We start from the raw sequence: 56,304 nt of genomic DNA, 5'->3' as shown, positions 1-56,304 counted from the left end.
TGGGCTGATTTCGGCCAGATAGCGTTTCAATGCCATGGCCAGAGTCATACGTTCGGACCCACTCCGCTGGATATATACGCCTCTGACCATTTCATCTTCTGTGCGACGGGCCCAGTCTTCGGCATCACGCTTTGTACGAAAGGTCTTGGCGTTGGCGGGCCAGCCGGTTTTCCGCACCAGGGCCTTCCAAGTGCCGGCGTCTGTTTTGACGATGGTGGCCATGCTATTTCTGCTCCAAAAACGTACCGTTGTTTTGGCACTGTACTGATTTTGTACCTGTGGACCATAGGACTGGTCCAGCTGTTTTTGGCGCAGACAGCAAAAAGCCGCGCAATGCGCGGCTTTGAAGGTGGTGGGCCCACACGGACTCGAACCGTGGACCAAGGGATTATGAGTCCCCTGCTCTAACCAACTGAGCTATAGGCCCTCAGTAGGTCGCGGATTATAGCGATGGTTTCCCCGCTGTGCTATCCGAAAAATCCTTAATGCTCATACGAAGAAAGGTCGCGGCAAAAACCTCGGGCGGTAGCGGCAGGCTGACGATGTAGCCTTGCATCTGTTCGCAGCCTTCGGCAGCCAGGAAGGCTTGCTGTGCGGGGTTCTCCACGCCTTCGGCGATGATAGTGAATTGCATGCTGTGGCCCAGGGCGATAATGGCGCGCACGATCGCTGCGTCGTGGGGGTCGTCGGGCAGGCCGCGGACGAAGGATTGATCGATCTTGAGGAAATCCAGCGGCAGGCGTTTGAGGTAGCTGAGGGATGAATAACCGGTGCCAAAATCATCGATGGCCAGTTGTACGCCCAGGTCTTTGAGCTGGTGCAGTACCTCCAGCGCTTCTTCGGCCTGGCTCATGATGAAGTTCTCGGTGATCTCCAGTTGCAGGCAGCCTGGGTCGAGCCGGTAGTCGTGCAATAGCTGTTCGATGCGAGCGAGCAAGCCTTGGTGACGCAGTTGGGCGCCGGCCAGGTTGACCGACAGGGGGCCAAATGCGTCGAAAGTGCCTTGCCAGGCATGCATTTGTCGGCAGGCCTGTTCCAGCACCCAGTCACCGATCTGCAGGATCATGCCGTTCTCTTCGGCGAGGGCAATGAAGTGTTCGGGCGGCACGTCGCCAAAGGTGGGATGGCGCCAGCGGATCAGCGCTTCGGCGCCGATCAGTGCTTGAGTATTCAGGCTCAGTTTTGGCTGGTAGTACAGGGTCAGTTCATCGCGCTCGATGGCGCGGCGCAGTTCATGTTCGAGTGCCACGCGTTCGTTGGCCTGCGCAGTAAGGTCGCGGGTATAGCTTTCGACCCGGTTACGTCCTTTGGCCTTGGAGCGGTACATCGCAGCGTCGGCATTTTTGACCAGCGTCGCGACGTCGGTACCGTCCTGCGGGTATAGGCTGGTGCCGATGCTGGCGCTGATGAAGAACTCGTGTTCACCTGCCTGGAAGGGTGGGGTGAAGCAGGCCAGCAGTTTATTGGCCAGGTATTGGGCATCGCTGGGGTGCTGCAGGCCGGGGAGCAGGATGATGAACTCGTCGCCGCCCAGGCGAGCAACGGTGTCGATGTCGCGCAGTTGTTCCTTGAGGCGCGCCGCGACGTCTTTGAGCAGCAAGTCGCCGATAGGGTGGCCGAGGCTGTCGTTGATGTGTTTGAAGCGGTCCAGATCGAGAAACAGTACGGCGCCCTGTTTGCCGGTTTCTTGATGCCCATTGAGGGCGGCCAGCAATCGGTTTTCGAACAAAGTGCGGTTGGGCAGGCCGGTCAATGGATCGTGATGCGCCTGGTAATCGAGACGGGCCTGGGCCAGCTTGAGGCTGGAGATGTCGGCAAACACCGCGACGAAGTGCGTGATCAACTGATCGCGATTACGCACGGCGCTGATCGTCAGCCAACTGGGGTACAGCTCGCCGTTCTTGCGTCGGTTGGAGATCTCGCCCTGCCAATGCCCTTGAGCTGTCAGTTGGTGCCACATCGCCGCGTAGAAGGCGCTGTCATGCAGGCCGGAGGCAAGCAAGCGCGGCGTATGGCCGAGGGCTTCGGCCTCGCTGTAGCCGGTTATCTCGGTGAAGGCGCGGTTGACGGCGCTGATGTTCTGCCGGATATCAGTGATCAAGACGCCTTCGGCCGTGCTTTCGAACACCGTGGCGGCCTGTTGCAGTTTTTCCTGCATCAGTTGGCGTTCGGTGATGTCCCGCGCAATGGTCAGCATGCAGTCTTCGTCGCCGATAGGCAGTGGGCGGCTGGACAACTCGCACAGGCGAATCTGCCCATCGTTGCGACGAATATGGCAGATGAAATCACGCACAAAGCCATCGCGCTGCATCAGTTCCAGCATGTGTTTGCGTTCGTTGAGGTCGACCCAGATGCCCAGGTCCAGGGTTGATTGGTCGAGGGATGTTGCGCTGGTGAAACCCGTGATTCGACTGAAACCATCGTTCACTTCAATCAACAGTCCATCACGCTGTCGGCTCAGCAGCAAGCCGTCGGGGGAGGCGTGGAAGGCCTTGGCGAATTTCTCTTCGGAGGTTTGCAGTTGTTGCTGGGTTTCCTTGAGTTGAGTGATGTCTCGCACCGCCACCACGATGGCCTCGGTGGTGTCCAATTGGAACGGCTCGGCGGAAATCAGCCCGATGAAGGCTTGGCCATCGCTGCGCACAAAGGGCATTTCGAGGTTGCGGATGCTAGTGGTCTGCACCCGTTGCAGCAGGTCGGGGCCGACACCCTGGATGCCCCAGATATTCAGTTCGGTGGCGGTTCTGCCGACGACCTGTTCCGCCGTCAGGCCAATCTGGTCTTCGAACGCCTTGTTCACCTCCAGCAAGCAGCCATCAGACAGCCGTGCGATCACTAGCATGTCTGGGCATTGCTGGAACACCGAGGCAAATTTTTGCTCGGACAGTTGCAAGGCTTCTTCAGTGCGCTTGGCCTCGCTGATATCGATCATCAAGCCGCGCAGTACGGGCTCATGGCCGTGCTCGATCAGGCTGACGATGTCGCGCACCCACAAGCAGCGCCCATCTGCGGTGATCACCCGGTAGTCGACGCTGTGGTCGCGATTGGCGCGGGTTTCCTGGTAGCAGTAGGCTTCGGTGCGGATCAGGTCGGCAGGGTGAATGATGTTGCGCCAGAACCCCGGGATCAGCCAGTGGGCGCGCGGATAACCCAGTAATTCCTCAGCGTGGGGCGAAACATAGCTGTAGGTGAAGTCGGTGATACTGGCTTCCCAGGCGATGGCGGACAGGCTTTCCACCAAGCCGCGATAGTGATATTCGCTGCTGCGCAGTTGCTGTTCGAGGGCGACGCGTCGGGAAATTTCCGAACTGAGCCGACGATTGATCCGAATCACCACGGCCAGCACGGTGCTCAGCAACAGTACCGCAGGCAGGCCGTAAGTCAGCAGATCCCTCCAGAAGGTGCGGTGGTCGGTAAAGCTACCGACCCAATGTTGTTGGATCGCATCGGTTTCGTCCGGGCTGAGGTCGGCCAGTACCTTATCGAGGATGCCCACCAGTACTTTGTTGTCGCGCGGTACGCCCATCGCCAGTTGGTAACGGTAGGGCGTTTCACCGCTGACGTACAAACCGTCGAGCTTGAGTTGGCGCAGGCTCCAGACACTTGAGGCCAGGTCGCCGACCACCGCATCCACCTCATCGGTGGCTAAGGCTTGCAGGGTCGAGCTGACATTCGGCATGGTCGCCAGGTTGAGGTCGGGATGGTGGGTGCGGAGCAACTCATGGGGCGCATAGTTTTCCACCACGGCAATCTTCAATCCGTAGAGGTCCTTAAGGGTGCGTGGTTTCGCGCCGCCTTCGTGGGCCAGGATGACGATGGGGAAATCAAGGTACGGGCGGGTAAATGCCATGTAGCGCTGGCGTTCCGGCGTGGACATGATGCCAGGCAGCAGGTCGACTTGGTTGTTCCGGGCCTGCTCCAGCAAGGCGCTCCAGTTCGCCGGCTCGATCAACTTGACCCGCACGCCGAGGCGATCCTGGATCAGGCGCACGTAATCCGCCGCCAGGCCTTGGTAGCGGCCATCTTCGTCATGGTATTCAAAGGGTGGCCATGACGCGTCCACTCCCAGGCGCAACTCCTGATGGTCCGCCAGCCAGCCGCGCTCATCATCGCTAAGACTCAACGCGCCAGCCGTTGCGGTCCAGGTCAGCAGCCACAGTAAAAACACAGCCTGCAGTCTGGGCATAACGGTCTCGTTATGGCACGGGGAATGTTTCGAGTGTAGACGGGCATTACGGGGGAGGGGGATTACGGACGGTTTTATCGATACAAAACAAAACCCCCGGCCTGGGCCGGGGGTTTTGGTATCACTCGTCGAGGAAGGAGCGCAGATGCTCGCTTCGCGTCGGGTGGCGCAACTTGCGCAGCGCCTTGGCTTCGATCTGACGGATCCGTTCACGGGTCACGTCAAACTGCTTACCGACTTCCTCAAGGGTGTGGTCGGTATTCATGTCGATGCCGAAACGCATGCGCAGTACCTTGGCTTCACGAGCAGTGAGGCCGGAGAGTACGTCGCGAGTCGCTTCCTTAAGGCTCTCAACGGTGGCGACATCGATTGGCGACTGCATAGTCGAGTCTTCGATGAAGTCACCCAGATGGGAGTCTTCGTCATCACCAATCGGCGTTTCCATGGAGATCGGCTCTTTAGCGATCTTCAATACCTTGCGGATTTTGTCCTCAGGCATTTCCATGCGTTCGCCCAGCTCTTCCGGGGTCGGTTCACGACCCATTTCCTGCAACATCTGCCGGGAAATGCGGTTCAGCTTGTTGATGGTCTCGATCATGTGCACCGGAATACGGATGGTGCGGGCCTGGTCGGCGATCGAGCGAGTGATCGCCTGACGGATCCACCAAGTGGCATAAGTCGAGAACTTGTAGCCACGACGGTATTCAAACTTGTCCACAGCCTTCATCAAGCCGATGTTGCCTTCCTGGATCAAGTCGAGGAATTGCAGGCCACGGTTGGTGTACTTCTTGGCGATGGAGATCACCAGACGCAAGTTCGCTTCGACCATCTCTTTCTTCGCGCGGCGGGCCTTGGCCTCACCGATCGACATGCGACGGTTGATGTCCTTGATCTCGGCAACCGTCAGACCGGTTTCGGTCTGCAGTGCGATCAGCTTTTGCTGGCAGCGAATGATGTCCGGCTGCAGGCGACCAATGGCTTCGGCGTATTTGCCTTTGCCTTTGGCGAGGCCGTCGGACCAGCTTTCGTCAGCTTCGTTGCCCGGGAACTGGCGCAGGAAGTCGGTGCGCGGCATGCGCGCATCACGGACACAGAGCTGCATGATCGCACGCTCTTGTGCACGCAGACGCTCAAGGGCACTGCGAACACGCTCGACCAGGCCTTCGAATTGCTTCGGTACCAGCTTGATCGGCATGAACAGTTCGGCCAGCGCCACCAGCTCGGCAATAACCAGCTTATTGCCGCGACCGTGCTTTTTCAGCGCCTTGCGGGTGATTTCCATTTGATCGGAAACCGCACCGAAACGCTGGGCAGCCACGATCGGATCCGGACCGCTTTCAACTTCATCTTCGTCGTCGCTGCTGGCTTCAGCATCGTCGTCTTCGGAATCGTCGTTGGCTTTCACCGCTTTCGGGTCGACAGGCGGCGGCACTTCGGCGGCAGGCGGCGCAATGCCGTCGTCCGGATCGATGTAGCCACTCAGCACGTCGGACAGGCGACCACCTTCGGTGGTGACGCGGGTGTACTCGGAGAGAATATGGTCAACCGTGCCAGGGAAGTGCGCGATTGCGCCCATCACTTCACGGATGCCCTCTTCGATACGCTTGGCGATTTCGATTTCGCCTTCGCGTGTCAGCAGCTCGACGGTACCCATTTCACGCATATACATGCGCACAGGGTCGGTGGTTCGACCGATATCGGTCTCCACAGCAGCCAGCGCGGCAGCAGCTTCTTCAGCTGCAGCCTCGTCGGTATCGGCGTCCGCCAGCATAAGAGAATCCTTATCTGGCGCAGCTTCGAATACGTTGATCCCCATGTCGTTAATCATGCGGATGATGTCTTCCACCTGCTCTGGATCTGAAATATCCTCAGGCAGGTGGTCGTTGACCTCCGCGTAAGTCAGGTAACCCTGCTCACGACCGAGAACGATCAACTCTTTGATACGAGACTGCTGTTGCGCTTTTCCGGACATAACACCCTATCCACTGAAGGTCTTGGCGGGCAAAAAACAAGCCGAGGATTATACCCGAGCTATGACCTCACACGCCAGCTGAGGTCGGGTTTGATGCGGAAACATTCTGTTTTAAGAGGTCGCGCATCTGTTTTGCTATCTGATTTTGCTCTTCAGCCGATAATCCAGGCTGCCTTGCTCTCTTGATGAGTTCATCGAGGGTCTGCGTGTGCTGACCCGCAGATAACCTAGTAATGGTGTCTAAAAACTGTTGTTCAAGGTTATCGCCGTCAATTAGCCACTCCTTTTCCGCGAGTGCTTTCAATAGGCGGCCTTGTTCGGTGCCATGCCAACGAGCCATCAGCTGAATTGAGTTTAGCTTAGGATTTTTCTGTACCGCCTCGATCAAGGCGATCAGCACCTGAGCGTAGGTGTTGCTCGCGTTGGCAAAATGGTCGGCGCTCTCGACCTTGCCCGCCAGTTGCGGGTGATGGATGAGCGTACGCAACGCAATGAGCGTTGGCGCTTCTACGGCCACAGGCGTTCGCGGGGCGAAGGCCTCATCGCGATCACCGCGCTTGCCGTTCTTGCTCCAGGGTTTGTTGTCCCATTTCTTGCCGCCGGCGCCGGGCTTCTTCGGTGTCCACTCCTGCTGGGGCGTGTAGGCCTCCTGCGGTTGGTGGAAGTCGGAGTAGTCCGGCATAGCGTCGTAATCCATGCCTGGGTCATAGGTCGGCGGCGCCTCCTGCGGTGCGTTGTGCACCAGCTGGCTGACGGCTTCGCCGCTCAGTCCAGTGATTTCCAGCAGGCGCATGCGCATCAGTGATTTCAGGTTGGCGCCTGGGACTTTATCGATCAGCGGCGCCGCGAGGGTGGCCATGTGGGCCTTGCCTTCGAGGGAGCGCGGGTCGGCCTCTTCGGTCAGTTGCTGGAAAAAATAGTCTGCCAGGGGCTGTGCATGTTGATTGATGCGCGCGCGGAACGCGTCGGTGCCTTCGGAGCGCACCAAGGTGTCCGGGTCTTCGCCTTCAGGCAGGAACAGGAAGCGTGCGCGACGCCCGTCCTGCAGGCTCGACAGCGTTGCTTCAAGTGCGCGCCAGGCGGCGTTGCGGCCGGCCTGATCGCCGTCAAAGCAGAACAATACGCTGGGCACCACGCGAAACAGGCGCTTCATGTGTTCTTCGCTGGTGGCGGTGCCGAGTGTGGCCACGGCGTTGCGCAGGCCCTGTTGGGCGAGCGCGATCACGTCCATATAGCCTTCAACCACGATGATCTCATCGAGGTTGCGGTTGTTCTTGCGCGCCTCGAACAGGCCGTAGAGTTCCTGGCCTTTGTGGAACACCGCGGTTTCCGGGGAGTTCAGGTACTTGGGCTTGTCATCCCCCAGTACTCGACCACCAAAGGCGATGATGCGGCCACGGCTGTCGCGGATCGGGAACATCACGCGGTCGCGGAAGCGGTCATAGCGTTTGCCGGTTTCGGCGTTTTCCACCAGCAGGCCGGCGTCGATCATGGCTTTTTGCTGGAGAGTGTCGCTGCTCAAGTGCTTGTACAGGTTGTCCCAGCCGGGCGGGGCGAAGCCGAGGCCGAAGTCACGGGCGATTTCACCGGTGAGGCCGCGGCCCTTGAGGTAGTCGACGGCGGCTTTGCGCTGCGGATGGCTTTTAAGCGCCTGGCGGTAGAAGTCGGCAGCGGCGGTCAGCAGTGGGTACAGCGGCGAATCTGTGGGTTGCCGCGGTTTGTGCGGTCGGCCACTTTCTTCGCGAGGGATTTCCATGCCGGCAGCTTTCGCCAGGTCCTCGATCGCCTGGGGGAAATCCAGGTTGTCGTGGTCCATGAGAAAGCCCAGGGCGTTACCGCCTGCGCCGCAACCGAAGCAGTAGTAGAACTGTTTGTCGGGGCTGACGCTGAACGATGGGGTTTTCTCTTTGTGAAACGGGCAGCAGGCGGTGTAGTTCTTGCCGGCTTTTTTCAGTTGCACGCGCGAGCTGACAACATCGACGATGTCGGTGCGGTTCAGAAGGTCGTCAATAAAGCTCTGGGGAATTAGCCCGGCCATGGCGTTCTCGTCATCACTGCGTGTAAATGAGGGCCCGCTAAGTGCTCAAGCGCACGTATCGTGTGGCTCGATCATCGGTTGTCTGCTTGGGCTTTCAGGAAGTGTATCTGCCGATCATTCACTGACGTTAATTTCAATCAGGTTTTCGGCATGGAAATGTTGCCCTGGCCTCCGGTCTTGGCCAATGGCGGGCCTCGGAAGCGCATTGTCGGGCACAGTCGATACAGTTGATCGCCTGCTTGAATAATAAGTGTGCGCGTCAGTAGCCTTGTTAGGCTCGTCAGAAGAGACGTGCACCGCTGGCAAAAGAGCCAGTCCTGACGTGTGAAGCAGTTGTCTCAGTCGCATGTGCGGCGTCAACAGTGAAGCATCAAGCGATATCCGCAAATGCCATTAGCCCGGCTGAGGGCCGGGCTTGGCAGAAGCTTGCTACGGACGTCTGTGTATTAGTACAGACGAACGGCGCGGCGCTGTTCGCGCTGAACTTTCTTGGCGTGACGCTTAACAGCGGCTGCTGCTTTACGCTTACGCTCAGAAGTTGGCTTCTCATAAAATTCGCGGCTACGAACTTCAGCCAGTACACCGGCTTTTTCGCAGGAGCGCTTGAAACGACGCAGAGCTACGTCGAAGGGTTCGTTCTCTTTAACTTTGACGGCTGGCATCCAGAGCTACCTTCTTTCATTACCGGGATCAACGTTCTCGTCGCAAAAAATTCGCGGCTGAGGTCGTCGGTTTTTAAGGGTTGCGGATGTTAACCCCTCATTGCCCGGAATGCAAAGCCTCTGATCGAAAACCGCTAGTCGGGAGGGGGAGTGGCGACTATTATGCGCGCCTTCGAATCTAGCCTCTACAAGGCGCAAACCCATGCTAGTACTGGGACTTGAAACCTCCTGCGACGAAACCGGTGTCGCACTTTACGACAGTGAACGCGGGCTCTTGGCCGATGCGCTGTTCAGTCAGATCGACCTGCACCGCGCCTATGGCGGCGTGGTGCCGGAGCTGGCCAGCCGTGATCACGTCAAACGCATGCTGCCCCTGATTCGCCAGGTGCTGGATGAGGCCGGTTGCGTGCCGACCGAGATCGACGCGATCGCCTACACCGCTGGCCCTGGATTGGTCGGAGCCCTGCTGGTTGGGGCCTCTTGCGCCCAGGCGCTGGCTTTTGCCTGGGGTATTCCAGCCCTCGGTGTGCACCATATGGAAGGCCATTTATTGGCGCCCATGCTGGAAAAAACGCCACCAGAGTTCCCGTTCGTCGCTTTGTTGGTTTCAGGCGGCCATACGCAACTGGTTCAGGTGGATGGAATCGGCCAATACACCCTTTTGGGTGAGTCCCTGGATGACGCCGCCGGTGAGGCGTTCGACAAGACCGCGAAGATGATGGGCCTCAATTATCCCGGCGGCCCGGAAATCGCCCGTCTTGCCGAAAAAGGCGTTGCCGGCCGTTATACCTTCCCACGCCCGATGTGCGATCGGCCTGGCCTGATGTTCAGTTTCAGTGGTTTGAAAACCTCTGCGCTGAACACCTGGCAGCAAAGCGTCAGCGCCGGGGACGACAGTGAGCAAGCCCGTTGCGACATCGCGCTGGCGTTCCAGCAGGCTGTGGTGGAGACTTTGACCATCAAGTGCAAGCGCGCCCTGAAACAGGCGGGCATGAAGCGCCTGGTGATCGCAGGCGGCGTCAGTGCCAACAAGGCGTTGCGCACGTCACTGGAAAAAATGCTCGGTGAGATGAAGGGCGACGTTTTCTACGCGCGGCCAGAGTTTTGCACCGACAATGGCGCGATGATCGCCTATGCCGGTTGCCAACGCTTGCAGGCGGGGCAGCACGAAAGCCTGGCGATCAGTGTGCAGGCGCGCTGGCCGATGGAGCAGTTGTCGCCGCTGTAGGGCCGTAACGTGAGCCGGGCTCATCGAACGTATTTAAAAATGCCGTTCGCGCCCGGCAAACAGGTCGCGTAAATTGCCCCGGTGGCGCCAGACGATCAGCAGTGTCAGTGCGCTCATCGGCAACAACGCCGCCGGTTCTTGCCAGGCCAACAGCGGCAGGGTGAGCGGGGTGGCGATCAGCGCGGCGAGTGAGCTGGTGCGGGTCAGGTAGAACGTCAGGAGCCAGGCAAGTACAGCCAGCAACGCCGCCGGTGGGTAAATCCCCAGCAGCATGCCGGCTGCCGTGGCGACGCCTTTGCCACCGCGAAAGCGGAAGTACAGTGGAAACAGATGGCCGAGGACGGCGCATATGCCGATCCAGGCCTGTTGTTGCAGGGTAAGGCCGGCGAGGCTGGCGATCAGCACGGGCAGCAAGCCCTTGCACACGTCGCCCAGCAGCGTGAGCACGGCGAGCTTCTTACCGGCCAGGCGCAACATATTGGTGGCGCCGGCATTGCCTGAGCCACTCATTCGCGGATCGGGATTTCCCGTCAGGCGGCTGAGCAAAATGGCGAAGGACAGCGAGCCGAGCAGGTAGGCGAGGATCGCCAGTGACCAAAACATGCTAACTATTCCGGGCGAGGACGCCCTGATTCTAACGGGGCATTGCGCCCTTGTCGTGCTGCGGAGAAGAGTGCTTGGACAGAGTGTTTATCGAAGGCCTGGAAGTCGACACCGTCATCGGGGCCTATGACTGGGAGCGCGGGATACGCCAATGCCTGCGCCTGGACCTGAGCTTCGCCTGGGATAACCGCCCGGCCGCCGCTGGCGATGACCTGACCCTGGCACTGGATTACGCCAGCGTGTCCGCTCGCATCCAGGCATTTGCCGAGCAATCCCAGTACCAGTTGGTGGAAACCTTCGCCGAGCGCCTGGCGCAAGTACTGATGAGTGAGTTCCAGATTCCTTGGCTGCACCTCAAGTTGACCAAGCCGGGGGCCGTGCCGGCTGCCAAGGGTGTGGGCGTGGAGATCGAGCGCGGATGTCGCTAACTCAGGTATACCTTGGCCTAGGCAGCAATATCGAGCGCGAATCTCATCTGCGCGCCGGCCTTGACGCGCTGGCGAGCTTTTTGACGGATGTGCGCTGCTCGCCAGTGTTCGAAAGCCAGCCGGTGGGCATCAAGAGCGGTCCGTTCTTCAATCTGGTGGTCTCGGCCTACACCGACCTGCCGCTGATGGCGCTGGATCGCCGGTTGAAATTCATCGAGGCCGATAATGGTCGCTATGCACCGGACCGCAAGGGCCTGCCGCTGGATATCGATGTGCTGCTGTACGGCGAGCTGGTGGGTAACTTCGATGGTTTGGTCCTGCCGCGTGCAGAGATCCTGAAAAACGCGTTTGTGCTGTGGCCGCTGTCGTTGATGGCGCCAGAGCGTGTGCATCCTGAAGTGGGCAAGACCCTGGCTGAGTTATGGCGCAATGCGCAAATCGACCAGGTGCTCGCGCCTGTCGGGTTTGAATGGCAAGGCCAGCAACTCACCCCAGACGCGCTCTTGTAGGCGCCGAGCTTGCTGTGGTGAGGGAGCAAGCGCCCTCACCACAGCAGGGCCGCGTCTAGGAAATAGGCTGTTCTTTGTAGGCCTTCAGCGCTTTCAGGCGTTCGCGTTTGAGCGCTTCACCCAGTTCCGGGCCTTTGAAGCCTTTTTCCAGCAGTGGTGCCACCGGCACTTCGCGCGCCACCTTCGCCGCCCCGCGCAAATAATCCGCTTGTGGATAACTTCGCTGCTCTAAGCCTTTTCGGCCTCGGGCATCCATCTCGCACGCAACCACAAACTCTTCAAAGCGCTGCGGCCGCCGGTAAACGTCGAAACTTTGCAGCAATTCCAGCAGCGTCGAGGCTTTCAACTCCAGCGCCCGATGGCCGTGGGTGTGATATTGGCCCACCAGCAGCGCCAGCTCCTGGCAGTCCTTCGGTACTTTGAAGCGTTCATTGACGGCCTTGATCAGCTTCAAGCCGGTGTGTTCGTGAGCAATATGCTGCGGTAACTTATCCACCGGCGTCAGGCCCTTGCCCAAGTCATGCAGCAGGCAGGCCCAGCGCACGGTCAGCGGCTGTTTATGCAGGGCGGCCTGTTCCAGCACGCTCAAAGTGTGTATTCCCGTATCGATTTCGGGGTGATGGGCTTCGGGTTGCGGTACGCCGAACAGTGCATCGACTTCGGGCATCAAGGTTTTCAATGCATCGCAGTCGCGCAGTACTTGGATGAACACCTGGGGCTGGTCTTCCATCAGCGCTCGGGAGATTTCTTTCCAGCTGCGCTCAGGCGTCAGGGCTTCCAGTTCGCCGGATTCGCTGAGTTGACGCATCAGCGCCAGTGTTTCCGGAGCGACCGTAAAACCCTGGTGCGCGTAACGTGCAGCAAAGCGCGCAACGCGGAGCACTCGTAGCGGATCTTCGGCGAACGCTGGGGAAACGTGGCGCAGGATGCGCGCTTCAAGATCATGCTGGCCATGATAAGGGTCGGTCAAATTACCCTCATCGTCTTCCGCCATGGCGTTGATGGTCAGGTCGCGACGGATCAGGTCTTCTTCCAGCGTCACCTCTGGGCTCGCATGAAACACAAAGCCGCCATAACCCCGGCCACTCTTGCGCTCTGTGCGGGCAAGGGCGTATTCATCGCCATTTTTCGGGTCGAGAAACACGGGGAAGTCAGCGCCGACGGGTTTGAAACCTTTGGCCAGCATCTCTTCGGTGGTCGCCCCCACGACGACGCGGTCAACATCGGTGACCTTGATGCCCAGCAGGCGGTCACGCACGGCACCGCCGACTTTGTAGATTTTCATGAAAAAGCCTCCATTAGCCGCACAGGATACCGCCTGTGCCTAGCCAATGGAGGCTTTGCTGTTTCAGAGATGAACGACGGCGAGGTCCAGTCGGCCGTAGTCGTTGTCGCCATGCTCGCTGCGCGGCGGTACATGGTGAGTCTTCATCACTTGGTCGCCCTGCAGCGTTTCCAAATGAATGTCGAAGCCCCATAGGCGGTGCAGGTGCTTGAGTACTTCCTCGGTGGATTCGCCCAGGGGTTTGCGGTCATGTTGCTGGTGGCGCAAGGTCAACGAGCGATCGCCGCGCACATCGATGCTGTAGATCTGCACATTCGGCTCGCGGTTGCCCAGGTTGTACTGCGCCGCCAGCGTTTCGCGGATGGTGCGGTAGCCGGGCTCGTCGTGGATGGCCGGTACCACCAGGTCATCCTTGAGGTCGTCATCCATGATGCTGAACAGCTTGAGGTCCCGAATCACCTGGGGTGACAGGTACTGCAGGATAAAACTCTCGTCCTTGAAACTGCTCATGGCGAACTTGATGGTGGACAACCAATCGGTGCCAGCGATTTCCGGGAACCAGCGGCGGTCTTCTTCGGTAGGGTGTTCGCACATACGCCGGATATCGCGGTACATGGCGAAGCCCAGTGCGTAGGGGTTGATACCACTGTAATACGGGCTGTCGAACCCCGGCTGGAACACCACGCTGGTGTGGGAGGTGAGGAACTCCATCATGAAACCGTCAGTGACCAGGCCTTCGTCGTACAGGTCGTTCATCAGCGTGTAGTGCCAGAACGTCGCCCAGCCTTCGTTCATCACTTGGGTCTGGCGCTGTGGATAAAAATACTGGGCGATCTTACGCACGATGCGAACGATTTCCCGTTGCCAGGGCTCCAGCAGTGGGGCGTGTTTTTCCAGAAAGTACAGGATGTTTTCCTGAGGTTCGGCGGGGAAGCGCGCATTGTCCTTGTCGCTGTTTTTGCCTGCACGTTTTGGAATGGTGCGCCACAGGTCGTTGATCTGTTTTTGCAGGTGCTCCTCGCGTTCCTTCTGGCGCAGGCGTTCTTCTTCGGCGGAAATCGGGTAGGGCCGTTTGTAGCGGTCGACCCCGTAGTTCATCAGCGCATGGCAAGAGTCGAGCAAGTCTTCCACCGCATCAATGCCGTGGCGTTCCTCGCATTGCATGATGTACTGCTTGGCGAACACTAGGTAATCAATGATTGAACTGGCATCGGTCCAGGTGCGGAACAGGTAATTGCCCTTGAAGAAGCTGTTGTGTCCGTAGCAGGCATGGGCCACCACCAGCGCCTGCATGCAGATGGTGTTTTCTTCCATCAGGTAGGCAATGCACGGGTCGGAGTTGATCACGATCTCGTACGCCAAACCCATCTGTCCTCGGGTGTAGGACTTCTCGGTGCTGAGAAAGTGTTTGCCGTAGGACCAATGGTGATACCCCAACGGCATGCCGACAGAGGCGTAGGCATCCATCATCTGTTCCGCGGTGATCACTTCGATCTGGTTGGGGTAGGTGTCCAAGGCATAACCCGCCGCGATGCGGCTGATTTCCCGGTCATAGGCCTGGATCAGTTCAAAGGTCCACTCGGACCCCGTGGATATGGGTTGGCGCTTATGCTCTTTTTTGGCGGTCATGTCACTAACCTGCGCTGGAAGAGTTCACGGAAGACCGGGTAGATATCGCCGGCCGAGACCAGTTGCTGCTGGGCGAATGTGTCTGCAAAGGCTTCGCCAATGCGCTCGTATTCGAACCACAGGGCCTGATGCTCACGGGGGGTGATTTCAACGTAAGTGTAGTACTGCACGAACGGCATGATCTGGTTGATCAAGATGTCGCGGCAGATGGGCGAGTCGTCGTTCCAGTTGTCACCGTCCGAGGCCTGGGCCGCGTAGATGTTCCACTCGTTGGCGGGGTAGCGCTCGGCCATGATCTCCTGCATCAGCTTCAAGGCACTGGAGACGATGGTCCCACCCGTTTCCCGTGAATAGAAAAACTCCTCCTCGTCGACCTCCCGCGCGCTGGTGTGATGGCGGATGAACACTACGTCGATCTTGTCGTAGTTCCGCTTGAGAAACAGGTAAAGCAGGATAAAGAAGCGCTTGGCGATGTCCTTGGTGGCCTGGGTCATGGAGCCGGACACGTCCATCAGGCAGAACATCACTGCCTTGGAGCTGGGGTTGGGTTGTTTGACCAGCAAGTTGTATTTCAAGTCAAAGGTGTCTAGGAACGGCACACGATGAATGCGCGCACTGAGTTTCTCGATTTCCGCCTCGATTTGCTGAATGTCGCCGAAGTTGTCCGGTTCCTCACGTTTCAAACGCGCCAGCTCTTCCTTGGCATCTCTCAGTTTGGCGCGGCTGCTGCCTGACAGTGCGATGCGCCGCGCGTGGGCCGAGCGCAGGGTACGGATGATATTGATGCGGGAAGGGTTGCCCTCGTTGCTGATCCCGGCGCGAACGGTCTTGAAGGTGTCGGTGCCGGTCAGGTTGCGCTTGACCAGATTAGGCAGCTCCAGGTCCTCGAACATGAATTCGAGAAATTCTTCCTGAGTGATCTGGAACACGAACTCGTCCATGCCTTCGCCGGAATTGCCCGCCTTGCCAGGGCCTTTACCGCCGCCACCACCTTGTGGGCGCTGGATGTGCTCACCGGTGGTGAATTCCTTGTTGCCCGGATGCACGACGGTCTGTTTGCCGCCCCGGCCGTGGTGCAGCACCGGTTCGTCGATGTCCCGTCCGGGAATGCTGATTTGCTCGCCATGCTCCATATCCGTAATGGAGCGGCGGCTGATGGCCTCCTCGACGGCTTTTTTGATGTGGTCACGGTAACGCCGCAGGAAACGCTGGCGGTTTACCGTGCTCTTGTTCTTGCCATTGAGGCGTCGGTCGATCACATAGCTCATAGGCCCCTCCGGGGAGCTTCAAGTCGTAAGCTACAAGCCGCAAGTCAAAGCCCATCAATTCCGCGCAACCACGGGTTCAATAGCTTTTCTCTTGCGGCTTTCAGCTAGAAGCTTGCAGCTGCCTCACTGCGATTTCCGGACCCGTAGGTACCATTCCGAAAGAAGCCGTACCTGTTTGTCGGTGTAGCCGCGCTCGACCATTCGTGTGACGAAGTCGTTGTGCTTTTGCTGATCCTCCTTGCTGGCCTTGGCGTTGAAGCTGATGACCGGCAGCAGATCCTCGGTGTTGGAGAACATTTTCTTCTCGATGACCACTCGCAGCTTCTCGTAGCTGAGCCAAGTCGGGTTCTTGCCATTGTTGTTGGCCCGGGCGCGTAGCACGAAGTTGACGATTTCGTTGCGGAAATCCTTCGGATTGCTGATGCCGGCCGGTTTCTCAATTTTCTCAAGTTCCTCGTTGAGTGCGACGCGGTTGAGGATCTCGCCGGTTTCCGGGTCGCGGTATTCCTGGTCCTGGATCCAGAAGTCGGCGTACAGCACGTAACGGTCGAAGATATTCTGGCCGTACTCGCTGTAGGACTCCAGGTACGCGGTCTGGATTTCCTTGCCGATGAATTCGATGTAGCGCGGCGCCAGGTACTCCTTGAGGAAACGCAGGTAGCGCTCGCGGGTTTCCGCCTGGAATTGCTCCTGTTCGATCTGCTGTTCCAGCACGTAAAGCAGGTGCACCGGGTTGGCGGCGATTTCGTGGGGGTCAAAGTTGAAGACCTTGGACAGGATTTTGAACGCGAAGCGCGTCGACAGGCCGTTCATGCCCTCGTCCACACCTGCCGTGTCGCGGTATTCCTGGATCGACTTGGCCTTGGGATCGGTGTCCTTGAGGTTTTCACCGTCGTACACGCGCATCTTCGAATAGATATTCGAGTTCTCCGGCTCCTTGAGGCGCGACAGCACGGTGAACTGGGCGAGCATCTTCAGGGTGTCGGGTGCGCAATGGGCCTTGGCCAGGGAGCTGTTGAACAGCAGCTTGTCGTAGATCTTGATTTCATCGCTGACGCGCAGGCAGTACGGCACCTTGACGATGTAGATCCGGTCGATGAAGGCTTCGTTATTCTTGTTGTTACGGAAGGTGTGCCATTCCGATTCATTGGAGTGGGCCAGCAGGATTCCGGTGAACGGAATCGCGCCCAGCCCTTCAGTGCTGTTGTAGTTGCCTTCCTGGGTTGCGGTAAGCAGTGGGTGCAGCACCTTGATCGGCGCCTTGAACATCTCCACGAACTCCATCAGGCCCTGGTTGGCCCGGCACAGTGCGCCTGAATAGCTGTAGGCGTCGGCGTCGTTTTGCGGGAATTCTTCGAGTTTACGGATATCGACCTTGCCCACCAGTGCCGAGATATCCTGGTTGTTCTCGTCACCCGGTTCGGTCTTGGCCACGCCGATCTGGTTGAGGATGGACGGGTAGAGTTTCACCACGCGGAATTGGCTGATGTCACCGCCGAATTCGGCTAGGCGCTTGGTGGCCCAGGGCGACATGATGGTGTTGAGGTAACGGCGCGGGATGCCGAAGTCTTCTTCGAGGATTGCGCCATCTTCCGTGGCGTTGAACAGGCCCAGGGGCGACTCGAAGACCGGTGAGCCCTTGATGGCGTAGAAGGGCACCTTCTCGATCAGTTGTTTGAGTTTTTCGGCCAGGGACGACTTACCGCCGCCGACGGGGCCGAGCAGGTAGAGGATCTGTTTCTTCTCTTCCAGGCCCTGGGCGGCGTGGCGGAAGTAGGAGACGATCTGGTCAATGCACTCTTCCATGCCGTGGAAGTCTTCAAAGGCCGGATAGCGGCGGATCACCTTGTTGGAGAATATTCGCGACAGCCGCGAGTTGTTGGCGGTTTCCACCAGCTCCGGCTCGCCAATTGCCAGTAGCAGGCGTTCGGCGGCAGACGCGTAGGTGCTGCGGTCCTGTTTGCACAGCTCGAGATACTCTTGCAGCGTGAGTTCTTCTTGCTGTGTGGACGCGAAGCGTTGTTGGAAGTGGCTAAAGATACTCATGACGTCGTCACCTCGCTCGATACGTGGAGCCGACGCCGGATCAATCAGTCGATGCTGGCAGACATTGGCAGACGCCAATGACTGTTTTCCCCCCAAGCACCCTGAAACACTACCGATGACCCGCACGCCGGTGTACCGGCTCTCCCCTGATTCGGATGGCCTGCGCTTAAGGATAGTTCGGAATCGGAGAGGTCAAGGCGCGATGCGCAATTAGTTTGGCTGCGCCGTTCGTCAGAAACGGCGCGAGCCCAAGCGTCACGCGGGGTAGCGGGGTGTTAAAAAAATTATTGCGAATCGCCGGAAGAAATTTCTGCAGGAAAGGTCGTACGCCACAGCTCAAAGCCGCCATCCAGGCTATAGACGTCGGAGAAGCCCTGGCTGATCAGATAAGCCGCAGCGCTCTGGCTGGAGTTGCCGTGGTAGCAGGCCACGATCACGGGCGCATCGAGGTCGGCGGCGCGGATGAAATCGGCGATGTTGACGTTGTCCAGGTGCTGGGCGCCGCGGATGTGGGCGGCCAGATAAGTCGGCTGGTCACGGATGTCGACCACTACGGCGCCTTTCTCGCGCAGGGCCTGGGCTTGTTCGGGAGGGATACGTTTGAATTCGCTCATGGCGGGCTCCTAGGGCTTGGCGGTGATAGGTTGGGGCGGTTCGCACTGGCAGCTCTGGCGCTCGCCGGTATCGATATTCATCAGGGTCATGGCGCCACCCCAGACGCAACCGGTGTCGAGGGCGAACACGCCGGGCTCATCGCATTGGCCTTCAAGTGCCGCCCAGTGACCGAAAATGATCTGGGTGTCGCGGGCCTTGCGGTCCTTGTGCGCGAACCAGGGCTTGTAACCCGGCAATGCGGTGTCGGCGCCTTCCTTGCTTTTGAGGTCGAGCTTGCCCTCGGTGGTGCAGAAGCGCATGCGCGTGAAGTAGTTGGTGATCACCCGCAGGCGTGCAACGCCGGTGAGGTCGTTGTCCCACTTCACCGGCTCGTTGCCGTACATGCCGTCGAGGTAGGCGGTGTACAGGTTGTCATCGGCCAGGGCGCTTTCGACTTCGGCGGCGCACTTGAGGGCTTTCTTCAGTGTCCACTGGGGCGGGATGCCAGCATGGACCAAGGCCATATTGCGGCCTTCGTCGTAATGCAGGATTTTTTGCCGGCGAAGCCAGTCGAGCAACTCGGTGCGATCCGGTGCTTCGAGGATTTCCCGCAGGGTATCGCCCTTTTTCAGACGCTCAATGTTATGGCCGGCCGCGAGCAGATGCAGGTCGTGGTTGCCCAATACGCACACCAGGGAATCGCGCAGGCTATATAAGTAGCGCAACGTCTCGAGGGACTCGGGGCCGCGATTGACCAGGTCACCGACCAGCCACAGGCGATCTTTCTCTGGGTCGAAGGCCACGCGGTCAAGCAGGCACTTGAGGGGCTCCAGGCACCCTTGCAGGTCTCCGACCGCATAGGTCGCCATCAGTGCAGGGCTCCCGGCACGGCGAGGCGGAAGGGCGGGATGATGGCGTCGAACAATTTACCGTCGGTGGCCTTCATCTGATAGGAGCCCTGCATGGTGCCGACTTTGGAGGTCATCACCGTGCCGCTGCTGTAGGTGTGGCTCGCGCCGATGTCGATCAGCGGTTGCTGGCCCACCACGCCTGCGCCGCGTACTTCTTCGACCTGGCCGTCACCGTCGGTGATCACCCAGTGGCGGGACAGCAGCTTGGCCGGCACCAGCCCGTTGTTTTTCACCGTGATGGTGTAGGCAAAGGCGAAGCGGTTATGTTCAGGTTGTGATTGGTCCGCCAGGAAGCGGGTGACGACGCTGACGTCGATCTGGTAGCGAGGATCGGACATGCAAGAGGCCTTAAAAGCAAAAGCGGAGGACAGCAGATGCGGGTCAGTCTAGGCCAAGAGCGGGGCACTAGGCCAGACATGGTGTCTGGCCCAGGTACTGCCGGCTTCAGTCCGCGGCTGGCGCAGGCTGGATGGCAAGCTGGTCGGCCAGGCGCACGAACGCCGCGAGGTCCAGTTGTTCGGGGCGCAGGCTGCCGTCGACACCAGCAGCTTCGATTTCAGCGGTGCTCAGCAGGTTCTTGAGTGTATTGCGCAAGGTTTTGCGGCGCTGGTTGAACGCTTCGCGTACGACTCGCTCCAGCAATTTGTGATCCTTGGCCGGGTGGGGCAGCACGGCGTGAGGCACCAGGCGCACGATGGCCGAGTCGACCTTCGGCGGTGGGTTGAACGCGCCGGGCCCGACGTTGAACAGGTGTTCGACGCGGCAGTGGTACTGAACCATGATCGACAAACGACCCCAATCGCCACCACCAGGCCCTGCAGCCAGGCGCTCGACCACTTCCTTTTGCAGCATGAAGTGCATGTCGCGGATGATCCCGGCGTTGTTCAGCAGGTGGAAGATCAGCGGCGTGGAGATGTTGTATGGCAGGTTGCCCACCACCCGCAGGCTGTTGGGCGCTGCGTTGAGGCTGTTGAAGTCGAACTTCAGTGCATCGCCCTGGTGCAGGTTGAAGTTCGGCTTGTCGGCGAACTGCTGGTTGAGGATCGGGATCAGGTCCTTGTCCAACTCAACCACATCCAGTTGGCCGCCACTGTTAAGCAGACCTTTGGTCAGTGCGCCCTGGCCCGGGCCGATTTCCAGCAGACGGTCTTCGGGCTTGGCATGGATAGACCGCAGGATACGGTCGATCACGCCAGCGTCGTGCAGGAAGTTTTGCCCGAAGCGCTTACGCGCCCGGTGTTGGTAATGCTCGGTCATATACGGGTCTCGGCCATCTGATAGGCGGTTTCCAGGGCCACGTGCAGGCTGCCGGTATCGATCTTGCCGCTGCCCGCCAGGTCCAGGGCAGTGCCATGGTCGACGGACGTTCGGATGATCGGCAGGCCCAGTGTCACGTTGACGGCGGCGCCGAAGCCTTTGTATTTAAGCACCGGCAGCCCCTGGTCGTGGTACATCGCCAGCACTGCGTCGCAGTGCTCCAGATATTTGGGGGTAAACAGAGTGTCCGCAGGCAGTGGGCCACGCAGGTCCATGCCTTCTTGGCGCAGACGCTCCAGGGTTGGTTCGATGATGTCGATTTCTTCATGGCCCAAGTGGCCGCCTTCACCCGCGTGGGGGTTGAGCCCACAGACCAGGATGCGCGGTTGGGCGATGCCGAATTTCTGTTGCAGGTCGGCATGCAGGATGCGCGTCACACGCTCCAAACGTTCGGCAGTGATGGCGTCCGCAATCTCACGCAGGGGCAGGTGCGTGGTCACCAAGGCGACTCGCAGGCCGCGCGTGGCCAGCATCATGACGACTTGAGCGGTGTGGGTCAGCTCGGCAAGGAATTCGGTATGGCCGGAAAAGGCGATGCCAGACTCATTGATCACGCCCTTGTGCACTGGGGCGGTGATCATGCCGGCGAAGTCGCCGTCGATGCAGCCTTGCCCTGCGCGAGTCAGGGTTTCCAGCACGAACGCCGCATTGGCCTTGTCCAGTTGCCCGGCCACTACCTTGGCCTGCAGCGGCGTGTCCCACACATACAAGCTGCCGGCGGGAGCGGGCAGGTCGGGCCAGTAACCCGGCGCCACGTCCAGCAAATTGACGGCCACACCCAGTTGCGCGGCCCGCTCAAGGAGCAGGTCGCGGCTGGTAATGGCGATCAGGGGGTATGGCTGGAATTGCGAGGCGAGCAGCAGGCACAGGTCAGGACCAATGCCGGCCGGCTCGCCGGGTGTCACCGCGAAACGCTGGGGTTTCACTGAGTAGCCTGGTCGGTGCCTGTTTGCTCGGCGCCTGGCAGCTTGTTCTCAACGTAGGCTTCGTCGCGGATCTGACGCAGCCAGGTTTGCAGCTCTTCGTCGTATTTGCGGTTACGCAATACGTTCAGTGCTTGTTGCTCGCGGGCCTGGTTGGTGTTGTCGGTGGCGCGACGGCCAAGGACTTCCAGCACATGCCAGCCATATTGGGTCTTGAACGGCTTGGACAGCACACCTTGCGGAGTATCGGCCATCACTTGCTGGAACTCTGGCACCAAGGCTTTCGGGTCGATCCAGTTCAGGTCGCCGCCGTTGAGAGCAGAACCCGGGTCTTCCGAGAAGCTTTTGGCCAGGGTGGCGAAGTCTTCACCGCTTTCGATGCGGTCATAGATCTTCTGGGCCAGTTCCTTGGTTTGGGCTTCGGTGCGGATTTCGCTTGGTTTGACCAGGATGTGACGAACGTGTACTTCGTCTTTCAGCGAGGTCTCGCCACCGCGTTTTTCCAGCAACTTGAGAATGATGAAACCGCCTGGGGTACGGGCTGGCTGAGTAATGCCACCCACTTCCATAGCGCTCAGCTCGCGGTCGAACGGTGGAGGCAGCTGAGCAGCTTTACGCCAGCCCATGTCACCGCCTTCGAGGGCGTTGTCGCTGCCCGACTGGGCGATCGCCATTTGGGCGAAGTCGGCACCTGCCTTCAATCGATCATAAATAGCCTGGGTTTTAGCGGCGGCTGCATTGAGCTGCTCGGAGTTGGCGCTGTCCGGTGTCGGGATCAGGATGTTGGCCAGGTGCAGTTCTTCGGAAAGCTGCATCTTGCCAAGGTCCGACGCCAGGAAGTTCTTCACTTCCTGCTCGGACACTTGAACCCGCTCGGCGACACGGCGCTGACGCACACGGCTGATGATCATTTCACGGCGGATCTGGTCACGGGCGTCCTCATAGGACAAACCGTCGTGGGCCAGGGCTGCACGGAACTGGTCAATGCTCATGTTGTTGCGCTGGGCAATGGTGCCTACCGCCTGGTTCAGTTCCTCGTCCGAAATACGGATGCCGGAACGATCACCGATCTGCAATTGCAGGTTTTCGACGATCAGGCGCTCCAGAACCTGTTGGTCCAGGACGCTGGTCGGTGGCACGCCACCGCCACGTTTGGCGATGGTTTGCTGGACTTCCTTGACGCGTTGGTCCAGTTGGCTCTGCATGATCACGTCGTTATCGACGATGGCCACTACCTTATCCAGCTGTTGAACCGCAGCGTGTGCCGATGCGGTCCCCAGGAACAGCGCGCCCAGCACTAGCGGGCGCAGACAATCAGAAAGCTTGGTTTTCACGTTCACGATAACCTTCAATGCCTTTGTCGAGGAAGCTCTCCACCTTGGCGCCGGTCAGGCCGCCGAGTCCTTTGAGGACGATCTGGAGGAAGAGCCCGTGGTCACCCTTTTCGTTAAGCGGGGCGATCTGGCTGTATTCGTCGTTGGAAACCCAGTAGCGGTTGATGACGCGCAGTTTCCAGCAGCAGTTGTCGTACTCGAAACCACCGAAGGCTTCCAGCGTACGGTTGCGAGCGTAGTCATACTGCCAGCGGGTGATCAGGTTCCACTGAGGAATGATCGGCCACATCATCGAGAAGTCGTGTTGCTGGATTTTGTAGTAATCCTTCACGAAGTTCGCGTCGCCTGGCTGGCCGTAGTCACCGCCGAACTGCCATTTGCCGGTCAGCTGGTTGTAGACGACTTGGTCGTTACGATAGCGATAACCGACGTTGATGATCTTGTTCGGGTTGTCTTCCGGCTGGTAGTGAAGCATCGCGCTGCCGGAACGAGGACTGTGTTCCTCGGTGTCCCAGTTGTAGTCAGCCGTGGCACGCCAATCGCGGTTGAAGCGGAACTCGTAGTCCAGGGCGACTGGCGATACGTCCGACTGTGCATCGGCACGGTCGGCGGCGAGGATGCCCGGCAGTTGAACTTCACGATCCTTGAAGTACAGCGCCTGGCCCACGGCTACGCGCTGACGCTCGAAACCGTTGTCTTCGATCCAGCGGCTGGTCAAGCCCAGCGACAGCTTGTTCTCGTCGCCGATACGGTCGGAGCCGCTGAAACGGTTGTCGCGGAACAACGACGCGTAGTTGAACGAGTACTCGCTGGTGTCGAAGACCGGGATGTCCGCCTGGTCCTTGTTCGGCACATACAGGTAGAACGCACGCGGCTCGAGGGTCTGGCGATAGTCTTTGCCGAACCAGTTGGTATTGCGGTCGAAGTACAGGCCGCTGTCTACGCTGGCGATCGGAACCGCACGGTCCTGGGAGCTTTTGAACGTGCCGCCTGCGTACGGGTTGGCCGGCGTGGCTGCAGCTTGAGCGGCAATGATGTCGTTCTTGCCAATGCTGTCCAGGTCCAGGTCGTACTTGGTGTACACGTACTTGAGCTTCGGCGTAACAAAGCCGTAGGTCCAGTTCATCGGGTATTCGACGGCCGGCGCTACGTTCAGGCGAGTACCGTTCGCACGGGTCAGGCCCGTGACGTAGGTATCCAGGCGGCGTGTTGCTACGCCGTCCTGATCCTTGAAGAATCCATTCTCCAGGTCGCGGTCGAAGCGCACGGCTTCGGTCTCGTAGCTGAAGTTCAAGCCGCCAGGGTGGTATGGCAGCTGACCGTTGAAGGTGATCTGCGGCAGGCGGTCATACGGGGTGATCTGGGAGATCGTTGCCAACTGGTAGGCCTGAAGGTTCAGGCGTGCCTGGAAGGTGTCGCCGCGATACGTCACGGCACCTTGCTGGTTGACGAAGTCACGGCTTTCGACGCCTTCCTGGTTGGACTTGAGGTCCTGGAAGAAGTAAGGGTCGCTGATCGTTGTGTAGTCGACCTGGGTCATTACACGCGAATCCAACCCGCCCTTGTGTTGCCAATTGAGCATATAACGGGTTTTTTCGTAATCGGTCTGCTTGTTGCGCTCGTCGTTGTCGTCGTTCAGGTACGCGCCGCCGAACTGGCCTTCGCTAGACTTGGTGAGGTAGCGGAATTCGCCTTCCATCATCATGCCGCGCTTGGTCATGTATTGCGGGTACAACGTGGCGTCGTAGTTTGGCGCCAGGTTGAAGTAGTACGGCGTAACCAGGGTAAAGCCGTTTTCGCTGCCGCTGCTGAAGCTCGGTGGCAGGAAGCCGGATTGACGACGGTCGTCGATCGGGAAATAGATGTACGGGGTGTACAGGATCGGGATGTTCTTGATCCGCAATGTTGCGTTGGTCGCCGTACCGAAGCCGGTTGCCGGGTTCAACGTGATGTTGTTGCCTCGCAGCTGCCAGGCGTTGCTGTCTGGCTCGCACGTCGTGTACGTGCCGTCCTTGAGACGGATGATCGCGTTTTCGGCACGCTTGGCGTACAGCGCGTTACCGCGGATACGTGACTTGTGCAGCACGTATTCGGCGTTGTCGATCTGGGCGGCGCCGGTGTCGAGCTGCACTTCGGCATGGTCGCCGACGATCAGTGCACCGTTGTCGCGCAGACGGACTTTGCCATTCAGCTCGCCACGGTTCTCGGCCTGGTACAGGCTGGCTTCTTCGGACTCCATCTGCATGCTGCCCTGGCGCATGACGACGTCACCGGCCAGGGTCGCGACTTGCGACTCCTGCTCGTAACGCGAGGCTTTGGCACCGATGAAGGTGGGCGCATCGCTCTTGTTCGTCTTGTCGTTCATGCCAGGACGAATCGGCTCGATGTACGCACCGCCGCAATACGGGCCGGTTTCGGCCAACTGCGCTGCGGTCAGCTTGTCGCGCGGTACCCAGTCCAGGTGGCTGTAGTCGGCGCTGCGCGAGCGCAGGCCACGGCCCTTGGAGTCGGTGACCAGTGCGGTCTGCGGCACGGCCTCGGCTTTGCCGCCAGCCTCGGCTTGCGCCGTGCTGTTGGCGGAGCTGACGGCTGCGCCGTCATGCACCGGGCGTGGTGGCAGAGGGGCTGCGGCGGTTTTCGGCGCGCAATCCCAGGCACCCGAAGCAGAGACTGAGCAGTCATACTGTTCCGCGGCGACCACGAATGAGGTGGCGAAGGGTTGCAAGGCCAGCAGACTGCCGGTTACCAGCAACGGAAATTTTCTACGAAACGCGGGGGATTTCAATGCCATCTTATTAGTCCGGGCTTCCTGCGTGCCATCTGCCCGCGGTTTGGGCCGCACGCCTCTCGATGGTCTGAAAAAGATGCGTGATAATAAAGCATGCCCCGCTTGACGGCTAGCGCCGTCGGAGACCCTTGTAATGCCAGAGCAAGATCTACGTTTACAACAGCTGGAAGTCTGGCTGGATGAGCAGTTGCCGATCCTTTTCAACGCTCAAGGCTGGGGTGCCGTACCCCCGGCCACATTGACCGCGGCCAGCAGCGACGCGAGTTTCAGGCGCTATTTCCGTTGGGAAGGCGGTGGTCATACATTCGTGGTAATGGATGCGCCACCCCCCCAGGAAAACTGCAAACCTTTCGTCGATATCGCACATTTGCTGGCGAAGTCAGGGATAAATGTTCCAAAAATTTATGCAGAAGATTTGCCGCGAGGCTTTCTTTTGCTCAATGACCTGGGCAGAAAAACCTATTTGGACGTGATTGACGACAAAAACGCCGACCCATTGTTTGCCCAAGCCATCGATGCCTTGCTGGCTTTTCAGCAGTTGCCGATGGACGCGCCATTGCCAAGCTATGACGTGGCCTTACTCCGTCGTGAGCTCGAATTGTTTCCGGAGTGGTACGTGCGTCGCCATCTGGGTATCGAACTCGATACGCAACAACAAGCGCTCTGGCAGCGTGTCAGTGACCACCTGATCAACAGTGCCCTGGCGCAGCCGAAGGTGTTGGTGCACCGCGACTATATGCCACGCAACCTGATGATCAGCGAGCCGAACCCCGGCGTGCTGGATTTTCAGGATGCGGTCTACGGCCCGGTGACCTACGACATCACCTGCCTGTTCAAGGACGCCTTCCTCAGTTGGCCCCAGGCCCGCGTGCGGGAATGGCAGCGCGGCTATTGGGAGCGCGCGGGACGACTGGGCATCCCGGTGCAGGCCGATTTCGAAGACTTCCTGCGTGCCAGCGACCTGATGGGCGTGCAGCGCCACCTCAAGGTCATCGGTATCTTCGCGCGCATCTGCCATCGTGACGGCAAGCCACGCTACCTGGCCGATGTGCCGCGCTTCTTTGCTTATATAGACGCGGTGTTGGCGGACCGTTCGGAGTTGAGCGAGCTGGGTGAATTGCTGGCCAGTCTGCGCCCACCTGCGCAGATGAGCGTATGAAGGCGATGATCCTGGCCGCTGGCAAAGGTGAGCGGATGCGTCCGCTCACGTTGCACACGCCCAAGCCGCTGGTGCAGGCCGGCGGCAAGCGTCTGATCGAGTATCACTTGGAGGCGCTGGCCAAGGCCGGCTTCACTGACATCGTGATCAACCATGCCTGGCTCGGCCAGCAGATTGAATGTTATCTGGGGGACGGCGCGCAGTTTGGCTTGCGCATCCGTTACTCCCCCGAGGGCGAGCCGCTGGAAACCGGCGGTGGGATTTTCCAGGCATTGCCGTTGCTGGGCGACGAACCCTTCCTGGTGGTCAATGGCGATATCTGGACCGACTACGACTTCACCCAACTCAAGCGACCGCTCAAGGGCCTGGCCCATCTGGTGATGGTCGACAACCCGGCGCATCACCCTTCAGGTGGCGATTTCTACCTTGATCAAGGTTTGCTTCATGATGCTGCGGCCGGTGCCGATAACCTGACCTTCAGTGGCATTTCAGTGCTCGACCCCACGTTGTTCGCGGGTTGCAGTGCGGGTGCCTTCAAGCTGGCGCCGCTGCTGCGGGCGGCCATGGCTAAAGGTCTGGTAACGGGGGAGCACATGGCGGGACGCTGGATTGATGTCGGTACGCTGGAGCGCCTGGCGCAAGTCGAAACCCTGCTGACAGCGGGGCAGTAACATGCTGTGGCCAGGGACGCTGATCGGCGCGGGGGCTGGCTTTGCCATAGCCAGTATTCCGGGGGCCTTGTTGGGTGCGCTGTTGGGGCAGGCGCTGGACCGTCGCCTGCAACTGCAAAGCTGGGCGCAGTTGCGCGAGCGGCTGGGCGGGCGCCCGGCGTTGCGCAATGACGAGCTGTTGTTTGTGTTGCTGGGGCGTTTGGCCAAGAGCAATGGGCGCGTGGTGGACGGCCATATTCAACAGGCGCGCCAGGAGATGCGCTCGCTGGACATGACCGAGTCAGCCCAACGTCGTGCTATCGCAGCGTTCAATCGTGGCAAGTCCGGCTCCGACCGGGTGCGCCGCTATCTGCGGGTGCTCAAGGCGCAACCCCACGCGGCCGAAGGTGTATTGCGTGCGTGCTGGCGCATGGCCTGGGCAGACGGCAAGGCGGATGACGCCGAGCGTGACTTGATCGACTTGTGGGGCAAATGGCTGGGCTGGACGCCGCAACAGCTCCAGGCGTTGGCGGCCGACTACACACCGGAGCGTAAGCCGCTGGTCAGTCGGGGGCCTACCTATCAGGACGCGTTGCGTGTGCTGGGTGTGACGGCCACCACCGAACCGTCGGTGATCAAGCAGGCTTATCGCCGCCTGCTCAGCCGCCATCACCCGGACAAGGTTGCCGGCAGTGGCGCGAGCGCTACGCAAGTGCGTGAGGCGACCGAACGTACTCGCGAATTGCATAGCGCTTATGCGTTGATTCGCGAGCGGCGGGATTTCCGCTGATTATTTTTGCGTGAAAACCCGATCTACTGTGGGCGCTCGCTTGCCTGGGATAGCGGCGGGTCAGCAATGCCTTTGGCACTGATATTCCGCCATCGCAGGCAAGCCAGCTTCCACATTTCGACCGGGTTGCCAATCCGGTTTCAGTCAGTCGTCGCCTGCGGACTCAACCACCCGCGAACCCGTCGATACAACTGCTCCTGCTCAGCCGCGCTGTTACCGGGCAAGGTTTTCAGCGACACCTGTTTATAACCGTCATTCTTCAAACGCTTGGCCGCCTGGGCGCGGGCCAGGGCGTTTTTGCGTGTCTGAGGGTCGTCTTGATAGAACACGTCGGCGGTCGGCAGCTTCAGGCCGGGGGCCAGTTGCTGGATGTCCGGATGGCGCCCGGTTGGCGTCTGCGCCGCGACCATGACGAACCTCTGCACCTGGGACGGCTGCTTCTCGCTCAAATAGCGCGCCGCCCACCAGGCGCCGGTGCCATGGCCGAGCAGCACCACACTGCGCGCACTCTGGGTCTGGGCGAAGGCCACGGCGGCATCGATGCGGGCAAAGATGCGCGAAGCATCGGTCTTGTCCTGCTCGTCGGCCCCAGGAACCACTGCCGGGTCAGTGCCCTCGGCCTCAGCGCTGGCAGCCTGCTCGATGGGTTTGTCGGCGGTGCTCGCTTCCTTGCTGCTGGCATCGACGGTGGCCTTGGGCGCTTCCATCACACGCGGCGGCAGGGTGTCCACGCTCACGTCCGGCAACGACAGGCTGAGGCTGCCCCAGTTGGCATCCGGCAATTTGTGCCGCAACGGACTGATCGCTTGCGGCCAGTCAGCATTCTCCCCGGCGCCCGGTACGATAATCACCACACCTTCGGGTTCGGCACTGTTGGCCGGTTTCCACAGGGCGAGGAATGAATCGCTGCCGGCCTGTAATTGTTGCTGCTCCTGTTGCGGGATTTTGCGCTCCAGGGCGCTGGCTTCTGCCAGGCTGCGCTCAGGCAAAGGCTGGCGCTCGACGGGTTTTTCTGCGGCCGGCTCAGGGGCGTCAGCGGCCTGTACAGAAAAGGCACTGGTAAAAAGCAGCGACAGGCACAATGCTGGCAGTGCCGAACGGTGTAAAAAGGGCATCGTTAATTCCCGGCCAGAAGTGATTCCAGCAGCCTAATGGGTTGGTCAGTGTTTGTCAGTGATGTGAGACGTGGATCATGGGTTTTCGCTGTCTGCTGGTTATCGGCTGTATGTGCCTTGCCTTGATGGCAAACGCCGCCCCTGCGCCCGCCGTTCCCCAGGCGCAGCTCAATGTGCAGCAACGCGAATGGCTGGCCCAGCACCCGGAGCTGCGGGTGGGCCTGGTGTTGCAGGCACCTTACGCGCAATACGACCGGCGTTTGCAGCGGCTGTCCGGGGCCAATGTCGAGTTGATGCAATGGTTAGCCAAGGCGCTGAACATCGAGCTGACCTGGCGCAACTTCCCCAACCAGGAGCAATTGGAAGCCGCCGTACGCGATGGCGAAGTGGACATCGCCCCCGGCCTGCAACAAACCCCTGCCGGTTTGCGTCTGTGGTTGTTCACCGACCCTTATATGCGCGTGCCGCAACACATCGTCGGTATCCGCGATGGCGGTGGGGCCGTGGAGTTGGAGAAACTCGATGAGCAATCCCGCGTCGCCGTGCGCATGCCCAGCGCTGTGGCCGATTACCTGCGCAGCACCTACCCCGGCCTCAACCTTCAAGGCGTGCCCATGGAGCGCCAGGCTCTGCAATTGCTGGTGAGCCGGCAGGCACGCTACGCGGTGGTGGACGAAGCGCAATTGAGCCGTCTGTCCGGCGAAGCGGAATTCGCCGGGCTGGCGGTGGTGGGCGATATTGGCCTGCCGCAATTGCTGCGGGTGGCTACGCGGCGGGAATGGCCAGAATTGGCCAGCATCATGGAAAGCGCCTTGCGCGCCATCCCCGCACGCGACCTTGACCAACTGCACAGCCGCTGGCTGCAACCTAAATACCCACACCTCACAGCATCCCCAGGGCTGTGGCAAAACCTCTGCCTGTTGCTGGGGCTGTTGCTGCTCGCCAGCCTGGCTGTCGTGTTTTGGCAGCGTCGCCAGCAGCGGGTGCTGGAACACGGCTTGCTGGCCGCCCGCGAAGAAAGCACGGCCCGCGCCGCCGGTGCCGAAGCCTTGCGGTTGACGCAGTTTTCTATCGACCAAAGCACTGTCGGCATCCTCTGGGTCAACTGGGATAGCCATGTGCGCTACGCCAATCGTGCGGCCGAGAGCATGCTCGGCTACGGCCCCGGTGCGCTGATCGAGCGGCCGCTGGTTGACCTTGATCCAAGCCTGCATATGGACCGCTGGCTCAACCTGTGGAGGCGCGCGCGGGCCAGCGAAGACGGTCCGCAGAATTTCGCCACCGATTGCCAGCGTGCTGACGGCAGCATCCTGCCGACGAACGTGTCCTTGAGCTTCCTGCGTTTTGCCGAGGCCGAATACCTGGTGGTCTACCTCAACGATGTCACTGAGCTACGCCGTACCCTGACGGCCTTGCTGCAAAGTGAAGCGCAATTGCGCGAGCTGTCCGCCCACCTGGAAACCGTGCGCGAAGAAGAAAAGGCGCGCATCGCCCGTGAGGTGCACGACGAGCTTGGGCAAATGCTCACGGTGCTCAAGCTCGAGACCTCAATGTGCGAGCTGAGCTATGCGCAACTCGACCCTGGTTTGCACGACCGCTTGAACAGCATGAAGCGCCTGATCGCCCAGCTATTCCAGCTGGTGCGCGATGTGGCGACAGCGCTGCGCCCGCCGATTCTCGATGCCGGCATTGCCTCGGCCATTGAATGGCAGGCCCGGCGCTTCGAAGCCCGTACGCAAATTCCCTGTCTGGTACAAGTCCCGGATAACCTGCCGGCCCTCAGCGATGCCAAGGCCATTGGCCTGTTCCGGATCCTGCAGGAGGCGCTGACCAATGTGATGCGTCATGCCCAGGCGCATACTGTGGAGCTGACCCTCGCCGTCGAGGGCACCGATTTGCGGCTGACCATCAGTGATGATGGCGTCGGTTTCGTCCAGGCCCAGGGGCGCCCGGTGTCGTTTGGCCTGGTGGGCATGCGCGAGCGGGTGCTGATCATGGGCGGGCAACTGAGCCTGGACAGCGAGTTGGGGGAGGGCACCACCTTGAGTGTTACGGTGCCGTTGGATGCATAACACCAAGAGGAAGTCCCTGTGATCCGCGTACTGGTAGCCGAAGACCACACCATCGTTCGTGAAGGCATCAAGCAATTGATCGGCCTGGCCAAAGACCTGTTGGTCGTTGGCGAAGCGAGCAATGGCGAACAACTGTTGGAGACCTTGCGCAATGTGCCGTGTGAAGTGGTGCTGCTGGATATCTCAATGCCTGGCGTCAACGGCCTGGAGGCGATTGCACGCATCCGTGCGCTGAACAATCCGCCGGCGATCCTCGTGCTCTCGATGCACGACGAAGCGCAAATGGCCGCCCGTGCCTTGAAGGTCGGCGCCGCCGGCTATGCCACCAAGGACAGCGACCCGGCGCTGTTGCTCACGGCAATTCGCAAGGTGGCGGCTGGTGGGCGTTATATCGACCCGGACCTGGCGGACCGCATGGTTTTCGAAGTGGGCCTCACCGATACCCGGCCGCTGCATTCGTTGCTGTCGGAGCGCGAGTTCTCGGTATTCGAACGCTTGGCCCAGGGCGCCAACGTCAACGACATCGCCCAACAGTTGGCGTTGAGCAGCAAGACCATCAGCACCCACAAGGCGCGGTTGATGCAAAAACTCCATATCACTTCGCTGGCTGAACTGGTGAAGTACGCCATGGAGCACAAGTTGTTGTGATGACATGCCTGTTTGCGACTAACGGTGAGATGCGCTGAACCCATTTCCGCCGTATCGCGGCGTTGCACTGTCCCATCCCCGCCATCGTTGTAGGGCAATCCCTACCCCAAACCTTCCATCCGGCTGATGCGAATCTCTCCTGGCCCCCGATTTCCGGGGGCTCGCGCCTTGACTACGCTTGTCTCACAGCAGTCCAAAATACAAAGGTGCGGGTATGAGCGAGGTGGATTCAAATGATGTGCTGGTCAGCTTTCGTGGCGTGCAGAAGAGCTACGACGGCGAGAACCTGATCGTCAAAGACCTCAACCTGGAGATTCGCAAGGGCGAGTTCCTCACCTTGCTCGGGCCTTCCGGTTCGGGCAAGACCACCAGCCTGATGATGCTGGCCGGCTTTGAAACGCCGACGGCAGGCGAGATCCAGCTGGCCGGGCGCTCCATCAACAATGTACCGCCGCACAAGCGCGACATCGGCATGGTGTTCCAGAACTACGCGCTGTTCCCGCACATGACCGTCGCCGAGAACCTGGCGTTCCCGCTGTCGGTGCGCGGCTTGAGCAAGACCGATGTCAGCGAGCGGGTCAAACGCGTGCTGAGCATGGTCCAGCTCGACGCCTTCGCCCAGCGTTATCCGGCGCAACTCTCCGGCGGCCAGCAACAGCGCGTGGCCCTGGCCCGTGCGTTGGTGTTCGAGCCGCAACTGGTACTGATGGACGAACCCCTCGGCGCCCTCGACAAGCAACTGCGCGAACACATGCAGATGGAGATCAAGCACCTGCACCAGCGCCTCGGCGTGACCGTGGTGTACGTGACCCACGACCAAGGCGAAGCGCTGACCATGTCCGACCGCGTGGCGGTGTTCCACCAGGGCGAAATCCAGCAGATCGCCGCGCCGCGCACCTTGTACGAAGAACCGAAGAACACCTTTGTTGCCAACTTCATCGGCGAGAACAACCGCCTCAATGGTCGTCTGCACAGCCACACCGGCGAGCGCTGCGTGGTGGAGCTGGCACGTGGCGAGAAGGTCGAGGCACTGGCGGTCAACGTCGGCCAGATCGGCGGCCCGGTGACCCTGTCGGTGCGCCCGGAACGCGTCAGCCTCAATGGTTCCAGCGAAAGCTGCGTCAACCGCTTCTCCGGGCGTGTGGCGGAATTCATCTACCTGGGCGACCACGTGCGTGTACGCCTGGAAGTCTGCGGCAAAGCCGATTTTTTTGTGAAACAACCGATTGCCGAGCTGGACCCAGCCCTGGCGGTCGGCGACGTGGTACCGATTGGCTGGCAAGTCGAGCACGTTCGCGCACTCGACCCACTTCTAGAGGCGAACTGATCGCCCCCATGGCTTCACCAACCCTGCACGTGGAGAGAACAACAATGTTGAGATCCCTTAAATATTCCGCCCTGGCCTTGAGCTTGATGGGCGCGACACAGGCCATGGCGGGCCCGGACCTGACGATCGTGTCCTTTGGTGGCGCGAATAAGGCGGCCCAGGTCAAAGCTTTCTACGCACCGTGGGAAAGCGCGGGCAACGGCAAGATCGTCGCCGGTGAGTACAACGGTGAAATGGCCAAGGTCAAAGCCATGGTCGACACCAAGAGCGTGTCCTGGGACCTGGTGGAAGTGGAATCCCCGGAGCTGTCCCGTGGCTGCGACGAGGACATGTTCGAACCGCTGGACCCGAAACTGTTCGGCAACACCGCCGACTACGTGAAGGGTGCGATCCAGCCGTGCGGCGTAGGCTTCTTCGTATGGTCGACCGTGTTGGCCTACAACGCCGACAAGCTCACCACGGCACCCACCAGTTGGGCAGATTTCTGGGACACCAAGAAATTCCCGGGCAAGCGTGGCCTGCGTAAAGGCGCCAAGTACACCCTGGAATTCGCCTTGATGGCAGACGGCGTCGCGCCGAAGGACGTCTACAAAGTGTTGGCCGGCAAAGATGGCCAGGACCGTGCGTTCAAGAAACTCGACGAACTCAAACCGTCGATCCAGTGGTGGGAAGCGGGTGCACAACCGCCGCAATACCTGGCCTCGGGTGACGTAGTGATGAGCTCGGCCTACAACGGCCGCATCGCCGCTGTGCAAAAAGAAAGCAACCTGAAAGTGGTGTGGAACGGCGGCATCTACGACTTCGACGCATGGGCCATTCCTAAAGGCCTGGCCAAGGACCGTGCCGAAGCAGCGAAGAAATTCATCGCGTTCTCGGTGCAACCGCAGCAGCAGAAGATCTACTCGGAAAACATCGCCTACGGCCCGGCCAACACCCAAGCCGTACCGTTGCTGGCCAAGGACATCCTCAAGGATATGCCGACCACCCCGGAAAACATCGCCAACCAGGTGCAGATCGACGTGAGCTTCTGGGCGGATAACGGTGAGCAGCTCGAGCAGCGCTTCAACTCCTGGGCTGCCAAGTAACACCGCCTGCTGGGGTGGATAGGTCTGTTGCAGTGAGCGGGCAAGCCCGCTCACTGCCAATCAGAGCCCAGCCATAGGTGTAGTCTTTATTTCAGTTTTTCGGAGTCAGCCATGGCCATCGCCGTTCCCTCGAACGAGGTCAACAGCCCTACCCTCAAGCAGCGCCTGGCGCGTGCCGAGCGGCTCAACCGCTGGAAGGCCCAGGCCTTGATTGCGCCGTTGGTGCTGTTTTTGCTGCTGGTGTTCCTGGTGCCGATTGTCGCACTGCTGGTCAAAAGCGTCGGCAACCCGGAAGTGGTGGGCGGTTTGCCGCGCACGGTGGTGGCGGTGACGGCCTGGGATGGTCGTGGTCTGCCGGGCGAGCCGGTGTATCAGGCCCTCAGTGAAGACTTGGGCGAAGCGCGCAAAAACCAGACCTTGGGCGACCTGTCCAAGCGCCTCAACATGGAACTGGCCGGCTACCGCAGCCTGCTGACCAAAACCGCGCGGGCGCTGCCGTTCAGCGAAACGCCGGCCTCTTATAAAGAAGCGTTGGAAAACCTCGACGAACGCTGGGGCGACCCGGCGTACTGGCAGGCGATCCGGCGCAATACCAGCAGCCTGACGCCGTTCTATTTGTTGGCGGCCGTCGATCACCGCATCGACGACCTCGGCGAAGTGGCGCCGGCCACGCCAGACCAGGCGATCTACCTGGACATTTTTGCGCGCACCTTCTGGATGGGCCTGGTGATCACCACCCTCTGCCTGCTGCTGGCCTATCCTCTGGCCTATTTGCTGGCCAATTTGCCGGCGCGCAAAAGCAACTTGCTGATGATCCTGGTGTTGCTGCCGTTCTGGACCTCGATCCTGGTGCGGGTAGCGGCGTGGATCGTACTGCTGCAATCCGGCGGCCTGATCAACAGTGCACTGATGGGCGTGGGCCTGATCGATACACCTCTGGAACTGGTGTTCAACCGAACTGGGGTCTACATCTCCATGGTGCATATTCTGCTGCCGTTCATGATCCTGCCGATCTACAGCGTGATGAAGGGTATTTCGCCCACTTATATGCGTGCAGCGATTTCCCTGGGCTGTCATCCGTTCGCCAGCTTCTGGCGCGTGTACTTCCCGCAGACCTACGCCGGCGTGGGCGCCGGTTGCCTGTTGGTGTTCATCCTGGCAATTGGTTACTACATCACCCCGGCACTGCTGGGCAGCCCGAACGATCAGATGGTCAGCTACTTCGTGGCGTTCTACACCAACACCAGCATCAACTGGGGCATGGCGACGGCGTTGGGCGGCTTGCTGCTGCTGGCCACCGTGGTGCTGTACCTGATCTACAACCAGCTGGTCGGCGCCAGTCGCCTGCGCCTGAGCTAAGGAGACCTTGCGATGCTGAGCCCTTATATGTCGCCCGTTGAGCGGGTCTGGTTCTACAGTTTGCGGACCCTCTGCGGCTTGATCCTGTTGTTTTTGATACTGCCGGTGCTGGTGATCATCCCGCTGTCGTTCAACAGTGGCAGTTTCCTGGTGTATCCGCTGCAAGGCTTCTCGCTGAAGTGGTACCAGGACTTCTTCGCCTCGGCTGAATGGATGCGTGCACTTAAGAACAGCGTCATCGTTGCCCCGTCGGCCACGGTGCTGGCCATGGTGTTCGGCACCTTGGCAGCGATTGGCCTGACCCGTGGGAATTTCCCCGGCAAGGCGCTGGTAATGGCGCTGGTGATTTCGCCGATGGTGGTGCCGGTGGTGATCATTGGTGTGGCCAGTTACCTGTTCTTTGCGCCACTGGGCCTGGGCAACAGCTTTTTCTCGCTGATCGTGGTGCATGCGGTGTTGGGCGTGCCGTTTGTGATTATCACCGTGTCGGCGACCTTGCAGGGGTTCAACCACAACCTGGTGCGGGCGGCGGCCAGTCTCGGTGCTTCGCCATTGACCGCGTTTCGCCGGGTGACCTTGCCGTTGATCGCACCAGGGGTGATTTCCGGGGCGCTGTTTGCTTTCGCCACTTCGTTTGATGAGGTGGTGGTCACGCTGTTTCTCGCCGGCCCCGAGCAAGCGACCCTGCCGCGCCAGATGTTCAGCGGCATCCGCGAAAACCTCAGCCCGACGATTGCTGCTGCGGCGACCTTGTTGATTGCCTTCTCGGTGTTGCTGCTGCTGACCCTGGAATGGCTGCGTGGGCGCAGCGAGAAACTGCGCACAGCCCAAGTCTGAAGCCAAACGGCGATCAAAATGTGGGGGCGAGCAAGCCCGCTCCCACATGGTCCTGTGTTGAACCAGAAATGACCATTCAGTCGCTGAATGCTAGGCAACCCAAAATCTCCAGCTATCCTTGTGCCAGCCCACCAACGATAGGAGGCCGCGCACATGAGTATTTCCTCATTCAAGATCGCCCATAAACTGCTGACCGGCGCGGGCGCCATCGAACAACTGGCCTTTGAGCTCACGCGACTGGATGTGGATAACCCGCTGATCGTCACCGACGCCGCGCTGGTCAAGTCCGGCACCGTGGCGCTGGCACTCGAACACCTGGGCGAACGCAGCTACGAAATTTTCGACCGCGTGCTGCCGGACCCGGAAATCGCCATTGTCGAAGATTGCATGCGCGTCTACCGCGACGGCGGGCATGACGGCTTGATCGGCCTGGGCGGCGGCAGTGCCATCGACATTGCCAAAAGCGTGGCCGCCTATGCCGGCTACCACGGCGCCCTGGCGGACTTGTTCGGCGTCGATCAGGTACCGCGCAAAGGGCCGCCGCTGATCGCCATTCCCACCACAGCCGGCACCGGCTCGGAAGTGACCAATGTGGCGATCCTCTCCGACAAGGTCGCGCAGCTGAAAAAGGGCATCGTCAGCGATTATCTACTGCCGGATGTGGCGCTGATCAGCCCGCAAATGACCCTGACCTGCCCGCGCAGCGTCACCGCCGCCAGCGGCGTGGATGCGCTGGTGCATGCCATCGAATCCTACCTGTCGCTGAACGCCTCGCCGATTACCGATGCATTGGCCATTGGCGCGATCAAGCTGATTGCCAACGCGTTGCCCAAGGCCTACGCCAACCCGGCCAACCTGCAGGCACGCGACGACATGGCCACCGCCAGCCTGATGGCGGGGATGGCCTTTGGGAATGCCGGGGTCGGCGCGGTGCATGCGTTGGCATACCAGCTGGGTGGACGTTTCAATATCGCCCATGGCGTGAGCAACGCGCTGTTGCTGCCCTATGTAATGCACTGGAACAAGTTGGCCTGCGTGGAGCGCATGCAGGACATTGCCCAGGCCATGGGCGTGAATGTCACGGGGTTGAGCGTCAACGATGCCGCCGACCAAGCCGTCGAGGCTATGACGCGGCTGTGTGCCGCCGTCGAAATCCCGGCGGGGCTCCGCAGTTTCGGGGTGCCCGAGGATGCTATCCCGGCCATGGCCGTGGAAGCGGCGGGCATTGAACGGCTGATGCGCAACAACCCGCGCAAGCTCAGCGCAGCCGATATCGAGAAAATCTATCGGGCCGCGTACTAGTCATTGAGCCAGGTCACGGTGCGCGCGGCAAAGCATGAGGTATACAATGCGCGCCATCGTGATTTAGCTCAAAAAAGGTGCGTCATGCAGCCCTTCGTCATTGCTCCATCGATTCTCTCCGCCGACTTCGCCCGCCTGGGTGAAGAAGTGGACAAGGTGTTGGCCGCCGGTGCCGACTTTGTGCACTTCGATGTCATGGACAACCACTACGTGCCCAACCTGACCATCGGCCCGATGGTCTGCGCCGCGCTGCGCAAGTACGGCATCACTGCGCCGATCGACGCGCACCTGATGGTCAGCCCGGTGGACCGCATCATCGGTGACTTCGTGGAGGCCGGCGCGACCTACATCACTTTCCACCCGGAAGCCTCGCTGCACGTCGACCGCACCTTGCAACTGATCCGCGAAGGCGGCTGCAAGGCGGGCCTGGTGTTCAACCCTGCCACCCCGCTGGACGTGCTCAAATACGTGATGGACAAGGTCGACATGGTCCTGCTGATGAGCGTCAACCCAGGCTTCGGCGGGCAGAAGTTCATCCCCGGCACCCTCGACAAACTGCGCGAAGCCCGTGCACTGATCGACGCTTCTGGCCGTGACATTCGCCTGGAAATCGACGGCGGGGTCAACGTCAATAACATCCGCGAAATCGCAGCAGCTGGCGCCGACACCTTTGTGGCCGGCTCGGCGATCTTCAACGCGCCGGACTACCAGGAAGTCATCGCCAAGATGCGCGCCGAATTGGCGCTGGCACGTCCGTGAGCGGCTTTGAGCAACTGTTCCCCGGCAAATTGCCACGGCTGGTGATGTTCGATCTGGACGGTACCTTGATCGACTCGGTGCCCGACCTGGCGGCGGCGGTGGACGAGATGCTGCTCAAACTGGGACGCAAGCCCGCCGGGATCGAGTCGGTGCGCGAGTGGGTGGGCAACGGCGTGCAGATGCTGGTGCGCCGGGCCTTGGCCGACAACATTGATGCCGAAGGGGTGGATGAGGTCGAGGTCGAACACGCCCTGGAACTGTTCAACGCCGCCTATGAAGACGGCCACGAACTGACCGTGGTTTACCCCGGCGTGCGCGACACCCTCAAGTGGCTGAGCAAGCAGGGCGTGGAAATGGCCCTCATCACCAACAAGCCGGAACGCTTCGTCGCGCCGCTGTTGGACCAGATGAAAATTGGCCGGTATTTCCGCTGGATCATCGGTGGCGATACCTTGCCGCAGAAAAAACCCGACCCGGCGGCACTGTTTTTCGTGATGAAAATGGCCAATATCCCGGCCTCGCAGTCGCTGTTTGTCGGTGATTCGCGCAGCGATGTGCAGGCGGCAAAGGCCGCGGGCGTGCAGTGTGTGGCCCTCAGTTACGGCTACAACCATGGCCGGCCGATTGCCGAAGAGTCGCCTTCATTGGTAATTGATGACCTGCGCCTGCTAATCCCCGGTTGCTTGGGAGCGAGCGCTGAGATAACGTTGCCTGATACCGATCCGTCCCCTTCTGGAAATTCCATCGTGGTGGTCACTCGCAAACTCTGGATGAAAGTCATCAAGGCCCTGGCCCGCTGGCGTTGGCGCGCCTGACTGATCCTGGCCGCGCCATGCGGCACGTTTGCATACCTGACTGTTAGACCCTCAAGCCACGAGGCACATCATGACCCGCGAAGAATTCCTGCGTTTGGCCGCTGCCGGCTACAACCGCATTCCCTTGGCCTGCGAAACCCTGGCCGACTTCGACACGCCGCTGTCGATCTACCTGAAACTGGCCGACGAGCCCAATTCTTACCTGCTCGAGTCCGTACAGGGCGGCGAGAAGTGGGGCCGTTACTCGATCATCGGCCTGCCGTGCCGCACCGTGCTGCGTGTGCACGACCATCATGTGAGCATTACCCATGATGGCGTCGAGATCGAAAGCCACGATGTTGAAGACCCGCTGGCGTTCGTCGAGGCGTTCAAAGCGCGTTACAACGTGCCGACCATCCAGGGTCTGCCGCGTTTCAACGGTGGCTTGGTGGGTTACTTCGGTTACGACTGTGTACGCTACGTGGAAAAACGCCTGGGCAAGTGCCCGAACCCGGATCCGTTGGGTGTACCGGATATTCTGTTGATGGTCTCCGACGCGGTCGTCGTGTTCGATAACCTCGCCGGCAAGATGCACGCGATTGTGCTCGCCGACCCGTCCCAGGCCGACGCTTTCGAGAGCGGCCTTGCCAGCCTCGAAGCCCTGCTGGAGAAGCTGCGCCAGCCGATCACTCCGCGTCGCGGCCTGGACCTCAGCCGTCCGCCAGCCGCTGACCCGATCTTTCGTTCAAGCTTTACCCAAGATGACTACGAGCGCGCCGTCGATACCATCAAGGAATACATCCTTGCCGGTGACTGTATGCAGGTGGTGCCGTCGCAACGCATGTCCATCGACTTCAAGGCTGCGCCGATTGACCTGTACCGCGCGCTGCGCTGCTTCAACCCGACGCCGTACATGTACTTCTTCAACTTTGGTGACTTCCACGTGGTGGGCAGTTCGCCGGAAGTGCTGGTGCGCGTCGAAGACAACTTGATCACCGTGCGCCCGATCGCCGGAACGCGCCCACGTGGCGCGACTGAAGAGGCGGATTTGGCGCTGGAAGAAGACCTGCTGAGCGACGACAAGGAAATTGCCGAGCACCTGATGCTCATCGACCTGGGCCGTAACGACACCGGGCGTGTCTCGGAAATCGGTTCGGTCAAGCTCACTGAGAAGATGGTGATCGAGCGTTATTCCAACGTGATGCACATTGTGTCCAACGTCACCGGTGAGCTGAAAGCCGGCTTGACGGCGATGGACGCACTGCGCGCGATCCTGCCGGCGGGCACCTTGTCGGGCGCGCCGAAGATCCGTGCGATGGAAATCATCGACGAGTTGGAGCCGGTCAAGCGCGGTGTCTACGGCGGCGCCGTGGGGTATTTCGCCTGGAACGGCAACATGGACACGGCCATTGCGATCCGCACGGCCGTGATCAAGGACGGGGAGCTGCACGTGCAGGCCGGTGGCGGGATTGTCGCCGACTCGGTGCCGGCCCTCGAATGGGAAGAAACCCTGAACAAGCGCCGCGCGATGTTCCGCGCTGTTGCGCTGGCTGAACAGACCCCCAATTCTTGAGGTTTCCCCATGTTACTGATGATTGATAACTACGACTCCTTTACCTACAACGTTGTGCAGTACTTGGGTGAACTCGGTGCCGAGGTCAAGGTAGTGCGCAACGATGAACTGAGCGTGGCTGAAATCGCTGCGCTGAATCCGGAGCGCATCGTGGTGTCGCCAGGCCCATGCACGCCGACCGAGGCGGGTATTTCCCTCGAAGCGATCAAGTATTTCGCCGGCAAGCTGCCGATACTGGGCGTGTGCCTGGGCCACCAGTCTATCGGCCAGGCGTTTGGCGGTGACGTGGTGCGCGCGCGCCAGGTGATGCACGGCAAGACCAGCCCGGTGTTCCATCATGATGTGGGCGTATTTCATGGGCTTAACCTGCCGGTGACGGTGACCCGTTACCACTCGCTGGTGGTCAAGCGTGAAACCCTGCCGGAATGCCTGGAACTGACCGCCTGGACCCAGCTGGAAGACGGCTCGGTCGATGAAATCATGGGCTTGCGCCACAAGACACTGAATATCGAAGGGGTGCAATTTCACCCCGAGTCGATCCTGACCGAGCAGGGCTACGAGCTGTTCGCTAATTTTCTCAAGCAGAGCGGCGGCACGCGCTAAGGACTTTCCATGGATATCAAGACTGCCCTGAGCCGTATCGTCGGCCATCTGGACCTGAGCACCGCTGAAATGAGCGATGTGATGCGCGAGATCATGACGGGTCAATGCAGCGATGCGCAGATCGGCGCCTTCATGATGGCAATGCGCATGAAGAGTGAGAGCATCGACGAGATCGTCGGCGCCGTGTCGGTGATGCGCGAGCTGGCGGACAAGGTTGAGCTCAAGACCCTCGACGGCGTGGTCGACGTGGTCGGCACCGGCGGTGATGGTGCCAACATCTTCAACGTGTCGACGGCGGCATCGTTTGTGGTCGCGGCGGCCGGATGCACTGTGGCCAAGCACGGCAACCGTGCAGTGTCCGGCAAGAGCGGCAGTGCCGATTTGCTGGAAGCCGCCGGCATCTACCTGAACCTGACGCCGGTCCAAGTGGCGCGCTGCATCGATAACGTCGGCATCGGCTTCATGTTTGCTCAATCCCACCATGGCGCAATGAAACACGCTGCTGGCCCGCGCAAAGACCTCGGCCTGCGCACCCTGTTCAACATGCTCGGCCCGCTTACGAATCCGGCCGGTGTGAAGCACCAGGTGGTGGGCGTATTCAGCCAGGCGCTGTGCCGGCCATTGGCGCAAGTGCTGCAACGCATGGGCAGCAAGCATGTGCTGGTGGTGCATTCCAAAGATGGCCTGGACGAATTCAGCCTGGCAGCACCGACCTTCGTGGCGGAGCTCAAAGATGACCACGTCACCGAGTACTGGGTCGAGCCGGAAGATTTGGGCATGAAGAGCCAGAGCCTGCACGGCCTGGCAGTGGAAAGCCCGGCGGCGTCCCTCGAGCTGATTCGCGATGCCCTGGGGCGTCGCAAGACCGAGAATGGTCAAAAAGCCGCTGAGATGATCGTTTTGAATGCTGGCGCGGCACTTTATGCAGCCGACCATGCCTATAGTCTTAAGGAAGGGGTCGCCTTGGCCCACGATGCGCTGCACACCGGTCTGGCTCGCGAGAAGCTGGAAGAGCTGGGAGCATTCACTGCGGTATTCAAGATGGAGAATGAAGGATGAGTGTGCCGACCGTTCTGGAAAAGATCCTGTCGCGCAAGGCTGAAGAAGTCGCCGAGCGCCGAGCCCGCGTGAGCCTCGCCGAACTGGAAGCTCAGGCAAAGATCGCTGATGCGCCGCGTGGCTTCGCCAATGCGCTTATCAAGCAGGCCAAGGAAAAGCAGCCCGCCGTCATTGCTGAAATCAAAAAGGCTTCGCCGAGCAAGGGCGTGATTCGCGAGATCTTCATTCCTGAAGACATTGCCAAGAGCTATGAGAAGGGCGGGGCCACCTGCCTGTCAGTACTGACCGATATCGACTACTTCCAGGGTTCCGACCTGTTCCTGCAGCAAGCCCGCGCCGCGTGCAAGTTGCCGGTGATCCGCAAGGACTTCATGGTCGATCCGTACCAGATCGTCGAAGCCCGTGCGTTGGGTGCTGACTGCGTGTTGCTGATCGTTTCCGCCCTGGATGACGTAAAGATGGCCGAACTGGCGGCCGTGGCCAAAAGCGTCGGCCTGGATGTGTTGGTGGAAGTGCACGACGGCGATGAGCTGGAACGCGCACTTAAAACCCTCGACACGCCGCTGGTGGGCGTCAACAACCGTAACCTGCACACCTTCGAAGTCAGCTTGGAAAACACACTTGACCTGCTGCCGCGAATTCCGCGCGACCGATTGGTGATTACCGAGAGTGGCATCGTCAACCGCGCTGATGTGGAGTTGATGGAGATCAGTGGTGTGTATTCGTTCCTGGTGGGCGAGACCTTCATGCGTGCCGAAAACCCGGGGGCGGAGTTACAGCGTCTGTTCTTCCCGGAGCGTGGTGTGGCGGTCAGTGGTTCGACATTGGACTGACTTGAACACGGTCAGGATTTGAAATGCAGTCTAAATGTGGGAGCGGGCTTGCTCGCGAATGCGGTGGGTCAGTCACTGAATATGTGTCTGATGTACCGCATTCGCGAGCAAGCCCGCTCCCACATTGGGTTTTGTGTTTATTCAGATAGGTAGGTGTTTGATGGTTAAGCCGGTGTCGATGACTGTTGAAGCTGGGCTGGCCGCCGAGCAAGCCTTGCTGGCAGCCGTTTGCGCCGGTGAGCAGGAATTCGGCCTGCTGTTCTGGCAACCCAGCGATCAAGCCTTGGTGATGCCGCGTCGTTTAAGTCGGCTACCGGCGTTCGACACCGCCAGCCAGGTCTCGGCCGCCGCCGGTTGGCCTGTATTGCTACGCGAGACCGGCGGTGAGCCGGTGCCGCAATCAAGTGCCACGGTCAATATCGCCCTGGTCTACGCGCCACCGCGCAGCGAGGGCGATCAGAACCGCATCGAAACCGGCTACTTGCGTTTATGCCAGCCGATTTGCGACTTGCTGATCGAGCTGGGTGGCGACGCCTCTGTCGGCGAAATCGACGGGGCATTTTGCGACGGTCGCTACAACGTCAACCTCAACGGCCGAAAAATGGTCGGCACCGCGCAGCGCTGGCGCCAAAGCGGTGGCCGCCCGGTGGGGTTGGTGCACGGTGCCTTGTTGCTGGATAACGACCGCGATGCGTTGATCGCGGCGGTCAACCGCTTTAACGAAGCCTGCGGTCTCGAGCAGCGGGTTCGCGCCGACAGCCATATCGCTCTGCACGAAGCCTTCCCAGCACCGGATGCGATCAGCCGGCTGGATACCTTGTATCGTCAAATGCTGGCCAGCGTCCTGCCGGGTTAACGGGTGCCGAACACCACCATCGTCTTGCCTTTGACGTGCACCAGGCTGCGCTCTTCCAAGTCCTTGAGCACGCGACCGACCATCTCCCGTGAACAGCCGACAATGCGCCCGATTTCCTGGCGTGTGACCTTGATCTGCATGCCGTCGGGGTGAGTCATGGCGTCGGGCTGTTTGCACAACTCCAGCAGGCAGCGGGCTACTCGGCCGGTCACATCAAAGAATGCCAGGTCGCCGACCTTGCGCGTGGTGTCGCGCAGGCGCTGGGCAATCTGCCCGCTGAGGGCGTAGAGGATGTCGGGATCCTGCTGGGCCAGTTCGCGGAACTTGGCGTAGCTGATCTCAGCGACTTCGCACTCGATCTTGGCACGTACCCAGGCGCTGCGTTTCTGTTCCTTACCGGCTTGTTCGAACAGCCCCAACTCCCCAAAAAAATCTCCGGTGTTCAGGTAGGCGATGATCATCTCACGGCCGTCTTCATCCTCGATCAGAATGGTGACCGAGCCTTTGATAATGAAGAACAGTGTTTCTGAACGTTCGCCGGCGCAGATGATGTTGTGCTTGGCCGGATGGCGACGGCGCTGGCAGTGCATCAACAGTTTGTCGAGATTCTTGATCTTGGATATGGGAGTAAGGGCAACCATGGTTGTGTCCCGAAAAAACTGCGCGAGGTAGTTGGAGTCGTTGTATTCGTCGGTATCGGCATTGATACACATTGCATGAATGGTGGCGAAGGGCCATCCATTTGGCGCCAGCTTAACAGACACATCCTGTCTCGATTAGCCCATTTTTGGCGCAAACCCTGCTATTGATCGCTTTTGCGTGAAACGCTGACGCGTGCGGGCCCTGTGCTAAGCTGGCGACCCTTTTTTAGCAGTGGAGTCTGGGCGATGAAGGCACGCATCCAATGGGCGGGCGAAGCCATGTTTCTCGGAGAGTCGGGCAGTGGCCATGTGGTGGTCATGGACGGCCCTCCGGAAGCCGGTGGCCGTAACCTGGGCGTACGCCCGATGGAAATGCTCCTGCTTGGCGTAGGCGGTTGCAGCAATTTCGACGTGGTCAGCATCCTGAAAAAGTCCCGTCAGGCCGTGGAAAGCTGCGAAGCCTTCCTGGAAGCCGAGCGCGCCACTGAAGATCCCAAGGTATTCACCAAGATCCATATGCATTTCGTGGTGAAGGGCCGGGCGTTGAAGGAAGCCCAGGTCAAGCGTGCTATCGAGCTGTCGGCTGAGAAGTACTGCTCGGCGTCGATCATGCTCGGCGCGGCCGGTGTGGCCATCACCCATGATTACGAAATCATCGAATTGGGCTGATCGCTCAATCGGCAAAAAGAAAGGGCGCTGTGACGGCGCCCTTTTTTTGGATTTTATACGCTTAGATACGATAGGTGCTTTTGGTCATGACCTTGGCCAAGAGGCTCATGCCTAACCTTACCGGCGCCGGGAAGCGGAAACCGCCAGCATCCAGTGCGCTTTCGGCGTGGTGTTCTTCATCGATACGCATCTGCTCAAGAATCGCCCGGGACTTTTCGTCTTCGGCCGGCAGTTGTTCCAGATGCTCATCCAGATGCTTGCACACCTGACGTTCGGTCGCCGCGACAAAACCCAGGCTGACCTTGTCGCTGATCAGCCCGGCAGCAGCGCCGATACCAAACGACAAGCCATAAAACAGCGGGTTCAGCACGCTGGGATGGCTGCCGAGTTGGCGAATGCGTTGTTCGCACCAGGCCAAGTGATCGATTTCCTCTTCGGCGGCATGTTCCATGGCGGCGCGTACCTGCGGCAACTTGGCAGTCAGCGCCTGGCCCTGGTAGAGCGCCTGGGCACAGACTTCACCGGTGTGGTTGATGCGCATTAGGCCGGCGACGTGGCGGGTCTCGGTCTCGCTCATCTGTGCGTCGGGGCGCACGATGGCGGGCGAGGGGCGATACGGTTGGCCGCTGAATGGCAGCAGCGTGCGCATGGCCGTGTCGGCTTGCAGCAACAAACGGTCAATCGGCGAGTAGTGACGTTGGGTAGTCATGCTGACCTCCGGGAAGAATCTCGGCGGCCAGTTTACCGCAAGAGAGGGGGAAGCGTTTGCGCCGCGTCAAGGGCATGGGGTCGCAGCCTGGGTCACGACCCATGTTCGAGGGCCGATCAGCCCGGCGGCCAGTTCATCTGGCGCTGACCCAGCACGTGCATATGGATGTGATAAACGGTCTGCCCGCCGTCTTCATTGCAGTTCATCACCACACGAAAACCTTTTTCGCAGCCTTGCTCAACGGCCAGGCGCTGGGCGGTGAACAGAATATGACCTGCTAGGGCTTTGTCGTCTTCAGTCAGGTCGTTCAACGTGCGGATAGGTTTCTTGGGAATGACCAGAAAATGCACGGGTGCCTGCGGTGCAATATCGTGGAAGGCCAGGACCTGGTCATCCTCGTAGATAATCTTCGCGGGTATTTCTCTGTTGATGATCTTGGTGAACAGAGTATCCACAGCTGTTTCTCCATTATGAATGTGCAGGGTGAGTGTACTCAGCCGTTCAGCGCGGGCAATAGGCCTTGTTAATGGCACCGGCGATCTTGCGGGTCAGCCATCGGGGGCTGAAACGTGGACTGAACGCGATCCAGCGGTTGCGTCGGCCGGGAATGATGATGGCTTTGTTCTTTTCCAGGGCGCGCACGGTATAAAGCGCCACTTCTTCGGGGCTCATCAGTTGTTGGCTACGGTCGAGCTTGGCGGTGTCCATTTGCGCGGTGCCGAAGAATGCGGTGCGTGTCGGGCCGGGGCAGAGGACCGAGACCTTGATGCCGCAGGTCTTCAACTCTTCGCGCAAACCTTCGGAAAAGTGCAGTACGTAGGCTTTGCTGGCGTAGTAGGTGCTCATCCACGGGCCAGGCTGGAATGCCGCGACGGACGCCACATTGAGAATCTGCCCGCCGCCCTGCAGCGCCATGGTGTTACCGAGGGCATGGCACATACGAGTCAGGGCCAGGATGTTGACCTCTATGAGGTCTTGCTCGGTCATCCAGTCCTGAGCCAGGAAGGGGCCGCTGGTGCCGATGCCGGCGCAGTTCACCAGCAAGTCGATCTGCCGTTCGCCTTCTTCAAGCTCCAGCAGGAACCCGGACAAGCGCAGTGGCTCGCCCAGGTCGCAGGCCCGGAACAGCACCTCGACACCGAAGCGTTGAGTCAATTCGATTGCAATGCTTTCCAACTGATCACGCTGGCGGGCCACCAGAATCAAGCTGCGGCCGCGACGGGCCAGCGCTTCGGCCAAGGCCAGGCCGATGCCGCTGGAGGCGCCGGTGATCAGAGCGTAACGGGTCATGCCTTTCTCCATCGCAACACCGCCGCGCCTGTGACAAAGGCATCACAGGCCGGCGCGTTTCTTTACTGTTCTGGAGAGTCTACAGGTTCGCCCGCTTCGTCAGCACTTTGCGCTTCGTCTTCTTCTACGGCCGTGGCTTGGTCGGCATCTTCATCGGCGGTGATGGAGCTGCTTTCGTAGCTGCTGTCCATGTTGGCTTCGAGTTGGTTCAGGTAACCGTTCATGCCCAGGGTCACCACGATGGCGAGCATGACTGGGATAAACGCCAACCACAGCGTGGCCAGGACTTTTACCGCGGTGGAGTTGCGGGGTGGTGGTGCGCCGTATTGGTTGGCGCCTGCATTTCCTGGCAATACCAGCAACAGGATCGGGAAGACGCTGTTCACCAGCGGTACCAGGTTGAGGAAGTACAGCCAGCCTGACCAACCCAGATCGTGCAGGCGCTGCACACCGATTTGTACACTGACCCACACAAGCGCAACAAACAACGCGAGACCCAGCAACACCCCAAGGAGGGTACCTGCGGTTGGCGAGGCCGTGGCGACCGCAAAGCTGACGGTGCTGATGATGCCACCCGCGACCAGCATCGCTAAGGTCAACACCAGGGTCCAGGCGAGATACCGCAGTCGCCCGATGCGCCCGTGGAGAGTGAAGACTTTTAGGGTGGAGTACTCCGGCAGGTTTTCACCTACGGCAGCGCGCGGCGGTGCATAGGGTGAAGCGTCCGGGCGGGAGAAGTCGGAAGCCCCGGAATCCGTCTCATGGGTTTCGGCGAGGCTGAAGGCTACGGGTTGTTCGGCTTCGATGCGTGCGTCCACACCGGCGTTTTTCAGCGCGGTGAGGTAGGTTTCGGCATCCGGGCGCGACAGGTCACGTTTGAGCGCAACAGGGCGGCCGGTGAAGAGCTTCTCGATGGCTTCAACTTCGCTCTTGAACAGCTCGGCCAGGTTCAGTTTGGCTGTGGTGCTTTCTACGCCCGGGAGCAAGGCCCCATCAAACACAATCTTGAAACGGTTGTCGCTCATGCGGGCTTCCTTGTCACTTGTTCAGGGAGGTTGTGCAGGCCCACTCAATCGGCGGGCCTTGCGGTTGGGTCAGCGAGGCCAGCGCAGTTGAACTGCCTGTTCGCGTGCCTTGCGGTATTCGGCATCGAGGCGCGCAACCAGTTCATCGACACTTGGCAAATCATCGATTTCACCGACACCTTGGCCGGCAGACCATACAGTCTTCCATGCTTTGGCCTCGTCGCTCAACGGTTTGAGCTTGGAGCCAAAGTTGACTTCGCCTTTGCCTTGCAGGGCGGCGAGGTCGAAGCCGGCGTTTTCCAGGCTCTGGCGCATAAAGCTGGCGGGGACGCCGGAGACAGCAGGAGTGTGCACGATGTCGGCGGCGCGCGATGTGAGGAGCATCTCTTTATAGGCATCCGGGGCATGGCTTTCAGTGGTGCCAATAAAGCGAGTGCCGAAATAGGCCAGGTCGGCGCCGAGCAACTGGGCGGCGAGAATCTCGTGCCCGTGGTTGAGGCAGCCGGCCAGCAGCAGCGTTTTGTCGAAGAACTGGCGAATCTCGGCGGTCAGCGCGAACGGGCTCCAAGTGCCAGCATGGCCCCCGGCGCCCGCGGCTACGGCGATCAGGCCATCCACGCCGGCTTCGGCCGCCTTCTCAGCGTGGCGCCGAGTGGTGACGTCGTGGAACACCAGGCCGCCGTAGCTGTGCACAGCGTCTACCAGTTCCTTCACAGCGCCCAGGCTGGTAATGACGATCGGCACTTTGTGTTCAACGCAGATCGCCAGGTCCGCCTCCAGGCGCGGGTTGCTGCTGTGCACGATCAGGTTGACGGCGTAGGGCGCAGGATTGTCCAGCGCTGCCAGGCCCGCTTCGATTTCCTCCAGCCAGGCCTTGAACCCGCTGCTTTCGCGTTGGTTAAGCGCCGGGAAGCTCCCGACCACCCCATTGCGGCAGCACGCCAGGACCAGTTGCGGGTTGGAAATCAGAAACATCGGCGCAACCACGACGGGCAGGCGCAGACGTTGTTCAAGCAGAGCGGGCAGCGACATTGGAGTTACCCCGAGTAATTGAAGTTAGAACGGTTTGACCACGACCAAAATTACGATAGCCAGCAATATCAGAACGGGTACTTCATTGAACCAGCGATAAAAGACATGGCTGCGGGTGTTTTCGCCACGGGCGAAACGTTTTACCTGCGCACCGCACATATGGTGGTAGCCGATCAGCAACACCACCAGGGTCAGCTTGGCGTGGATCCAGGCGCCCGATTGAAAGATGCCGGGGTTGAGGGCGATCAGCCAAATACCGAATACCAGGCTGGCCAGCATCGCCGGATTCATGATGCCGCGGTACAACTTGCGCTCCATGACGCTGAAGCGTTCCTTGCTGACGGTGTCCTCGCTTTGGGCGTGGTAGACGAACAGGCGTGGCAGGTAGAACAGCCCGGCAAACCAGCAGACGATGCTGACAATGTGGAAGGCTTTGATCCATAGATAGAGCATTTCTAGTTATTCCCAGGTTCACGGTAACTGAAGATAGTAGTGGCTCATGCGCCCGTACGTCACGTTGACGGTTGTCGCAGGACGATACGGCCCCTATTATCGACGGCTTTCCAGTGGTTCGTTGAGGGCAGGTTTATGGTCAAGGTCGGTATCGTCGGCGGCACGGGGTACACCGGTGTCGAATTGCTGCGTCTGTTGGCTCAGCATCCGCAAGCTGAGGTTGTGGTCATCACCTCCCGATCCGAGGCCGGCCTGGCCGTGGCCGACATGTATCCGAGCCTGCGAGGCCATTACGATGGCCTGGCGTTCAGCGTTCCGGACATCAAGACCCTCGGCGCCTGCGACGTGGTGTTCTTCGCCACCCCTCATGGTGTTGCCCATGCCTTGGCCGGTGAGCTGCTGGCGGCGGGCACCAGAGTGATCGATCTGTCGGCGGACTTCCGTTTGCAGGACGCTGATGAGTGGGCCAAGTGGTATGGCCAGCCTCACGGTGCGCCTGAACTGCTGGAAGAAGCGGTCTATGGCCTGCCGGAAGTCAATCGTGAGCAGATCAAGCAAGCGCGTTTGATCGCGGTACCCGGTTGCTATCCAACAGCCACTCAACTGGGTTTCCTGCCATTGCTGGAGGCTGGGTTGGCGGACGCTTCGCGCTTGATCGCAGACTGCAAGTCGGGCGTGAGCGGCGCTGGTCGTGGCGCGGCGGTCGGTTCGCTTTATTCCGAGACGTCAGAAAGCATGAAGGCCTACGCAGTAAAAGGGCATCGTCACTTGCCGGAAATCCGCCAGGGGCTGCGTCGCGCGGCCGGTAAAGACGTGGGCCTGACCTTCGTACCGCACCTGACGCCGATGATTCGCGGCATTCACTCTACGTTGTACGCAACGGTGGTTGATCGCTCGGTAGACCTTCAGGCGCTGTTCGAAAAACGTTATGCCAACGAACCGTTCGTCGACGTTATGCCAGCCGGCAGCCACCCGGAAACCCGCAGCGTGCGTGGCGCCAATGTGTGCCGGATTGCTGTGCATCGTCCGCAGGATGGCGACCTGGTCGTGGTGCTGTCGGTGATCGATAACCTGGTCAAGGGCGCGTCGGGCCAGGCGGTGCAGAACATGAACATCTTGTTTGGCCTGGATGAGAAGCTGGGCCTGTCCCACGCAGGCATGCTGCCTTAAGGGCAGCGGCAAGCTTCAAGTCATCAGCGGCAAGCTTGAAGCTAGTAGCTCGAAGCTTGCCGCTGCTCCCATAATAGTTGACCGCTTTTCTAGGAGAAGCGGATAATGCCCGCCATTACGCATATGGCGGCGGTACGCCGGGAGATTATTAGCATGAGCGTTGAATCCTTCACCCCCACGGCTTTGCAATTCACCCACGGTGCTGCGCACAAGGTGAAGAGCCTGGTCGATGAAGAGGGTAATGATCGCTTGAAGCTGCGCGTATTTGTAACGGGCGGCGGTTGTTCAGGGTTTCAGTACGGTTTTACCTTCGATGAAGATGTAGCCGATGATGACACCATCGTTGAACGCGAGGGCGTGAGTTTGGTCGTGGACCCGATGAGCTTCCAATACCTGGCAGGAGCCGAGGTGGATTACCAGGAAGGTCTGGAAGGTTCGCGTTTCGTGATCAAGAACCCTAACGCTACCACCACCTGTGGTTGCGGGTCTTCGTTCTCGATCTGATCGACAGGGCATGTTAAAACGCCGCTTGGCTGTGATAGGCCAAGCGGCGTTTTGCTGTCTGCGGATTCTGGAGGCGGTCAGGCAGGGTAGATCGCGCCCAGTACCCGAAGCCCGCGTGCACCGGTGACGCTGGGGCGGTTGGCGGCAATGCCTTCAAGGCAGCAATGGGCCAACCAGGCGAAGGCCATGGCTTCGACCCAGTCGGGGTCCACGCCGTAGGTGGCGGTGCTGCTGACCTGGGTTGATGGCAACAACGCGGCCAGCCGACTCATCAGCGTGGCGTTGTGAGCGCCGCCACCACACACCAGCAGCGTTTCTGTCTGGGGCTGGGCGGACCGTAGGGAATCGACAATGGTCAGGGCGCTCAGCTCCAGCAGCGTGGCCTGCACATCCTGAGGCTCGAACGCGGGCAAGTGGCTGAGGTGTTGGTGCAGCCATCCCAGGTTGAACACTTCGCGCCCGGTGCTTTTAGGGCCCTTGGTCATGAAGAATGGGTCACTGAGCAGGTCGTTGAGTAGTTGAGGCTCTACCTTGCCGCTCGCCGCCCACTGCCCATCACGATCAAAGTGTTCGCCGCGTTGTTGGTGTATCCATGCATCAAGCAGGACATTGCCCGGGCCGCAGTCGAAGCCGGCTACAGGTTTGCCGGTCTCGATCAGGCTGAGGTTGCTGAAACCTCCCACATTCAATACTGCGCGGTTACCGGTGTGGTCGCTAAACAGTGCTTCATGGAATGCGGGCACCAGTGGGGCGCCCTGGCCGCCGGCGGCAACATCACGACTGCGGAAGTCGCTGACGACGGTGATACCCGTCAGCTCGGTGAGCAGGGCTGGGTTGCCGATTTGCACGGTAAAGCCCCGGGCGGGTTCATGGCGGATGGTCTGGCCATGGCTGCCAATTACGCGAATGTCCTGAGGCTTGAGGTTTTGTTGCTTGAGCAGCGTGTGAATGCCTTGAGCGGCAAGATTCACCCAGTTTTGTTGGGCAATGGCTGAGCGGGCGATCTCATCTGGGCCGCTGGCGCACAGAGCAAGCAGCTCGGCGCGCAGGGTTTCCGGCATGGGAATGTAGTGCGTGGCGATCAGCTTGATCGCCGGATCTTGCTCGATCAAGGCAATGTCCAGTCCATCGAGGCTGGTCCCGGACATCACGCCTAAATAGAGCGCCATACTTTAACGCTTCGCCGAAGCCAGCAGGGTGGAGCGCTCCTGGTCCATGCGTGCCATCAATGGCTGGCTCTGTTGCATGAACCGTGCACGCTCGGCCTTGGCGATCGGGTCGGCCATCGGCAGCTTCTGACCCAGCGGGTCGACGTGTACGCCATTGACCTGGAACTCATAGTGCAAGTGCGGCCCGGTAGAGAGGCCAGTGGTACCGATATAGCCGATCACTTGGCCTTGCTTCACGGTGCCGCCAGTGTGCACACCCTTGGCAAAGCCTTGCATGTGGCCATACAGCGTACGGTAGGTGTTGCCGTGCTGGATGATCACGGTATTGCCGTAGCCACCACGACGGCCGGCCAGCAGCACTTTACCGTCGCCTGCTGCCTTGATCGGCGTGCCACGTGGGGCGGCATAGTCGACGCCTTTGTGGGCGCGGATTTTGTTCAGAATTGGATGCTTGCGACCCATGGAGAAACGCGAGCTAATGCGAGCGAAGTCTACCGGTGTGCGGATGAAGGCCTTGCGCATGCTATTGCCGTCGGCGGTGTAGTAGCTGCTATTGCCTTGCTTGTTGGTGTAGCGCACGGCGGTGTAGGTCTTGCCGCGGTTGGTAAAGCGCGCGGAGAGGATGTTGCCAGTGCCGACAACTTTGCCGTTGACGACTTTCTGCTCGTAGATCACATCAAATTCGTCGCCTTGACGGATGTCTTGGGCGAAGTCGATGTCGTAGCCAAACACACTGGCCATGTCCATGGTCATGCTGTGGGACAGTCCGGCGCGGGCGGCAGATTGCGACAGGGAGCTGTTGATCACCCCGTGAACGTAGGCCGAGCGCGTCACCGGTTTGGTGGTGATGCGGTTGAAGGCAAAGCCTTTGGCGCCTTTGGTCAGCGTGATGCTTTCAAGGTCGCTGACGGTACTGTGGAGCTTGTTGAGTTGGCCGTCGGGGGTCAGTTCGAATTCAAGCTTTTGACCGCGTTTGAGCTGAGTGAATTGCTTGGCTTGTTTGTCGCTGGCCAGTGCGTCGTTGAGGGTAGCGGCAGGCAGGCCGACTTTCTCGAACAGTGTCGATAGTGTATCGCCCTTACCTACGATGATTTCGCGGTGCAGAGGACTCTTGGCCACCTCTACAGTCGGCGTCTCGCCAGCTTGCTGTGTGTCCTTCGGGCTGTTTTCTATCTGGGCGAAGGGTGAGCCGGCGGGTGCATTTGTGGCTTGTTGCGCGTCGGAAGCGTCTTGATCTTGTGTCAGTTGTTCAACTGGACTTTCCAGGTCAAGGCTCAGGGATGTTCGTTTGGCTTCTACGTCACTGGAAGGGAATACCAGGAGTGCCAGGCTGAGAAGGGCGGCGATGCCACTTGCGGCGAGCAAGTGGGTCTTCGGGTAAAGCGGCGGCGCTTTAGACGGTTCAGTGGTCATAGGTAATTTTGACTTTGAAGATGAAATGGAAAAGATGAATGACATGATGAAGATGAAATAACTGTATAAAATATAACCAAATCATCTGTGGCGCAAGCTCGCGAACGCTGGGCTTGCTGAACGGTGTCCGTTCGCAGGGCAAAACTTGTAATTAGTCCCTGATCTTGTATGGTTGGTTCCCTTTTGAATCTGAGCCTTGCGGGTCTGTTATGAAGTCGGTTGAAGAACAGCTAGCGCTGATAAAACGTGGTGCGGAAGAACTGTTGGTCGAAGCTGAGCTGATCGAAAAGCTCAAGCGTGGCCAACCCCTGCGTATTAAGGCTGGCTTTGATCCGACGGCGCCGGATCTGCACCTGGGTCATACCGTGCTTATTAATAAGCTGCGTCAGTTCCAGGAGCTGGGGCATCAGGTCATCTTCCTTATAGGTGATTTCACCGGGATGATCGGTGACCCAAGTGGCAAAAGTGCCACGCGTCCGCCGTTGACCCGTGAGCAGGTGCTCGATAACGCCGAGACCTATAAGACACAGGTGTTCAAGATTCTTGATCCGGCCAAGACCGAGGTGGCGTTCAATTCTACTTGGATGGATCAGATGGGGCCGGCGGATTTCATTCGCTTGACCTCCCAGTACACCGTTGCGCGCATGCTTGAGCGTGATGACTTCGACAAGCGTTACTCCACCAACCAGCCGATCGCCATTCATGAGTTCCTCTATCCGCTGGTTCAGGGCTACGACTCGGTAGCGTTGCGTGCTGATGTTGAGCTGGGTGGCACTGATCAGAAATTCAACCTCTTGATGGGGCGTGAACTGCAGCGTGCGTATGGGCAGGAGGCTCAGTGCATTCTGACCATGCCGTTGCTGGAAGGCTTGGATGGCGTCAAGAAGATGTCCAAGTCCTTGGGCAACTATGTCGGTATCCAGGAAGCGCCGGGTGTGATGTACGGCAAGCTGGTTTCGATTCCTGATGCGCTGATGTGGCGCTACTTCGAGTTGCTGAGCTTCCGCTCGATGGATGAGATCAATGCGCTGCGTGCTGACGTAGAAGCAGGCACTAATCCGCGTGACGTGAAAATCAAGCTGGCGGAAGAGATCGTTGCGCGCTTCCATGGTGAAGAGGCTGCGGCCAGTGCTCACCGTGCGGCGGGTAACCGTATGAAGGATGGCGAGCTGCCGGATGATCTGCCGGAGATTGAGCTGTCCGCTGCCGAGGCGATGCCGATCGCTGCTGTCCTTAATAAGGCGGGCTTGGTGAAGAACTCGGCGGTTGCGCGTGATTTGTTGGGTTCCGGTGGTGTGCGTATAGATGGTGAGGTTGTAGATCGCACCTTTATATGCGAGCTGGGTGCTACACACGTTTGCCAGGCTGGAAAGAAGGCATTTGCGCGTATTACGCTCAAATCCGAATAAACCTGAAATTAAGTGTTGACGGCGATTTATATCTGTCTATAATTCGCCCCACTTCCGGCGCAGTCGAAACGGAAAACTCCTTGGTAAACAAAGAGTTATGCGAAATTCGACGGCGAGTTGCTTCAGTTCATCGAAGCCCAGAAGGAGTTGATAGGGCGGTGTTGTTTGGCTCTATTAACGTTTCGATCCTCTCGGTCGAAAGCGGAGAAAAAGAGGTGTTGACAGCAGCGTGTAACGCTGTAGAATTCGCCTCCCGCTAACGAGAGATCGGAAGCGCA

Annotated in this window: 51 protein-coding genes and 1 tRNA gene (1 of these 52 only partly in view); 24 read left to right on the top strand and 28 right to left on the bottom strand. The window is 59.8% G+C overall.

From position 1 onward, the window contains the following. The 6 genes from AACY44_RS11000 to rpsU form a co-directional block, all read right to left on the bottom strand. Positions 1 to 222: the start of a tyrosine-type recombinase/integrase gene (locus tag AACY44_RS11000; RefSeq protein ID WP_339530260.1), read on the bottom strand. It extends 846 nt beyond the left edge of the window; 222 of the gene's 1,068 nt are visible here — the first part of the coding sequence; it begins with the start codon at positions 220 to 222; the stop codon falls past the left edge of the window. 128 nt (positions 223 to 350) lie between these two features. After that, positions 351 to 427: transfer RNA gene (locus AACY44_RS10995), tRNA-Ile, on the bottom strand. 15 nt (positions 428 to 442) lie between these two features. Further along, the gene (locus AACY44_RS10990) at positions 443 to 4,186 is read right to left on the bottom strand and encodes an EAL domain-containing protein (RefSeq protein WP_339530258.1); all 3,744 of its coding nucleotides are present in this window, start codon (positions 4,184 to 4,186) and stop codon (positions 443 to 445) included. Between the two features lie 121 nt (positions 4,187 to 4,307). Then, positions 4,308 to 6,158, bottom strand: a complete 1,851-nt coding sequence (rpoD, locus tag AACY44_RS10985) for an RNA polymerase sigma factor RpoD (protein ID WP_339415409.1) — start codon at positions 6,156 to 6,158, stop codon at positions 4,308 to 4,310. 67 nt (positions 6,159 to 6,225) lie between these two features. Continuing rightward, the gene (gene dnaG, locus AACY44_RS10980) at positions 6,226 to 8,196 is read right to left on the bottom strand and encodes a DNA primase (protein ID WP_339415410.1); all 1,971 of its coding nucleotides are present in this window, start codon (positions 8,194 to 8,196) and stop codon (positions 6,226 to 6,228) included. 446 nt (positions 8,197 to 8,642) lie between these two features. Continuing rightward, a complete protein-coding gene (gene rpsU, locus AACY44_RS10975) occupies positions 8,643 to 8,858 on the bottom strand; it encodes a 30S ribosomal protein S21 (RefSeq protein WP_002551877.1) in 216 nt (71 codons plus the stop codon). Positions 8,859 to 9,060: 202 nt separating this feature from the next. Here rpsU and tsaD point away from each other — a divergent pair, with 202 nt between their 5' ends. Then, positions 9,061 to 10,086, top strand: coding sequence for a tRNA (adenosine(37)-N6)-threonylcarbamoyltransferase complex transferase subunit TsaD (gene tsaD, locus AACY44_RS10970; RefSeq protein ID WP_065871797.1), 1,026 nt, complete (start codon positions 9,061 to 9,063; stop codon positions 10,084 to 10,086). A 33-nt stretch (positions 10,087 to 10,119) separates the two neighbouring features. Here tsaD and plsY read toward each other — a convergent pair whose 3' ends face one another. After that, on the bottom strand, positions 10,120 to 10,689 hold the full coding sequence (gene plsY / locus AACY44_RS10965) for a glycerol-3-phosphate 1-O-acyltransferase PlsY (protein WP_339469797.1): 570 nt from the start codon (positions 10,687 to 10,689) through the stop codon (positions 10,120 to 10,122). A 74-nt stretch (positions 10,690 to 10,763) separates the two neighbouring features. Between plsY and folB the strand changes: the two genes are divergently transcribed. Beyond that, positions 10,764 to 11,117, top strand: a complete 354-nt coding sequence (gene folB, locus AACY44_RS10960) for a dihydroneopterin aldolase (protein ID WP_032883867.1) — start codon at positions 10,764 to 10,766, stop codon at positions 11,115 to 11,117. Next, positions 11,108 to 11,626 carry a 2-amino-4-hydroxy-6-hydroxymethyldihydropteridine diphosphokinase gene (folK, locus tag AACY44_RS10955; protein WP_339415412.1) on the top strand — a complete coding sequence of 173 codons (519 nt, stop codon included), beginning with the start codon at positions 11,108 to 11,110 and terminating at the stop codon, positions 11,624 to 11,626. Before folB ends, folK begins: the two co-directional genes overlap by 10 nt. 55 nt (positions 11,627 to 11,681) lie before the next feature. Here the strand turns inward: folK and AACY44_RS10950 are convergent, their stop codons facing one another. The 11 genes from AACY44_RS10950 to AACY44_RS10900 form a co-directional block, all read right to left on the bottom strand. Continuing rightward, a complete protein-coding gene (locus tag AACY44_RS10950; RefSeq protein WP_339415413.1) occupies positions 11,682 to 12,911 on the bottom strand; it encodes a multifunctional CCA addition/repair protein in 1,230 nt (409 codons plus the stop codon). 63 nt (positions 12,912 to 12,974) lie between these two features. Then, a complete protein-coding gene (locus AACY44_RS10945; RefSeq protein WP_049711259.1) occupies positions 12,975 to 14,540 on the bottom strand; it encodes a SpoVR family protein in 1,566 nt (521 codons plus the stop codon). Then, on the bottom strand, positions 14,537 to 15,808 hold the full coding sequence (locus tag AACY44_RS10940) for a YeaH/YhbH family protein (protein ID WP_339415415.1): 1,272 nt from the start codon (positions 15,806 to 15,808) through the stop codon (positions 14,537 to 14,539). Before AACY44_RS10940 ends, AACY44_RS10945 begins: the two co-directional genes overlap by 4 nt. A gap of 123 nt (positions 15,809 to 15,931) precedes the next feature. Next, positions 15,932 to 17,854 (bottom strand): PrkA family serine protein kinase, encoded by a 1,923-nt coding sequence (locus AACY44_RS10935; RefSeq protein WP_003194732.1) that lies wholly within the window; start codon positions 17,852 to 17,854, stop codon positions 15,932 to 15,934. A 284-nt stretch (positions 17,855 to 18,138) separates the two neighbouring features. Then, positions 18,139 to 18,468 carry a thiosulfate sulfurtransferase GlpE gene (gene glpE, locus AACY44_RS10930; RefSeq protein ID WP_339428469.1) on the bottom strand — a complete coding sequence of 110 codons (330 nt, stop codon included), beginning with the start codon at positions 18,466 to 18,468 and terminating at the stop codon, positions 18,139 to 18,141. A 9-nt stretch (positions 18,469 to 18,477) separates the two neighbouring features. Beyond that, on the bottom strand, positions 18,478 to 19,317 hold the full coding sequence (locus tag AACY44_RS10925) for a symmetrical bis(5'-nucleosyl)-tetraphosphatase (RefSeq protein WP_339530254.1): 840 nt from the start codon (positions 19,315 to 19,317) through the stop codon (positions 18,478 to 18,480). Further along, entirely contained in the window at positions 19,317 to 19,697 is a 381-nt protein-coding gene (apaG, locus tag AACY44_RS10920) for a Co2+/Mg2+ efflux protein ApaG (protein WP_339415418.1), read from the bottom strand. The genes AACY44_RS10925 and apaG overlap by 1 nt, the downstream gene beginning before the upstream one ends. 106 nt (positions 19,698 to 19,803) lie before the next feature. Next, positions 19,804 to 20,616 carry a 16S rRNA (adenine(1518)-N(6)/adenine(1519)-N(6))-dimethyltransferase RsmA gene (gene rsmA, locus AACY44_RS10915; RefSeq protein ID WP_065891382.1) on the bottom strand — a complete coding sequence of 271 codons (813 nt, stop codon included), beginning with the start codon at positions 20,614 to 20,616 and terminating at the stop codon, positions 19,804 to 19,806. Further along, a complete protein-coding gene (gene pdxA, locus AACY44_RS10910; RefSeq protein WP_339438168.1) occupies positions 20,613 to 21,602 on the bottom strand; it encodes a 4-hydroxythreonine-4-phosphate dehydrogenase PdxA in 990 nt (329 codons plus the stop codon). The genes rsmA and pdxA overlap by 4 nt, the downstream gene beginning before the upstream one ends. Continuing rightward, positions 21,599 to 22,939, bottom strand: coding sequence for a peptidylprolyl isomerase (locus AACY44_RS10905; protein ID WP_065871786.1), 1,341 nt, complete (start codon positions 22,937 to 22,939; stop codon positions 21,599 to 21,601). Before AACY44_RS10905 ends, pdxA begins: the two co-directional genes overlap by 4 nt. Then, positions 22,914 to 25,724, bottom strand: a complete 2,811-nt coding sequence (locus AACY44_RS10900) for an LPS-assembly protein LptD (RefSeq protein ID WP_339436906.1) — start codon at positions 25,722 to 25,724, stop codon at positions 22,914 to 22,916. The genes AACY44_RS10905 and AACY44_RS10900 overlap by 26 nt, the downstream gene beginning before the upstream one ends. Before the next feature lie 130 nt (positions 25,725 to 25,854). Here AACY44_RS10900 and AACY44_RS10895 point away from each other — a divergent pair, with 130 nt between their 5' ends. From AACY44_RS10895 to AACY44_RS10885, 3 genes are read left to right on the top strand one after another with little or no spacing between them, the layout of a single operon-like run. Beyond that, positions 25,855 to 26,880 (top strand): aminoglycoside phosphotransferase family protein, encoded by a 1,026-nt coding sequence (locus tag AACY44_RS10895; protein WP_339415422.1) that lies wholly within the window; start codon positions 25,855 to 25,857, stop codon positions 26,878 to 26,880. Further along, positions 26,877 to 27,551 carry an N-acetylmuramate alpha-1-phosphate uridylyltransferase MurU gene (murU, locus tag AACY44_RS10890; RefSeq protein WP_339415423.1) on the top strand — a complete coding sequence of 225 codons (675 nt, stop codon included), beginning with the start codon at positions 26,877 to 26,879 and terminating at the stop codon, positions 27,549 to 27,551. Before AACY44_RS10895 ends, murU begins: the two co-directional genes overlap by 4 nt. A gap of 1 nt (position 27,552) precedes the next feature. Then, positions 27,553 to 28,320, top strand: coding sequence for a TerB family tellurite resistance protein (locus AACY44_RS10885; RefSeq protein WP_339415424.1), 768 nt, complete (start codon positions 27,553 to 27,555; stop codon positions 28,318 to 28,320). A 140-nt stretch (positions 28,321 to 28,460) separates the two neighbouring features. On the opposite strand, the gene AACY44_RS10880 is transcribed toward AACY44_RS10885, so the two are convergent. Next, positions 28,461 to 29,435, bottom strand: coding sequence for an alpha/beta hydrolase family protein (locus tag AACY44_RS10880; protein WP_339415425.1), 975 nt, complete (start codon positions 29,433 to 29,435; stop codon positions 28,461 to 28,463). A gap of 77 nt (positions 29,436 to 29,512) precedes the next feature. Here AACY44_RS10880 and AACY44_RS10875 point away from each other — a divergent pair, with 77 nt between their 5' ends. The 14 genes from AACY44_RS10875 to AACY44_RS10810 all read left to right on the top strand — a co-directional run bounded on the left by AACY44_RS10875 (position 29,513) and on the right by AACY44_RS10810 (position 44,542). Then, the gene (locus AACY44_RS10875; RefSeq protein WP_339415426.1) at positions 29,513 to 31,507 is read left to right on the top strand and encodes a PAS domain-containing sensor histidine kinase; all 1,995 of its coding nucleotides are present in this window, start codon (positions 29,513 to 29,515) and stop codon (positions 31,505 to 31,507) included. 18 nt (positions 31,508 to 31,525) lie between these two features. Continuing rightward, the gene (locus tag AACY44_RS10870; protein WP_339415427.1) at positions 31,526 to 32,155 is read left to right on the top strand and encodes a response regulator transcription factor; all 630 of its coding nucleotides are present in this window, start codon (positions 31,526 to 31,528) and stop codon (positions 32,153 to 32,155) included. Positions 32,156 to 32,369: 214 nt separating this feature from the next. After that, entirely contained in the window at positions 32,370 to 33,482 is a 1,113-nt protein-coding gene (locus tag AACY44_RS10865) for an ABC transporter ATP-binding protein (protein ID WP_049711272.1), read from the top strand. Between the two features lie 44 nt (positions 33,483 to 33,526). Further along, positions 33,527 to 34,567: an ABC transporter substrate-binding protein gene (locus AACY44_RS10860; RefSeq protein ID WP_339415428.1), complete on the top strand. Its 1,041-nt coding sequence runs from the start codon at positions 33,527 to 33,529 to the stop codon at positions 34,565 to 34,567. A 111-nt stretch (positions 34,568 to 34,678) separates the two neighbouring features. Next, a complete protein-coding gene (locus tag AACY44_RS10855) occupies positions 34,679 to 35,926 on the top strand; it encodes an ABC transporter permease (RefSeq protein WP_339415429.1) in 1,248 nt (415 codons plus the stop codon). 12 nt (positions 35,927 to 35,938) lie between these two features. Beyond that, a complete protein-coding gene (locus tag AACY44_RS10850; protein WP_339428463.1) occupies positions 35,939 to 36,763 on the top strand; it encodes an ABC transporter permease in 825 nt (274 codons plus the stop codon). Positions 36,764 to 36,916: 153 nt separating this feature from the next. After that, positions 36,917 to 38,065: an iron-containing alcohol dehydrogenase gene (locus AACY44_RS10845; protein WP_339428462.1), complete on the top strand. Its 1,149-nt coding sequence runs from the start codon at positions 36,917 to 36,919 to the stop codon at positions 38,063 to 38,065. Between the two features lie 84 nt (positions 38,066 to 38,149). Continuing rightward, positions 38,150 to 38,824, top strand: coding sequence for a ribulose-phosphate 3-epimerase (rpe, locus tag AACY44_RS10840; RefSeq protein ID WP_034101050.1), 675 nt, complete (start codon positions 38,150 to 38,152; stop codon positions 38,822 to 38,824). After that, positions 38,821 to 39,639 (top strand): phosphoglycolate phosphatase, encoded by an 819-nt coding sequence (locus tag AACY44_RS10835; RefSeq protein WP_339415432.1) that lies wholly within the window; start codon positions 38,821 to 38,823, stop codon positions 39,637 to 39,639. Before rpe ends, AACY44_RS10835 begins: the two co-directional genes overlap by 4 nt. A 70-nt stretch (positions 39,640 to 39,709) precedes the next feature. Next, positions 39,710 to 41,191 (top strand): anthranilate synthase component I, encoded by a 1,482-nt coding sequence (gene trpE, locus AACY44_RS10830; RefSeq protein WP_339428461.1) that lies wholly within the window; start codon positions 39,710 to 39,712, stop codon positions 41,189 to 41,191. A 9-nt stretch (positions 41,192 to 41,200) separates the two neighbouring features. Beyond that, positions 41,201 to 41,794, top strand: a complete 594-nt coding sequence (locus AACY44_RS10825; protein WP_339415434.1) for an aminodeoxychorismate/anthranilate synthase component II — start codon at positions 41,201 to 41,203, stop codon at positions 41,792 to 41,794. A 9-nt stretch (positions 41,795 to 41,803) separates the two neighbouring features. Then, entirely contained in the window at positions 41,804 to 42,853 is a 1,050-nt protein-coding gene (trpD, locus tag AACY44_RS10820) for an anthranilate phosphoribosyltransferase (RefSeq protein WP_339415435.1), read from the top strand. Continuing rightward, a complete protein-coding gene (trpC, locus tag AACY44_RS10815) occupies positions 42,850 to 43,686 on the top strand; it encodes an indole-3-glycerol phosphate synthase TrpC (RefSeq protein WP_339415436.1) in 837 nt (278 codons plus the stop codon). The genes trpD and trpC overlap by 4 nt, the downstream gene beginning before the upstream one ends. A 160-nt stretch (positions 43,687 to 43,846) precedes the next feature. After that, complete coding sequence (locus tag AACY44_RS10810) at positions 43,847 to 44,542, top strand: lipoate--protein ligase family protein (protein ID WP_339428460.1); 696 nt, start codon at positions 43,847 to 43,849, stop codon at positions 44,540 to 44,542. Here the strand turns inward: AACY44_RS10810 and crp are convergent. After that, positions 44,539 to 45,183 (bottom strand): cAMP-activated global transcriptional regulator CRP, encoded by a 645-nt coding sequence (crp, locus tag AACY44_RS10805; protein WP_065871978.1) that lies wholly within the window; start codon positions 45,181 to 45,183, stop codon positions 44,539 to 44,541. The genes AACY44_RS10810 and crp overlap by 4 nt on opposite strands. Positions 45,184 to 45,429: 246 nt before the next feature. On the opposite strand from crp, the gene AACY44_RS10800 reads away from it, so the two are divergent. Further along, on the top strand, positions 45,430 to 45,852 hold the full coding sequence (locus AACY44_RS10800) for an OsmC family protein (protein ID WP_005792019.1): 423 nt from the start codon (positions 45,430 to 45,432) through the stop codon (positions 45,850 to 45,852). A 61-nt stretch (positions 45,853 to 45,913) separates the two neighbouring features. On the opposite strand, the gene coq7 is transcribed toward AACY44_RS10800, so the two are convergent. From coq7 to hemJ, 6 genes are all read right to left on the bottom strand, one after another. Continuing rightward, positions 45,914 to 46,561 (bottom strand): 2-polyprenyl-3-methyl-6-methoxy-1,4-benzoquinone monooxygenase, encoded by a 648-nt coding sequence (coq7, locus tag AACY44_RS10795; RefSeq protein WP_065871769.1) that lies wholly within the window; start codon positions 46,559 to 46,561, stop codon positions 45,914 to 45,916. 116 nt (positions 46,562 to 46,677) lie between these two features. Then, positions 46,678 to 47,016: a histidine triad nucleotide-binding protein gene (locus AACY44_RS10790; protein ID WP_003194682.1), complete on the bottom strand. Its 339-nt coding sequence runs from the start codon at positions 47,014 to 47,016 to the stop codon at positions 46,678 to 46,680. Between the two features lie 46 nt (positions 47,017 to 47,062). Further along, entirely contained in the window at positions 47,063 to 47,851 is a 789-nt protein-coding gene (locus AACY44_RS10785) for an SDR family NAD(P)-dependent oxidoreductase (protein ID WP_339415440.1), read from the bottom strand. Between the two features lie 62 nt (positions 47,852 to 47,913). Then, positions 47,914 to 48,876 (bottom strand): DUF805 domain-containing protein, encoded by a 963-nt coding sequence (locus AACY44_RS10780; RefSeq protein ID WP_339415441.1) that lies wholly within the window; start codon positions 48,874 to 48,876, stop codon positions 47,914 to 47,916. A gap of 69 nt (positions 48,877 to 48,945) precedes the next feature. Beyond that, positions 48,946 to 49,908: an NAD(P)H-dependent flavin oxidoreductase gene (locus tag AACY44_RS10775; protein ID WP_339428459.1), complete on the bottom strand. Its 963-nt coding sequence runs from the start codon at positions 49,906 to 49,908 to the stop codon at positions 48,946 to 48,948. Between the two features lie 24 nt (positions 49,909 to 49,932). Further along, complete coding sequence (gene hemJ / locus AACY44_RS10770) at positions 49,933 to 50,361, bottom strand: protoporphyrinogen oxidase HemJ (protein WP_339415443.1); 429 nt, start codon at positions 50,359 to 50,361, stop codon at positions 49,933 to 49,935. A gap of 135 nt (positions 50,362 to 50,496) precedes the next feature. Between hemJ and argC the strand changes: the two genes are divergently transcribed. Continuing rightward, on the top strand, positions 50,497 to 51,531 hold the full coding sequence (argC, locus tag AACY44_RS10765; RefSeq protein WP_339428458.1) for an N-acetyl-gamma-glutamyl-phosphate reductase: 1,035 nt from the start codon (positions 50,497 to 50,499) through the stop codon (positions 51,529 to 51,531). A 153-nt stretch (positions 51,532 to 51,684) separates the two neighbouring features. Then, a complete protein-coding gene (erpA, locus tag AACY44_RS10760; RefSeq protein ID WP_003176443.1) occupies positions 51,685 to 52,035 on the top strand; it encodes an iron-sulfur cluster insertion protein ErpA in 351 nt (116 codons plus the stop codon). A gap of 77 nt (positions 52,036 to 52,112) precedes the next feature. On the opposite strand, the gene AACY44_RS10755 is transcribed toward erpA, so the two are convergent. Next, the gene (locus tag AACY44_RS10755; protein WP_339415445.1) at positions 52,113 to 53,204 is read right to left on the bottom strand and encodes an anhydro-N-acetylmuramic acid kinase; all 1,092 of its coding nucleotides are present in this window, start codon (positions 53,202 to 53,204) and stop codon (positions 52,113 to 52,115) included. Between the two features lie 3 nt (positions 53,205 to 53,207). Next, positions 53,208 to 54,617, bottom strand: coding sequence for a peptidoglycan DD-metalloendopeptidase family protein (locus AACY44_RS10750; protein WP_339415446.1), 1,410 nt, complete (start codon positions 54,615 to 54,617; stop codon positions 53,208 to 53,210). A gap of 209 nt (positions 54,618 to 54,826) precedes the next feature. Here AACY44_RS10750 and tyrS point away from each other — a divergent pair, with 209 nt between their 5' ends. Continuing rightward, a complete protein-coding gene (gene tyrS / locus AACY44_RS10745) occupies positions 54,827 to 56,026 on the top strand; it encodes a tyrosine--tRNA ligase (RefSeq protein WP_339415447.1) in 1,200 nt (399 codons plus the stop codon). Positions 56,027 to 56,304: the final 278 nt, after the last annotated feature.

The sequence above is a fragment of the Pseudomonas sp. RA_15y_Pfl1_P11 genome (genome assembly GCF_963970975.1).
Taxonomy (GTDB): Bacteria; Pseudomonadota; Gammaproteobacteria; order Pseudomonadales; family Pseudomonadaceae; genus Aquipseudomonas; species Aquipseudomonas tritici.
This window is presented reverse-complemented; position numbering and strand designations above follow the sequence as displayed.

What these genes read in the sequence shown, in the direction of transcription:
- AACY44_RS10990 (WP_339530258.1), bottom strand. Translation starts at nt 4,186, where the DNA reads ATGCCCAGACTGCAGGCTGTGTTTTTACTGTGGCTGCTGACCTGGACC.
- rpoD (WP_339415409.1), bottom strand. Translation starts at nt 6,158, where the DNA reads ATGTCCGGAAAAGCGCAACAGCAGTCTCGTATCAAAGAGTTGATCGTT.
- dnaG (WP_339415410.1), bottom strand. Translation starts at nt 8,196, where the DNA reads ATGGCCGGGCTAATTCCCCAGAGCTTTATTGACGACCTTCTGAACCGC.
- rpsU (WP_002551877.1), bottom strand. Translation starts at nt 8,858, where the DNA reads ATGCCAGCCGTCAAAGTTAAAGAGAACGAACCCTTCGACGTAGCTCTG.
- tsaD (WP_065871797.1), top strand. Translation starts at nt 9,061, where the DNA reads ATGCTAGTACTGGGACTTGAAACCTCCTGCGACGAAACCGGTGTCGCA.
- plsY (WP_339469797.1), bottom strand. Translation starts at nt 10,689, where the DNA reads ATGTTTTGGTCACTGGCGATCCTCGCCTACCTGCTCGGCTCGCTGTCC.
- folK (WP_339415412.1), top strand. Translation starts at nt 11,108, where the DNA reads ATGTCGCTAACTCAGGTATACCTTGGCCTAGGCAGCAATATCGAGCGC.
- AACY44_RS10950 (WP_339415413.1), bottom strand. Translation starts at nt 12,911, where the DNA reads ATGAAAATCTACAAAGTCGGCGGTGCCGTGCGTGACCGCCTGCTGGGC.
- AACY44_RS10945 (WP_049711259.1), bottom strand. Translation starts at nt 14,540, where the DNA reads ATGACCGCCAAAAAAGAGCATAAGCGCCAACCCATATCCACGGGGTCC.
- AACY44_RS10940 (WP_339415415.1), bottom strand. Translation starts at nt 15,808, where the DNA reads ATGAGCTATGTGATCGACCGACGCCTCAATGGCAAGAACAAGAGCACG.
- AACY44_RS10935 (WP_003194732.1), bottom strand. Translation starts at nt 17,854, where the DNA reads ATGAGTATCTTTAGCCACTTCCAACAACGCTTCGCGTCCACACAGCAA.
- glpE (WP_339428469.1), bottom strand. Translation starts at nt 18,468, where the DNA reads ATGAGCGAATTCAAACGTATCCCTCCCGAACAAGCCCAGGCCCTGCGC.
- AACY44_RS10925 (WP_339530254.1), bottom strand. Translation starts at nt 19,317, where the DNA reads ATGGCGACCTATGCGGTCGGAGACCTGCAAGGGTGCCTGGAGCCCCTC.
- apaG (WP_339415418.1), bottom strand. Translation starts at nt 19,697, where the DNA reads ATGTCCGATCCTCGCTACCAGATCGACGTCAGCGTCGTCACCCGCTTC.
- rsmA (WP_065891382.1), bottom strand. Translation starts at nt 20,616, where the DNA reads ATGACCGAGCATTACCAACACCGGGCGCGTAAGCGCTTCGGGCAAAAC.
- AACY44_RS10900 (WP_339436906.1), bottom strand. Translation starts at nt 25,724, where the DNA reads ATGGCATTGAAATCCCCCGCGTTTCGTAGAAAATTTCCGTTGCTGGTA.
- AACY44_RS10895 (WP_339415422.1), top strand. Translation starts at nt 25,855, where the DNA reads ATGCCAGAGCAAGATCTACGTTTACAACAGCTGGAAGTCTGGCTGGAT.
- murU (WP_339415423.1), top strand. Translation starts at nt 26,877, where the DNA reads ATGAAGGCGATGATCCTGGCCGCTGGCAAAGGTGAGCGGATGCGTCCG.
- AACY44_RS10885 (WP_339415424.1), top strand. Translation starts at nt 27,553, where the DNA reads ATGCTGTGGCCAGGGACGCTGATCGGCGCGGGGGCTGGCTTTGCCATA.
- AACY44_RS10880 (WP_339415425.1), bottom strand. Translation starts at nt 29,435, where the DNA reads ATGCCCTTTTTACACCGTTCGGCACTGCCAGCATTGTGCCTGTCGCTG.
- AACY44_RS10875 (WP_339415426.1), top strand. Translation starts at nt 29,513, where the DNA reads ATGGGTTTTCGCTGTCTGCTGGTTATCGGCTGTATGTGCCTTGCCTTG.
- AACY44_RS10865 (WP_049711272.1), top strand. Translation starts at nt 32,370, where the DNA reads ATGAGCGAGGTGGATTCAAATGATGTGCTGGTCAGCTTTCGTGGCGTG.
- AACY44_RS10860 (WP_339415428.1), top strand. Translation starts at nt 33,527, where the DNA reads ATGTTGAGATCCCTTAAATATTCCGCCCTGGCCTTGAGCTTGATGGGC.
- AACY44_RS10855 (WP_339415429.1), top strand. Translation starts at nt 34,679, where the DNA reads ATGGCCATCGCCGTTCCCTCGAACGAGGTCAACAGCCCTACCCTCAAG.
- AACY44_RS10850 (WP_339428463.1), top strand. Translation starts at nt 35,939, where the DNA reads ATGCTGAGCCCTTATATGTCGCCCGTTGAGCGGGTCTGGTTCTACAGT.
- AACY44_RS10845 (WP_339428462.1), top strand. Translation starts at nt 36,917, where the DNA reads ATGAGTATTTCCTCATTCAAGATCGCCCATAAACTGCTGACCGGCGCG.
- rpe (WP_034101050.1), top strand. Translation starts at nt 38,150, where the DNA reads ATGCAGCCCTTCGTCATTGCTCCATCGATTCTCTCCGCCGACTTCGCC.
- trpE (WP_339428461.1), top strand. Translation starts at nt 39,710, where the DNA reads ATGACCCGCGAAGAATTCCTGCGTTTGGCCGCTGCCGGCTACAACCGC.
- AACY44_RS10825 (WP_339415434.1), top strand. Translation starts at nt 41,201, where the DNA reads ATGTTACTGATGATTGATAACTACGACTCCTTTACCTACAACGTTGTG.
- trpD (WP_339415435.1), top strand. Translation starts at nt 41,804, where the DNA reads ATGGATATCAAGACTGCCCTGAGCCGTATCGTCGGCCATCTGGACCTG.
- trpC (WP_339415436.1), top strand. Translation starts at nt 42,850, where the DNA reads ATGAGTGTGCCGACCGTTCTGGAAAAGATCCTGTCGCGCAAGGCTGAA.
- AACY44_RS10810 (WP_339428460.1), top strand. Translation starts at nt 43,847, where the DNA reads ATGGTTAAGCCGGTGTCGATGACTGTTGAAGCTGGGCTGGCCGCCGAG.
- crp (WP_065871978.1), bottom strand. Translation starts at nt 45,183, where the DNA reads ATGGTTGCCCTTACTCCCATATCCAAGATCAAGAATCTCGACAAACTG.
- AACY44_RS10800 (WP_005792019.1), top strand. Translation starts at nt 45,430, where the DNA reads ATGAAGGCACGCATCCAATGGGCGGGCGAAGCCATGTTTCTCGGAGAG.
- coq7 (WP_065871769.1), bottom strand. Translation starts at nt 46,561, where the DNA reads ATGACTACCCAACGTCACTACTCGCCGATTGACCGTTTGTTGCTGCAA.
- AACY44_RS10785 (WP_339415440.1), bottom strand. Translation starts at nt 47,851, where the DNA reads ATGACCCGTTACGCTCTGATCACCGGCGCCTCCAGCGGCATCGGCCTG.
- AACY44_RS10780 (WP_339415441.1), bottom strand. Translation starts at nt 48,876, where the DNA reads ATGAGCGACAACCGTTTCAAGATTGTGTTTGATGGGGCCTTGCTCCCG.
- AACY44_RS10775 (WP_339428459.1), bottom strand. Translation starts at nt 49,908, where the DNA reads ATGTCGCTGCCCGCTCTGCTTGAACAACGTCTGCGCCTGCCCGTCGTG.
- hemJ (WP_339415443.1), bottom strand. Translation starts at nt 50,361, where the DNA reads ATGCTCTATCTATGGATCAAAGCCTTCCACATTGTCAGCATCGTCTGC.
- argC (WP_339428458.1), top strand. Translation starts at nt 50,497, where the DNA reads ATGGTCAAGGTCGGTATCGTCGGCGGCACGGGGTACACCGGTGTCGAA.
- erpA (WP_003176443.1), top strand. Translation starts at nt 51,685, where the DNA reads ATGAGCGTTGAATCCTTCACCCCCACGGCTTTGCAATTCACCCACGGT.
- AACY44_RS10755 (WP_339415445.1), bottom strand. Translation starts at nt 53,204, where the DNA reads ATGGCGCTCTATTTAGGCGTGATGTCCGGGACCAGCCTCGATGGACTG.
- AACY44_RS10750 (WP_339415446.1), bottom strand. Translation starts at nt 54,617, where the DNA reads ATGACCACTGAACCGTCTAAAGCGCCGCCGCTTTACCCGAAGACCCAC.
- tyrS (WP_339415447.1), top strand. Translation starts at nt 54,827, where the DNA reads ATGAAGTCGGTTGAAGAACAGCTAGCGCTGATAAAACGTGGTGCGGAA.